37 protein-coding genes and 1 tRNA gene (2 of these 38 cut by a window edge) are annotated in these 57671 nt (G+C 49.8%); 17 read left to right on the top strand and 21 right to left on the bottom strand.

What is annotated here, in order from left to right:
- Nucleotides 1–1761: the 5' portion of a TonB-dependent receptor gene (locus tag Q0577_RS08915; protein ID WP_298735032.1), read on the bottom strand. The gene continues 1446 nt to the left of window position 1, outside the view; the window shows 1761 of its 3207 coding nt (coding positions 1–1761); it begins with the start codon at nt 1759–1761; its stop codon lies off the left edge, out of view.
- Nucleotides 1762–2223: 462 nt separating this feature from the next.
- Nucleotides 2224–6255, bottom strand: a complete 4032-nt coding sequence (locus tag Q0577_RS08910) for a hybrid sensor histidine kinase/response regulator transcription factor (RefSeq protein ID WP_298735029.1) — start codon at nt 6253–6255, stop codon at nt 2224–2226.
- Between the two features lie 155 nt (nt 6256–6410).
- Here Q0577_RS08910 and Q0577_RS08905 point away from each other — a divergent pair, with 155 nt between their 5' ends.
- From Q0577_RS08905 to Q0577_RS08895, 3 genes are all read left to right on the top strand, one after another.
- The gene (locus Q0577_RS08905) at nt 6411–7319 is read left to right on the top strand and encodes an NAD(P)/FAD-dependent oxidoreductase (protein WP_298735026.1); all 909 of its coding nucleotides are present in this window, start codon (nt 6411–6413) and stop codon (nt 7317–7319) included.
- A gap of 159 nt (nt 7320–7478) precedes the next feature.
- The gene (locus Q0577_RS08900) at nt 7479–7700 is read left to right on the top strand and encodes a hypothetical protein (protein WP_298735023.1); all 222 of its coding nucleotides are present in this window, start codon (nt 7479–7481) and stop codon (nt 7698–7700) included.
- A gap of 101 nt (nt 7701–7801) precedes the next feature.
- Entirely contained in the window at nt 7802–8674 is an 873-nt protein-coding gene (locus Q0577_RS08895; RefSeq protein WP_298735021.1) for a hypothetical protein, read from the top strand.
- A 376-nt stretch (nt 8675–9050) separates the two neighbouring features.
- On the opposite strand, the gene Q0577_RS08890 is transcribed toward Q0577_RS08895, so the two are convergent.
- The gene (locus Q0577_RS08890) at nt 9051–12122 is read right to left on the bottom strand and encodes a gliding motility-associated C-terminal domain-containing protein (RefSeq protein WP_298735019.1); all 3072 of its coding nucleotides are present in this window, start codon (nt 12120–12122) and stop codon (nt 9051–9053) included.
- Between the two features lie 548 nt (nt 12123–12670).
- On the opposite strand from Q0577_RS08890, the gene Q0577_RS08885 reads away from it, so the two are divergent.
- From Q0577_RS08885 to Q0577_RS08870, 4 genes are all read left to right on the top strand, one after another.
- Nucleotides 12671–13432 (top strand): alpha/beta hydrolase, encoded by a 762-nt coding sequence (locus Q0577_RS08885; protein WP_298735017.1) that lies wholly within the window; start codon nt 12671–12673, stop codon nt 13430–13432.
- Between the two features lie 151 nt (nt 13433–13583).
- Complete coding sequence (locus tag Q0577_RS08880; RefSeq protein ID WP_298735015.1) at nt 13584–16736, top strand: sigma 54-interacting transcriptional regulator; 3153 nt, start codon at nt 13584–13586, stop codon at nt 16734–16736.
- A gap of 181 nt (nt 16737–16917) precedes the next feature.
- The gene (locus tag Q0577_RS08875) at nt 16918–17673 is read left to right on the top strand and encodes an SDR family oxidoreductase (protein WP_298735013.1); all 756 of its coding nucleotides are present in this window, start codon (nt 16918–16920) and stop codon (nt 17671–17673) included.
- A gap of 249 nt (nt 17674–17922) precedes the next feature.
- Nucleotides 17923–18279, top strand: coding sequence for a YciI family protein (locus Q0577_RS08870; protein ID WP_298735011.1), 357 nt, complete (start codon nt 17923–17925; stop codon nt 18277–18279).
- A gap of 83 nt (nt 18280–18362) precedes the next feature.
- Here the strand turns inward: Q0577_RS08870 and Q0577_RS08865 are convergent, their stop codons facing one another.
- The 4 genes from Q0577_RS08865 to Q0577_RS08850 form a co-directional block, all read right to left on the bottom strand.
- On the bottom strand, nt 18363–19145 hold the full coding sequence (locus Q0577_RS08865) for a succinate dehydrogenase cytochrome b subunit (protein WP_298735009.1): 783 nt from the start codon (nt 19143–19145) through the stop codon (nt 18363–18365).
- A 74-nt stretch (nt 19146–19219) separates the two neighbouring features.
- Entirely contained in the window at nt 19220–20500 is a 1281-nt protein-coding gene (locus Q0577_RS08860; RefSeq protein ID WP_298735006.1) for an NAD(P)/FAD-dependent oxidoreductase, read from the bottom strand.
- A gap of 73 nt (nt 20501–20573) precedes the next feature.
- Nucleotides 20574–21581: a bestrophin family ion channel gene (locus tag Q0577_RS08855; RefSeq protein ID WP_298735003.1), complete on the bottom strand. Its 1008-nt coding sequence runs from the start codon at nt 21579–21581 to the stop codon at nt 20574–20576.
- Complete coding sequence (locus Q0577_RS08850) at nt 21568–21765, bottom strand: hypothetical protein (protein ID WP_298735000.1); 198 nt, start codon at nt 21763–21765, stop codon at nt 21568–21570. The genes Q0577_RS08855 and Q0577_RS08850 overlap by 14 nt, the downstream gene beginning before the upstream one ends.
- Before the next feature lie 235 nt (nt 21766–22000).
- On the opposite strand from Q0577_RS08850, the gene Q0577_RS08845 reads away from it, so the two are divergent.
- The gene (locus Q0577_RS08845; protein ID WP_298734997.1) at nt 22001–24367 is read left to right on the top strand and encodes an alpha-L-rhamnosidase C-terminal domain-containing protein; all 2367 of its coding nucleotides are present in this window, start codon (nt 22001–22003) and stop codon (nt 24365–24367) included.
- Between the two features lie 222 nt (nt 24368–24589).
- On the opposite strand, the gene Q0577_RS08840 is transcribed toward Q0577_RS08845, so the two are convergent.
- Nucleotides 24590–24663, bottom strand: a tRNA-Arg gene (locus tag Q0577_RS08840).
- Nucleotides 24664–24847: 184 nt separating this feature from the next.
- Between Q0577_RS08840 and Q0577_RS08835 the strand changes: the two genes are divergently transcribed.
- Nucleotides 24848–25321, top strand: a complete 474-nt coding sequence (locus tag Q0577_RS08835) for a 23S rRNA (pseudouridine(1915)-N(3))-methyltransferase RlmH (RefSeq protein ID WP_298734995.1) — start codon at nt 24848–24850, stop codon at nt 25319–25321.
- An 84-nt stretch (nt 25322–25405) separates the two neighbouring features.
- Complete coding sequence (locus Q0577_RS08830; protein WP_298734993.1) at nt 25406–25966, top strand: rhomboid family intramembrane serine protease; 561 nt, start codon at nt 25406–25408, stop codon at nt 25964–25966.
- A 4-nt stretch (nt 25967–25970) separates the two neighbouring features.
- Here Q0577_RS08830 and Q0577_RS08825 read toward each other — a convergent pair whose 3' ends face one another.
- The 3 genes from Q0577_RS08825 to Q0577_RS08815 all read right to left on the bottom strand — a co-directional run bounded on the left by Q0577_RS08825 (nt 25971) and on the right by Q0577_RS08815 (nt 28593).
- Nucleotides 25971–26843, bottom strand: coding sequence for a hypothetical protein (locus Q0577_RS08825; protein WP_298734991.1), 873 nt, complete (start codon nt 26841–26843; stop codon nt 25971–25973).
- 79 nt (nt 26844–26922) lie between these two features.
- On the bottom strand, nt 26923–28272 hold the full coding sequence (tilS, locus tag Q0577_RS08820; RefSeq protein ID WP_298734988.1) for a tRNA lysidine(34) synthetase TilS: 1350 nt from the start codon (nt 28270–28272) through the stop codon (nt 26923–26925).
- A 9-nt stretch (nt 28273–28281) separates the two neighbouring features.
- Complete coding sequence (locus tag Q0577_RS08815) at nt 28282–28593, bottom strand: tetratricopeptide repeat protein (protein ID WP_298734985.1); 312 nt, start codon at nt 28591–28593, stop codon at nt 28282–28284.
- Nucleotides 28594–28666: 73 nt separating this feature from the next.
- Here Q0577_RS08815 and Q0577_RS08810 point away from each other — a divergent pair, with 73 nt between their 5' ends.
- The 4 genes from Q0577_RS08810 (at nt 28667) to ispE (ending at nt 32061) form a co-directional block, all read left to right on the top strand.
- Nucleotides 28667–29407 (top strand): electron transfer flavoprotein subunit beta/FixA family protein, encoded by a 741-nt coding sequence (locus tag Q0577_RS08810; RefSeq protein WP_298734983.1) that lies wholly within the window; start codon nt 28667–28669, stop codon nt 29405–29407.
- 53 nt (nt 29408–29460) lie between these two features.
- The gene (locus Q0577_RS08805; RefSeq protein WP_298734979.1) at nt 29461–30429 is read left to right on the top strand and encodes an electron transfer flavoprotein subunit alpha/FixB family protein; all 969 of its coding nucleotides are present in this window, start codon (nt 29461–29463) and stop codon (nt 30427–30429) included.
- Nucleotides 30430–30575: 146 nt separating this feature from the next.
- Nucleotides 30576–31175 carry a bifunctional nuclease domain-containing protein gene (locus tag Q0577_RS08800; RefSeq protein ID WP_298734976.1) on the top strand — a complete coding sequence of 200 codons (600 nt, stop codon included), beginning with the start codon at nt 30576–30578 and terminating at the stop codon, nt 31173–31175.
- Between the two features lie 76 nt (nt 31176–31251).
- Nucleotides 31252–32061, top strand: coding sequence for a 4-(cytidine 5'-diphospho)-2-C-methyl-D-erythritol kinase (gene ispE / locus Q0577_RS08795; protein ID WP_298734973.1), 810 nt, complete (start codon nt 31252–31254; stop codon nt 32059–32061).
- A 5-nt stretch (nt 32062–32066) separates the two neighbouring features.
- On the opposite strand, the gene rplT is transcribed toward ispE, so the two are convergent.
- Nucleotides 32067–32411, bottom strand: a complete 345-nt coding sequence (rplT, locus tag Q0577_RS08790) for a 50S ribosomal protein L20 (RefSeq protein WP_298734971.1) — start codon at nt 32409–32411, stop codon at nt 32067–32069.
- A gap of 39 nt (nt 32412–32450) precedes the next feature.
- Entirely contained in the window at nt 32451–32648 is a 198-nt protein-coding gene (gene rpmI / locus Q0577_RS08785; RefSeq protein ID WP_298734969.1) for a 50S ribosomal protein L35, read from the bottom strand.
- A 460-nt stretch (nt 32649–33108) separates the two neighbouring features.
- On the opposite strand from rpmI, the gene Q0577_RS08780 reads away from it, so the two are divergent.
- Entirely contained in the window at nt 33109–43038 is a 9930-nt protein-coding gene (locus Q0577_RS08780) for a gliding motility-associated C-terminal domain-containing protein (RefSeq protein ID WP_298734967.1), read from the top strand.
- 231 nt (nt 43039–43269) lie between these two features.
- Complete coding sequence (locus tag Q0577_RS08775) at nt 43270–47664, top strand: gliding motility-associated C-terminal domain-containing protein (RefSeq protein ID WP_298734965.1); 4395 nt, start codon at nt 43270–43272, stop codon at nt 47662–47664.
- 436 nt (nt 47665–48100) lie between these two features.
- On the opposite strand, the gene serA is transcribed toward Q0577_RS08775, so the two are convergent.
- Nucleotides 48101–49336: a phosphoglycerate dehydrogenase gene (gene serA / locus Q0577_RS08770; protein WP_298734963.1), complete on the bottom strand. Its 1236-nt coding sequence runs from the start codon at nt 49334–49336 to the stop codon at nt 48101–48103.
- A 213-nt stretch (nt 49337–49549) separates the two neighbouring features.
- Between serA and Q0577_RS08765 the strand changes: the two genes are divergently transcribed.
- On the top strand, nt 49550–50764 hold the full coding sequence (locus tag Q0577_RS08765) for a serine hydrolase domain-containing protein (protein WP_298734962.1): 1215 nt from the start codon (nt 49550–49552) through the stop codon (nt 50762–50764).
- Nucleotides 50765–50895: 131 nt separating this feature from the next.
- Here Q0577_RS08765 and Q0577_RS08760 read toward each other — a convergent pair whose 3' ends face one another.
- The 7 genes from Q0577_RS08760 to Q0577_RS08730 all read right to left on the bottom strand — a co-directional run.
- Entirely contained in the window at nt 50896–51873 is a 978-nt protein-coding gene (locus Q0577_RS08760; RefSeq protein WP_298734960.1) for a cation diffusion facilitator family transporter, read from the bottom strand.
- A gap of 57 nt (nt 51874–51930) precedes the next feature.
- A complete protein-coding gene (locus Q0577_RS08755) occupies nt 51931–52155 on the bottom strand; it encodes a DUF2905 domain-containing protein (RefSeq protein WP_298734957.1) in 225 nt (74 codons plus the stop codon).
- 132 nt (nt 52156–52287) lie between these two features.
- Nucleotides 52288–53316, bottom strand: a complete 1029-nt coding sequence (locus tag Q0577_RS08750; protein ID WP_298734954.1) for a fatty acid desaturase — start codon at nt 53314–53316, stop codon at nt 52288–52290.
- A gap of 470 nt (nt 53317–53786) precedes the next feature.
- Nucleotides 53787–54284: a hypothetical protein gene (locus Q0577_RS08745; RefSeq protein ID WP_298734952.1), complete on the bottom strand. Its 498-nt coding sequence runs from the start codon at nt 54282–54284 to the stop codon at nt 53787–53789.
- A gap of 277 nt (nt 54285–54561) precedes the next feature.
- Nucleotides 54562–55239, bottom strand: a complete 678-nt coding sequence (gene infC, locus Q0577_RS08740) for a translation initiation factor IF-3 (RefSeq protein ID WP_298734949.1) — start codon at nt 55237–55239, stop codon at nt 54562–54564.
- Nucleotides 55240–55337: 98 nt separating this feature from the next.
- A complete protein-coding gene (thrS, locus tag Q0577_RS08735) occupies nt 55338–57278 on the bottom strand; it encodes a threonine--tRNA ligase (protein ID WP_298734946.1) in 1941 nt (646 codons plus the stop codon).
- 125 nt (nt 57279–57403) lie between these two features.
- Nucleotides 57404–57671: the final stretch of a TonB-dependent receptor gene (locus tag Q0577_RS08730; protein ID WP_298734943.1), read on the bottom strand. The gene runs 2057 nt beyond the window's last position; only the last 268 of its 2325 coding nucleotides appear in the window; its start codon lies beyond the right edge, outside the window — the gene reads right to left on this strand; it ends in the stop codon at nt 57404–57406.

Here is a 57671-nt window from a genome sequence, read left to right as displayed (position 1 = left end):
ACGTCCCAGGTAAGATTCCAGCGCGCCGGAGCCCTTAGCGCTGCCTGTGGTTTGTCCTGCCGCGTCTCCCAGGTTCAGCGACTGGATATCGTTACTTGCAAAGCCTGTGCGCTGGGCAGAAAAGCTCTGGTAGTTCCAGGCCTGCGCTTCGTGGCTCACCATTACGCCTATACTGTGTTTGCCTGTTTCTGTATTGTATTGCAACAGCTCATTCAGGTTCCAGTAAAAGTTCCGGGAGTTGTTGATGGCCAGGCTCGCTTTTTCATTGGTGATATACCCGAGAGTGTAAGTAGGTGTGAAGCGGCTGCCGTCTCCATATTCAAAATTGCCGTTAAAGCTGGTACGGAAGGTCAGGCCTTTGATGATGGCCACTTCCGCACTGGCGCCACCCAGGCCACCGGTCTTTTTAAAGCTGTTGGTTACCAGGTTGGCGATGGCTACGGGGTTCAGGGGCGCAAATTTGGCATTGCTGCCGTATTCATTGGTAGTAGCGCCGCCCCAGGTACCATCCGGGTTCTTTACCGGGATATTGGGGGCCAGGTTAATGGCATTCCTGATTACATCTTCACTGGTAGCCGCCAGCTTTTCTCTTGTCTGGTAGAAATTGAGCGATGTGCTTAGCTTCAGCCATTTAAACGCCTGGTTGTCCAGGTTCAGGCGGAAAGAGTAACGGTTGAAGTTGGAACCGATGGCCACCCCGTCCTGTTTGAAATATTCGCCGGACATATAGTAAGTGGTGTTGTTTGATCCGCCGCTCACTGTTACCTGGTGTTTATGCAACGGCGACTGTTTGAACAGCGAGTGTTGCCAGTTGGTACCATTACCCAATACGGCGGGGTTCTGGAATTCTGCTGTTGGCGTACGGTTCAGCAATGCCGCAATCTCGTTGTTCATTTCCGCAAACTGGCGCAGGTTCATGGTAGGCAGCTCGTCCGGTCTCTCCTGGAGCGAGTAGAGGTAGTTGTAGCTCAGTTTGATCTGACCGGCCTTCCCTCTTTTGGTGGTTACAAGAATTACGCCGTTGGTGGCGCGTGAACCATATACCGCGGTGGCGGATGGTCCCTGCAGGATCTCGAAAGACTCGATATCTGCGGGGTTGATGCCTGCCAGTGGATTGCTGGAGCTGGTGGCGCCATAAGCAACGGTAGATGGCTGCATCTGTACACCATCTATTACATAGAGCGGTTCATTGGTGCCGCTGAGGGTGTTTACCCCGCGGATGTTCACCGAGATACCACCGCCTGGCTGACCGGAGTTCTGCGTTACATAAACACCGGCAGCCCTTCCCTGCAAGGCCTGGTCGATAGTGGTGTTCACCGTGCGGTTGATGTCTGCGGAGCTGATGGACACCTGTGCGCTGCTCTGGTCTGTTTTCTTCATTTTACCATAGCCAACTACCACCACATCATTTAACTGGCGCATGTCTTCATTCAGCATGATGTTGATGGTGCCTGAAGTGCCGGCCTTCATCTCTCTTGGAGAGAATCCCATAGATGTGACCCTGATAATCTGATCCGGTTCAGCCTGGATCGTGAAATTGCCATTTTCATCGGAAGCAACAGCGTGTTTTGTACCTTTAACAATAATAGCCGCACCGGGTATAGGTCTGCCGGTACCCTGCATGGTAACGGTACCGGAGATTTTGCGTCCTCCGCTTCCTGCGGAAGGGTTTTGCGCCTGTGCAGGCATAGCGAATGCCCAAACAGCGATCAGTACCCACATGAGCAGGTATGATCTTCCTGCATAATTGGCTTTTTGCATAGCGTGGAAGATTGAGTTTTAATAAAAAATGAGCGATCTGATAGATTTCGGTTTACTGGTTCACTGCATTATTTCATAAGTGGAATGTCTCATTTAACGACCTGCTAAAAGTATTCTTAGTCATTGATAATCATGGTAGGGGTATGTTTATTCCTTTGGGATGGAATGTTGCAGCAGGGGTATGGAATGTTACTTTTTGGGGGATGGATGGTTGCGGGAAAGTCTGAGTTTGAAATTTGAGGTTTGTTGAAAGTGAAGAGGTGAGGTAAAACCAGGCCCTTAATTTTGAAGCTATTGGGACAATGCCTTACCTTCAAGAAGTGTTAACCTCTTTAAAATGGCAACAATTTACAGATTTGAAGAGTTAAAGATCTACCAGGTGTGGGAAATTCAAACATAGGATATAAAACCAACCATCGAACGTCCTAACTCCAACGAACCTTAAAGTTTACACTTTAAATATTAAACCTTCCTCATCGCACTCGCATACGCCGACGGCAACATCTTATACGCTATCTTAAAATATTTCGCAAAATACTTCGGATTATTAAACCCTACCTCATACGCCACTTCCGTTACATTCATCTCTGTTTGCGCCAGCAGTTGTGCCGCTTTCCGCAGCCGTACGGTTCTGATAAACTCTACCGGTGTCTGGCCGGTAATGGAAAAGATCCTCCGGTAAACAGAAACCCGGTTCATACAAAGTTCGCGGCTCAGCTCCTCTACAGAGAAATCCGCATTAGACAACTGTTTTTCCACGATCTCCAGGGCCCTTTGCAGGAACTTCTCATCGGCTGATACAGGACGGTCGCCGGCAACAGATGATGATCCTACCACCAGTTTCACGGGCGCCTGTCTGTTCAGGATATTCCTCACCCTGGACAGCATGATCTCAAAATTGAAGGGCTTTACCATATAGTCTACCGCTCCGGCCTCCAGTCCCTGCAGCTGCTCCTGCTCTCCTGACATGGCTGTTAAGAGGATCACCGGGATATGGCGGGTACGGCTATCGTTCTTGATCTTGCGGCAAAGCTCCATCCCATCCATCTGCGGCATGTTGATGTCGCTCACTACCAGGTCCGGATGGGCAGATAAAGCCTTTTGCCATCCCGACTTGCCATCCGGCGCTTCGATGATATCATAGAACGCTTTCAGGTTCTCTTTCAGGTAAAAGCGGAAATCGTCATTATCTTCCACCAGTAAGATGGTCTGCTCTTTCCTTTCCACCTTGTCTGATACAGCCGGTAATGCAGACAATACCACTTCCCGGGGGGGATCAAACGTTGCAGGCATCGCATCAGGCGGGGCGTCCGACCGTTCAAAGGGGAGTGTAACGGTAAAACAACTGCCCTTATTTTCCTCGCTTTCCACGGTCATAACGCCGTTGGCGAGCTTCACAAATTCCCTGGTAATGGCCAGTCCGATACCGCTGCCCTGGTTTACCAGCCCGGTATGTGTATCGCTCTGGAAAAAGCGTTCAAAGATCTTGTCCTGTCTTTCTTTTGGAATACCGATGCCTGTATCCTCCACTTTTATTTCCATCCGGGATTTGCCGTCGGCAGCTGTTACCTGCACGTTTACGGTAACGGCGCCTTCCCGGGGGGTAAATTTGAATGCATTTGACAGGAGGTTGAACAGGATGCGTTCCAGTTTATCGTGGTCAAAATAGGTGTATAAATGCTCGCAATTGGATTGGTAGGAAAGGGATACCTGTTTACGCTCCGCCAGGTCGCTGAAAGACTGCACCACCTCTTTTACAAAAACGGCTACGTCGCCCCTGGTGGGGTCTGGCTTCAGCTCTTTCATCTCCATCTTGCGGAAGTCCATCAGCTGGTTCACCAGGTTCAGCAGCCTTTTGGCATTGGTGCGTACCAGTTGCAGTTTCTGCTGATGATCTGTTTCCCGGGTATGTTTCAGCAGTTCTTCCAGCGGAGCCAGTATAAGGGATACCGGTGTTCTGAATTCATGACTCACATTGGTGAGCAGCCTGATCTTCATCATATCCAGCTCGTGCAGCCGCTGTGCTTCCATCCTTTCCTGCTGCAGGGCAAAACGCATATGCGCCCGCCGGATCACCATCTTCCGGGAGAAAAAGAGCAGCAGGAATACCAGTACGGTATAGATGATGTAGGCCAGCGGTGTTTTCCAGAACGGGGGCAATATCCTGATCTGCAGGGAAATGCCTTTCTCGTTCCATACGCCGTCCTCGTTGGCCGATTTTAACCGCAGGGTATAATTCCCCGGCGGCACATTGGTATAGATGACCCGCCTGGACTTCCCATCCGTTGTCTGCCATTCTTTATTAAAACCGTCCAGCATATAGGCGTAACGGTTCTTGTCTGCATTGACAAAGCTCAGCGCGGCAAAATCAATAGAGAAGTCATTCTCGTTATACCGCAGCCTGATCTCTTCTGTCTCGGGCAATGCAGCAGGCAGGATCACATGATTGTGCAGCTTTTCATTTACCCCGATGGTTTTATTGAATAATTGCAGGCTGGTAAAAACAAGCGGCGGCGCCTCCTTGTGTTGTTGTATATCCTCCAGCCGGAAGATATTGAAGCCGTCTGCCCCGCCAAATGCCAGTTCGCCGGTGCGCAGCTTCAGTGCGGCGTTGATGTTGAAAGCCCTGCCCTGCAGCCCGTCTTCCTCATCGAAGTTACGGCAGTGAATGGCGATACCTCCGGGCGATTGTTTAACCGTGATCTTGCTCAGCCCATTTGTTGTGCTTACCCAAAGGTGATGCGCATCATCTTCCAGGATGCACATAATGTTATTGTCTGGCAAACCATCTGCCATACGGAAAGTATGGAAGCGCTGCGTCTGCGGATCAAACACACTGAGCCCATCCCGGGTACCGGCCCAGATGTTGCCCCTGGCATCGCGCAGCAGGGAGCTTACATTATCATTGCCCAGCTGGTGGGTAGCCGCCAGGTAATGTACAAAGATGCCTTTGGCCTTATCCAGCACGTCAATACCATAGGCAGTACCTATCCACAGGTTGCCGTCAGCATCTTCCGTCATCGCGGAAATAAAGTTGCTGTGAACAGAGTTGGGCAGGTTCACATGATTATGGTAAAAGATGTTGTTGCCCGGATCAAAGCGGTCCAGTCCACCACCCAGGGTGCCTACCCAGAAATTGTTCCGCTGATCGCGGTATATTTTCCAGACGGTCTTGTTGGCCAGGCTGTTGGGATTATTGTCATCATGGCGGTAATGCGTGATCTTCCCATTGCTGAAGAAATCCATACCGCCAAAGTAATAGCCTATCCAGAGGTTCTCGTAATGATCTATATACAGGCTTAATACCACATTGCTGCTGATGCTGTTATTGTCTGCAGGATTATGCTGATAACGGGTAAACTTCCCGGTGCTGCGTTCAAAGTATATCAGTCCGCCGCCGTTGGTGCCGATCCACAGGTTGCCTTTTTTATCTTCTGCAAAGCAGTTAACATCATTGTAGGGCAGGCTTTTACTATCCGCATGTTTATGCCTGAATAAACCAAATTTCTTCGTATTCTCTGCAAAATAGCTGATGCCTCTTTTATACGTGCCGCACCAGATAATGCCGAGCGTGTCTTTGAACATGGCGTAGATGGCATTTTCCGCAACACTGCTGGCGTCTTCTTCCCGGTTCATCAGGAAGCGTGAGCTGAAGTCTGCTTTATTGATCACATTGATGCCGCCATGATCGGTACCGATCCATATCAGTCCCTGGTTGTCCTGTACAATGCTGTTCACAATGTCATTATTCAACACCTTGTCCTTGCTGAATAATCGTTTAACCATACCCGTGGCCGGATTGTAGTACACCACGCCGAAATCGGTACCCGGCATATAGATCCAGAGGTCTTCCTGCGCGTCTGCAAACAGGCGTAACAATAGTGGTGGCTTATGTATGAACCCGGTCGCCACATCTGCGGCGGCGGTTACCTTCCCGGTGCGCACATCCAGTATCTCCAGGAAACCATCCATGTACAATACGCCCAGCCGCTCCTGCCCTATCGTGCAGATGTCTGCCAGCTTTGCGTTCTTGTGGGACAATGCCACCTTTTGCGCCAGCTGGCCGCTGTCTAACCTGTATAAGCCCGAATCTGCATAAGCCACCCACCAGCGCTTAGGTGTTTCGCGGATGCAGGTTACGCCAAAAGTGGGCAGCCTGTTTTGCCGCAGCCATACCGCCGCATCAGCAAACTGCTCTTTTACGGGATCGTACAGGTTATCCCCGTTGCGGGTTTTAATATATATGCGCTTATTGGGCGCGGGGTAAATGCCGTCAATGTAGTCATCATTCAGCGAAAGAGAATCTCCCTGGCTGTGCCGGAAGATCTTGAAGCTATAGCCGTCATAGCGGTTTAACCCGCTCATGGTACCAAACCACATAAAGCCTCTCGCATCTTTGTAGATAGCGTTGATCTGGTTGTTGGAAAGCCCGTTATTGATGTTCAGTGAAGAAAACTCATAGGCAGGCTGTTGTGCATAGGTAATGTGCAGCAAAAGCAGTAACAGTGGAATTTGTAGGTAATATCGCTTCAACATGTATTGGTCCCTAAATCCAGCTAAATATAGCATTTTAGATAAAAGCTGCAATACCCGGTCTCGTCCAAATTTATTTGCAACATAGTTGCGATAATACTTATCTTTGTTAACCTATGACGAACAATTATGATTTTGATGTGATCATCACCGGCGGCAGTTATGCCGGCCTCTCAGCAGCCATGAGCCTTGGCCGTGCCCTGAGAAATGTACTGGTAATTGACAGCGGGAAGCCCTGTAACCGGCAAACGCCCCATTCCCATAATTTCCTTACCCGCGACGGACAAACGCCTGCCGGGCTGTCTGCCCTGGCAAAAGCGCAGGTGGCTGCTTATCCAACGGTCCGTTTCTATGAAGGCCTGGCCATCAGCGGCAGCAAAACCGACAGTGGGTTTGAGATCCGCACACAGGCGGGTGCGCGCTTTACCGCAAAGAAACTGGTATTTGCCTCCGGCGTCCGCGACATTATGCCGGATATTAAAGGCTTTGCCGAATGCTGGGGCATTACCGTCATACACTGCCCCTATTGCCACGGTTATGAAGTAAGACAGGAACGCACCGGCATCCTGGCCAATGGGGATGGCGCCTTTGAATATGCAAAACTGCTCAGCAACTGGACCAAAGACCTGACCATCTTCACCAACGGGCCTTCCATCCTGTCTGCAGAACAGGCGGAAAAGATCCGCAGTCACCAAATTAACATCGTTGAAACAGTGATTGACAGTTTTGAGCACGATAAGGGCCAGCTGCAGCAAATCCGCTTCAGAGACGGGTCTGCATTCCCGTTGAAAGCTATCTACGCAAGGCCGCAATTTGAGCAGCACTCAGATATACCTGTCAGCCTGGGTTGCGAGCTTACGGAACATGGACTGCTGAAAGTAGATGCGATGCAGCGCACCAATATACCGGGAATATATGCCTGCGGCGATAATGCCGGCGCTATGCGCTCCGTTGCCAACGCGGTTGCAACGGGATCCGCAGCAGGAGCGGTACTGAACAGGGAGATGATAGACGAAGCTTTCTGATGGGCTCCCCATTTTGTACATAAACAGGATCGGCCCTTAAAACGTTATAAATAGGATGGCATACCAGCAACCATGCGATGCCTGCAGTGTATGGCAACGCCGGCTGCAGCCTTGGAACGGATATTGAAGGCACATAAAGACGTTTTAAATCTTTCAACTATGCATACATTTCAGGTTCCATATTACCAGGGCACCCTCAAGGTGACAGAAGATCCGGAAAACCACTTTTCCGTAGAGTTCCCCCCGAGAAAACTGCAGATCCAGCTGAGGCAGGATAACGAAGGCGCCAATCACTGGTTTGAATCCGGTCTTGACAAGGAAACCGAAGAGTCCTACACGGTAGGTTTAGCCATAGAAAGGTACCTGAATAATAAAAAGTAAGCCAGCAATAGCAGTCTGACACCTGTCCCTACCCCCATTTTAATGATCTGGATCAAGATTTTTGACCGGGGGATCCTGTAATTTTACTGAAAAGTGATGTTATGGCGCTTCAAACAGGTGAACTTAAATTTACCGGCAGACTGGATACCGTGATCGGTTACCGCAGAAACGGGAAATACTTTCTCCGCAACATGCCGCACAAAGTAAGGCAGACGGCCGCGACGAAGCGTGCTGCCCGCCGCTTTGGCATGGCCAGCCGCAAAGGGAAGCTGCTGCGTAAGGCAGTCCGCCCCCAGCTGGATATGCGGTATGACGGCACATTGGTGAACCGTCTTAATAAGCTTTTTATCCAGTCCGGACCGGATCAGCTTCCAAACCTGCAGGGCTTCCACTTTAACCGCCATACCGGCATAGAAAAACTGTTCCTGGTCCCGCCGGTGCTCACCGCAAACGGCACCCTGCACATCCCCGCACAGGAACTGCTCCTGCAGGGCAATAATACCCATGTAGAACTACGCCTCATTGCCACCCGCATCAGCTTTGCTGAAAACCGGGTGATCAGTACCGAAGCTGCCAGCGCCATTATCGAACTGGATGAAGACAAGCCTTTTAACGGCATGGCCCTGCACGTACCGCTTGACGGTGAAGGCACCCTTATGGTCATATTGCAATACCGCTCTTTTAAAGCCTGTAACGGCGTCCTCACTCCCTCCGGCGACCGCCGCTACATGGCCGCTGATGTGATCAGCATGGAAGTACCTGCAGAAGAACTCAGGGAATCTGCCTTTACCACTAAAGCTTTTCGTAAACGTTTCGTGTTCCGTAAACGGGGTATTGCAGGGCAATATGCCGCAAATGAGACTTCTATCACGGGCAGTAACGCCTGTTCTGCTGTTACCGCAATCCGGGCTAAGAGATACTGCAACCCTGCAACACCTATCCCCTCATTACGAGGGCCAGGCAGCCCTGTGTAGCCTTCTGTAATACTAATAACATTTTATTCTTTTCCCTGCCGTTTTGAGCGCCCAGCTCCCGGGAAACCTATATCCACTTGCGCCAATAGCCCGCCTTTTCTACCTCCCAGCCACCACCTTTTATTTATCTGCCATTGCTTTTTTAACTGCTCAACCTTCCAACCAACCCCAAACCTCCAACTCCAAACCTCCAACTAACCTCAAACTGTTCTCCGCCTGAACGCCAGCTCAAGTCCACCTCAGCTCCACAAAGCATTGAGTTTCAATAGACATTTACAAGACGCTTACAAGACGTTTACCCGGCGGTTGTTTCATGTGGTAGCCGCATCAGTGCTTAGCGAGTGCCATGTAAGTGCAACAGCCGGGGAACACCCATCTACTTCACCAACGTAACCGTACCCCTCATCACCTGGGGCTGTCCGCTCCGGTTGGTAAACGCTGCCACCCACACAAATGTCCCCGTCTCTGCCAGTACACCTTTAAATTGCCCGTCCCAACCTGTTGCGGGATCATTGCTCTGGAAGATCAACGCGCCCCAGCGGTTATAAACCGTCAGGCGGTAATTGCTGACACGTTTATAATATTTGGGACGGAACAGGTCATTCACCCCGTCTCCATTCGGGGAGAACGCATTGGGAAATAACATCTCGCATTCATCACCTATTTCAATTTCCGCAGACAACGGGGCGCTCAGGCAGTTATTGCCGTCCCTTACATTGAGCGTATAAACGCCCGCAGCCAGGTCCTTAAACACGCTGTCGCGCTGCCAGCTGCTCTCTCCTGTACTGAACCAGTAAGGTGGTACGCCACCGCTGGCGCTCAGTGAGATCTTTCCCCGGGGATGCGCATCGCAATCCAGGTTATCCTTCGCTATCAGCGCTGCACTTAGCAGTGGCGGTTCCTGTATCACTGCCTCCGTACGCTCACTGCATTGCGCCGCATCTGTTACGGTGACGGTATACCGTCCGGCAGGCAGGCCGGTAAAACGGCCGGTAGTATTGCTAATGTCTTCACCCGCATCAGACATGATCGTGTACTGGTATCCGTTAGTGCCACCTGCCGCAGCAAACTGTAATTGTCCGTCGCTGATGCCGTTGCAGGTTACATCTGCATGTCCGCGCGTATCTTCCCGCAGTGTAAGCTGCGGAGGATCGTTCAGCACAGCTGATACAGATGGTGATATACAACCATAACTGTCTCTCGCCAGTATGTGATAAGTGCCCGCTGGCAGATTGGCCGCTATACTGTCCTGCCAGTTAAGCCCGTCGTCGCTGCTATACTGGTAAGGAGCGGTACCGTTGGCTGCAGCCGGGATGATGATACCATTGTTGCTGCCCGTACAGGAAGGCGGAGTAGCCGTTAACGTTAGTACAGGTTGCGGGCGGATGGTGATCTGTACAGCTGCCACTGTCACACAACTGCTAACGCTGCTCGATAACCTGATATAATACGTTCCTGATCGGCCGATAGCGGCCGGATTGGCTACCGGTATCGTAGCAGCGGCATCTGCCCAGAAGCTCAGTGTATATTGCGGTCCCTGGTCACGGTAACGGATAACCGCCGTACTGGCAAGATCTATTGTAGCGGGCGCACAAAGCGCCGTATCATTGGTTTGTAAGGTGAGCAGCGGCCATGGATGAATAGTTACCTGGACACTTGTGACGGTGTCGCATCCGGTATTGGTATTCAGCAGGCGGATATAATACCTGCCTGTCTGATCCACGGCCCGCGCATTGACCAGTGGGATGCTCAGCGCGGCGTCTGTCCAGTAACTCAGCTCGTATTCAGGTCCCTGGCTGCGGCTGGCAATAATAGCCGGACTGGTAATATCCACCCTGCCAGGCGCACAAACACTGGTATCGCTTGTGCCCAGTGTGATCACCGGCTGGGGGTGAACGGTTACCTGTACCGCCGCTACGCGCTCGCAACGGGTGTTGTTGTTGAATATCCTGATATAGTAAGTGCCTGATTGATCAATCGCGCGGGGATTAGCCACAGGAACAGTGGTAATGGGGTCAGTCCAGTAGCTCAGCTCATATTGCGGTCCCTGGCTGCGGTTGGTAATAATGGCAGCGCTGGTAATGTCAACGGTAGCAGGCGCACAAACAACGGCATCCGGTACTACTTCCAATACCGGCAGACTGGTACTGGTGGGAAAGAGCGGCATAAGATCCGTATTCATCACCATACCGGGTTCACCGTCTAATGCACCCCATTCTGTTCCGTTAGAGAGGCCGCGCATACCGCCTGCTACATCCGTTGCCGCTGCTGCCGTGCTGGTGATGATCACACCACCGCCTGCGCCGCCGCCACAACCATGCCGTGCCAGGAATGTTTCATTGCCCCCATCGCCTCCTCTTGCAGAAAAAGTGATACCAGCGGGCAAAGCGCCATTATACGCCAACACAATACTACCGCCTGCCCCACCGCCACCGGCGCCATCATCTGTGGATGGTCCTGCACTGATACCGTTGGTGGTGAAAGCGCCTGCGCCCGTGATTGTGTTGGCTGTGATCATAATAATACCGCCACCGGGACCTCCTCCCGTTGCGGCGGCGTTGTTCTGATGACCACCGCCACCGCCGCCGCCCATGATGATGCGCCCGGGTAAGGCCGTTTTTATGCCTTTGCCACCGCGTCCGCCCACATCCTGCGGACCAGAATATTGATATCCGCCTTTACCGCCATCGCCATAATTAGCAGCCCCGCCGCCACCTGCATTGTGTGCATTGCCACCGCCTCCCGCATTGGCAGGTGCGCCTCTCGAAAAGCTGCCGTTCTCATATCCGCCTGCAGTAGCAGCATAGGTGCCCTCCGGTGTGCCGGCTATCCCCTCTCCTTTTTCTCCGAAGCTGCCATAGGTAACACGCACATAGTCCTGTAAATTATAAGCGCCGCCGGCAGAATTGATCTTACCCGGCCGGAAGCCCCCTCCGCTGGCCGTGATCTCATGTCCGCCAATATCCAGCGTTTGCCATACATGAAAGGCCACAATACCACCCGCGTTGCCGTCCCATGGGGCAGCAGTTACATCAGCAGTTACAACAGCATTGGTATACACGGGTACCCGCACCACCTGGTAGGCAGATTTGCGGTTAGGAATACCACTCACCGCGCGGTAGCTGAATTGCAGGGGCGTAGTAAGTGTAAGCACACCGGCGGTAAAGCTGCTTACCTCAGCAAATTCAAATTGCCCGGAATAACCAAGGTCAAGATACCCGTTACCATCCGTGCCGTTACTGCCATAGGCGGGTGAATTCACCGCGTTGATCGTAGCATCCTGCATCTGGATGATCAGTATGCGGTCGCCCTGCAACAGCGGTCTGCCATTGCCGATAGGTGTACCGAGAGAGATCACAAGATCGCCTGCATTTACATTGTTCAGTGCGGGGTAATAGGTGTTCAACACCCCGGCGATGTTAGCGGAGGAGCCACAGGGGCCGTGCACCGGTTGGGGTAATTGTGCTTTAACAAGATGGCATAATAAAACTCCGGCCAGCCAAATGATACACTTAAGTTTTGCAGACATTATCTGGTACCCTTTCTCTTGTGAATAACATGATGAGATTGCTATTTCTCAGGTACAGGGAAAAGACATAAGTGGATCTCAGTAGGCTATGGTCGGGTGGATGGGGAACTGCTACGCGGGAGGCGGCCGGCGCTTCGGCAAGTAGGTGCGATGGGGAGAACGGCAAAGCTGGCGCATCAGTAAGTAACGTTGGAATTTTAGGTTATTATAAATATAGACAAAATTATCGAATGATGATTAGTTAAGATAAACGCTGGATGTATGTGATCGTACTTTCATGGATGCTCGGACCCGCCAACCGTAAAATAGCCGCTGCGGAGATTCATGTGCATTGATGAAATATAGCGTTTCAATCGCCAATTGCCGAAATAACGTTGGCGCTTTCTCACCGCTGTTCCGCTACTCTTCTCACAACCAGTTGGTTAAGCTATGGCCCGCTGCTTGCAAATCCTGTGAAAACAAATGTTATGATGTATCTTAAACAACAACTCTTCGCCGGAATACTGATGGCCACAGCAGCCATTCTTTCCGTAACGCAACAAACACAGGCGCAAACCATCAAAAACGTAGTACTGGTACACGGCGCCTTTGCAGATGGTTCCAGCTGGTCTGGCGTTGTTTCCAGGCTGCAGGCAAAAGGATACCGGGTGATAGCGGTACAGAACCCTTTAACTTCACTGGAAGATGATGTGGCCGCTACCAAACGCGCCCTTGCCCTGATGGATGGTCCTGTGTTGCTGGTAGGACATTCTTACGGTGGAATGGTAATAACCGAAGCAGGCAATGACCCCAAAGTGGAACGGCTGGTGTATGTATGCGCCCTCATCCCGGATGATAACCAGTCTGCCATGGATGTATTTCAACCCTATCCTGCCTCGCCGGGCAGTGCGGAGTTCAGGCCAGATTCATCCGGCTTCCTGAGCATGACAGCCAAAGGGATCAATGAACATTTTGCACAGGATCTGCCGCCCAAAGAAAGGAATATCATCTTTGCCACACAGGGCCCCTGGGCAATAAAAGCGACTACTGCAAAAATATCCACCGCTGCCTGGAAACAGAAACCCTCATGGATGATTATCGGTACGGAAGATCATATGGTCACTCCAGACCTTGCACGCGCAGAAGCGAAAATGATCAATGCCAGAACAACAGAGTTGAAGTCCAGCCATGTGCCCATGGTATCCATGCCTGAAAAGGTAACGGCTGTTATTATGGATGCTGCAAAGTGATGCCATATGTGGCGGAAAACTTTAACTTATGAAATACAGTAATAGCTTGTTCAGGCAGTAAAAAAAAATATTGCGCAGGATTGTCCGGTTTTCGGTTTCCGGTTGTTATACCTATATAAGCAAATCGTAAACCACCTGTCAATCCCATAGCATGAACAAGATAAACAACAAGGTAAATAATGCCACCCCTGATGAGCGGATCCATTCACTGGAGAAAGAACGCGGGATCCTACTTGCACTTGGAGACGATATCACGAAGATCAGGGAAAAGGACGATCTGTTAAGGTTCTTTTCATCCAGGATCAGGGAACGCTATCCGTTCTCGCACACCATTGTTACGCTGATTGAGCAGGAAGCGCAAACCTATGCCCCCTTCCTGCTCGATCATGCGTCTTCCGCTATCCGGTACCATGCCGCATACCCTGCAATGGTAGCAGGTCACTTTTCACTGAACGAACCCTTTATTCAAACCGTACTGGCCAACAATGCGCCCACCGCTTTTATACTGGAAGATGTAATGGATGAACCGGATAGTCCGCCCTATCTCAGGGTGAACTATGAAGGCGGTATCAGGGAGATCCTGATGACGCCGCTGAAGAACCAGGAGCAGACTTTTGGCTTTCTGCACATGTATGCCAAAGATACCACCAGTTTTACCAGCGAGTTCAAAGAGATCATCGGTAACCTGGCTTTACAGATCTCTAATGCAGTCATGAACATCATCAAAAACGAAGAGATAGCGCACGAAAAATGGCTCAATGAAGTATTGCTCTCCCTGAGCAATGAGATGGTAAAGGTACGCGACCGCCAGGATCTCCTCAGGATCATCAGCTCCAGCCTTCGTGAAGTGATTGGTTTCTCTCATGGGATGATGACCGTGATGGACGAATCTGCCGACCATTACAAAGCATGGCTGATCGATGCGGAAGCCCGGCTCATGGAGCTGACAGACTCCGGTGACGCACTCTATATTCCCACTACCACAGAAGACGGCATTTACGACATTGCTGCGCTCTACTACAAACCACTTGTCTTTGATATGCAGCTGTTTGATCCTGACAGCACACCGTTGTGGTTCAAGCTGCATTACGAAGCAGGCGCCCGTGAGATGATCGTAAAGATCCTTGGGTGCAACGGCTCTTCCAAATACAGCCTGATACTGTTTGCCGATAAGCCGGGCACTTTTAAAGAAGAAGCGGCAAATATCATTCAGCGTATATGCAGCCAGCTTTATACGGCAGTCAGCAACATCGCCGCTAATGAAGAGATACGTGAACGGGAAAACGAAAAGTCCTTCCTGCTTGATTTCAGCAGTGATATTGCCGCCGTAAGAAGTAAGGACGATCTCTCCTACGCCGTAAATAAATGCCTGAAGAAACTGAACATGCCCCTTGGCTATGTGATATTGAAACGCAATGAGGAACAGGGCATCCTGCAAACCTATATCCACGATGGCAGCACTACTGCAAATGATCATCAGTATGCAGCAGATGCCCCACTGCAGAAAAGAGTGCTTGACAGCGAGATACCCCTTCTGTTCAGCGTAACTGCGGAACTGAACAAGGGCGTTGATTGCCCCCACCTGCGCTCCTGGAAAAAGATGGGCATCAAAACCATGGTAGGTACGCCCCTGCGAACAGGTGATGAAACACTGGGAATTTTCTGGCTGGGGGTGGATGAAATGAATATACCGCTGCTGCAGGGCATGTGCGACCAGATCTCCGTTGCCATGCACAACATCATGTCCAATGATGAAATATTGCGCAGGGAAAAGGAACAATCCCTGCTGCTGGAATTCAGTCATGATGTATCCAGGGTGCATACAAAAGACGACCTGAAGCAGGCCATCTCCCGCCTGCTGAAAAAAATGTGGAATACAAAGCTTATCATGCTCCGTATTATAGAGGATGATGGTGTTACACTCAGCGCGTACATCTATGATGAAAACGTGTTTGACCATAACCGCGGGCTGTTCCATTCACTGGCGGCAAAGACTTACGACATCACCGAGAGAAGAAGTGCAAGGGTACTGAACAGCGATGGGCCGGTTATCTTCAACGTTGCAGAAGAAACGCAGGTAAACGATGGCTCCTTTGCACAGCTATGGAAAGGTATGAACCTGACCAATGCGGTTGGGGCGCCGCTGCGTGCAGGCAATGTAGACCTGGGCATTATCTGGTTGCTGACCAATGAGATCAACCTTACCATCCTCCGGGGGATCTGCGCACACATCTCCATCGCGGTCTCCAATATCCGCGCCAATGAAAAGATACTGGCCTATAAGCAGAAACTGGAAATGGAGAACGATTACCTGCGGGAACAGATCAAGACGATCTACAACTTCTCAGAGATCGTAGGCAGCGGCGCAACAATGCAACGGGCGTATCACCTCATGTCGCAGGTGGCAGACACCAACTCTACGGTGTTGTTACTTGGTGAAACTGGCACCGGTAAAGAGCTGATCGCAAGAGCTATCCACAATGCATCATCCCGTAAGAACAAGCTGATGGTGAAAGTAAATTGCGCAGCCCTCCCCGCCCACCTCATAGAAAGTGAGCTGTTTGGCCATGAAAGAGGCGCTTTCACCGGCGCGGTAGATAAACGTATCGGCAAGTTTGAACTGGCCAACCATAGCACCCTGTTCCTGGATGAAATAGGCGAAATGCCCCTGGAACTGCAGGTGAAATTACTACGTGTATTGCAGGAACGTGAGCTGGAAAGGATCGGCGGTAAAACCACCATTAAACTGGATGTGCGCATCATCGCTGCTACCAACCGTAACCTCGAGGCCGAAGTGCAGGCGGGCCGCTTCAGATCAGATCTTTACTACCGGCTGAACGTATTTCCCATCAACCTGCCGCCCTTAAGAGAACGTCCCGAAGATATTGAGCAGCTGGCCTATTCTTTTCTTGCCAAATTCAGCAAGAATATAGGCAAACGGGTTACCGGCATATCTTCCGGGGTACTGCGGGAATTAAGAAGCTACCACTGGCCCGGCAACGTAAGAGAACTGGAACACCTGGTAGAAAGAAGTATCCTCTTGTGTGAAGGGCAAACGCTGACAGAGATCCATTTACCGGGGCAGACGCTGCAGGCCAACAACGGATCATCACCGGAAGAGCTCCATGGAAACGGCACACTGGAACAGATGGAAAAAGCCCACATCATCGGTGTGCTGAAAAGATGCAGTGGTAAGATATCCGGTGCGGGCGGTGCTGCCGAAATACTGGAGATACCAGGTACTACCCTGCACTCAAAGATGAAGAAGCTGGGCATATCAAAAGCAGACTACTTTACCAGGTAACGATATTTCGCCAGCAGCGGAACAATTCTCTTAATACCGTGAAAACAAAACCAGTGCTATCTGCATAAATGATTGACTAAAAGTGAATTACCCGCTGGCATCCGGCTTGCCAGTTACTACATGAATTACAAACAACAATTTTTTAACTCCTGCCTTTCACAGGCAACTTAAAAAACAGATCATGAAAATAGTAGTAATTGGCGGTACCGGGCTGATAGGCTCGAAAACAGTGAGCAGGCTGCGTGCACTTGGTCACGAAGTAATTGCAGCATCACCTGCATCAGGTGTTAACACCATCACCGGCGAAGGACTGGCCGAAGTTATGACAGGGACAGATGTAGTGATAGACCTGGCCAATTCTCCCTCTTTTGAAGATAAAGCTGTGATGGAATTCTTTGAGACCTCCGGCCGCAATCTCCTGGAGGCTGAACGTGCAGCCGGTGTTAAACACCATATCGCTTTATCGGTAGTAGGAACTTCCAGGCTGCGCGACAGCGGCTATATGCGCGCTAAAGCGGCACAGGAATACCTGATCAGGACATCCGGTATCCCCTACACCATCGTACATTCCACACAATTCTTCGAGTTCCTGGGCGGTATTGTAAAAGCAGCAGGAGAGTCAGCCAGTATCCGCATCACATCTGCACTCATTCAGCCCATCGCATCAGATGATGTAGCAGACGCCATGACGAAAGTAGCTATAGGAGATCCCCGGAACCGCATCGTTGAGATCGGAGGACCAGAGCAATTCAGTATGGCCGGACTGGTGGAAAACTATCTGGAAAAAACAAATGATAACCGCACGGTGCTTACAGATGACGAAGCGCCCTATTTCGGCGCCATTCTGGAAAAAGATTCACTGATCCCCGGCCCGGATGCCCATCTTGGAAAAATAGACTTCGAAACCTGGTTCGCCACACAACCAGTGAAGGTGTAAACGCGCATCCTCCACACTTACTTTCAGGACCTGCCATGCGATGCATGTAAACGAAGATGACGGGTGTCAGCTCGTTGCGGCTATTGTATATGGTTTGCGCTTTCCACCCGTTCGCGCATGATTCAGCCTAACGCCGGCACTACCAGATGGTGACATCCGGTCAATAACGTAACGACACATCAACGCCTGGCAAGTCTGAAAGTACAACAACAAAAGCCCTCATTATTCATATTAAAAACAACAAACACAATGCAGGAATTCCTATTAGTGATCCACAGGGATCTGACCAGCGCCAACCCGGCTCCCAGTCCGGAACAAATGAAAGAAGCCCTCAAACCCTACCAGGACTGGATAGCCGGTATCGCTGCGCAGGACAGGTTAGTCGCCCCTCCCAGACGATGGGATGTAGACGGCCGTGTGATCAGGCATGAAAGGTCAAAAGATCATGTATTCAATGGTCCCTACGCCGAAGGAAAGGAATCTATCGGGGGATTATTCCTGATCAGGGCAAAGGACTATGATGAAGCAGTAGCGATCGCAAAAGGCTGCCCGATCATTAAGTACGGTGCGATAGTGGAAGTAAGAATGGCAATAACAGCAGCCTAGAGCGTTTAACAGTTTGAAAGTTTAAAGGTTTGAAGGGGTCCTGCCATGGTGGGGCACTTTCAAACCTTTAAACTTTCAAACGTCTAAACTATCAGGCTCCTGATGTAAAACACAATGGGCATTGATGCAAACGCAATGGGGATGATGATGGCAAAGAGCCAGACGCCAATAAATTTTATGGCCGGTAAATATCGTTTATGGGAAAGCCCCACCGTACGGAAGGCACTTTGAAAGCCATGATACATATGATAGGCAACGGCCACCATCGCTACCAGGTATAACAGCACATACCATAGCAGGCTGAAACTGTGCGTCACAATCCCGTAGAGATCCTTAACACGCACTATTTCGATATTGTTTTCCGTGCTCACCGCATATTCAAAATGGGGAGACACCGGCGTGTATCTGGCAACGGTCAGCACACCGCTGAGCAGGTCTTTCCGGTATTCAAGGAAGCCAACATCGGTGAACATATAACGCGCCCAGAAATTGCTCATATGTATCACCAGGAACAGGAAAATAATACTGCCCAGCAAACCCATATTCAGTGATGCCCACTTCACATCTGTCTTAGGGGCAACGGCATATTTTACCGGGCGGGATTGCCGGTTCTGTACCGTTAATATCAGCGCATAGAGCGCATGCACCAGGATAGAGATATACAGCCCGTAAGCAATGATGGTCACCGGCACGAAATGCGTCATGAAGTGCGCATAGATATTGAAGGTGTAACCCTGATCACCGGCAAACAGAGTGAGATTACCACCCAGGTGAACGATCAGGAACGAACAAAGGAACAGTCCCGTCATCGACATGATCAGCTTTTTGCCGATGGAGGAACGGAAGAATTGCTTAAAGTTTATCATATAGCATAGTTTGAAAAAGCAGGGTAAGCCAGCTTCGCATAGAAGCCGGCCTGATTGTATGATGACGCAAATAACTACGGACGGTTTTCCTGGTTCTCAGACCGGAAGATCATTCTCAATGCCTGGTCTCTGGTAGCATAAGCTATCGCCCAGTTATACAATGTTTTAATCTTGTTGTTATAATTGACCAGGGAGACCACATGTATAAAAAGCCAACCCAATAAACCTAAGAGACCGCCTAAATGCACTTTGTGCTTGAAAAGGTCGGCTACAGCATACTGCCTCCCGATAATCGCCATATCTCCCCGGTCAAAATATTTAAACGGCTTTGGTGCTTGTCCCTTAGCGATGCGCCGCAGGTTCTTTGCCAGGCTTTTGCCATGCTGCAGCGCAGGCTGCGCCAGCTGCGGGTGCCCCTTGGGATACACCTTGTCCGTAAACTGTATACTGATATCGCCTATCGCATAAATGTTATCATAGCCCTGTACGCGGTTAAATGCGTCGGTGATCATCCGGTTACCCTTACCGATACTTTCCGCTGCAATGCCCTCAAAAGTATTTGCAGTAACACCGGCTGCCCATATAAGGGTTTTAGCCGCTATTACAGACCCGTCAGACAGCAGTACCTGGTCGTTCTCAAAACCATTAACATGCATATTCAGGATGATCTTTACCCGCAGCTTGTGCAGCTCTTTATAGGCTGCCTCATGGGTTTTATTGCTCATGGGCGCCAGCAGGTAGGGCGCACCATCCACAACATAGATATCGCCGGTGGCATTTCTGAGTTCCGGGTAATCATGCACCAGGATATATTTCCTCATTTCTGCCAGCATACCGGCAACTTCTACGCCGGTGGGCCCTCCGCCGGCTATAACAATGGTCAGTAAGCGTTTTCGTTCCTCCGGGTCTGTTGCCCGCGCAGCCTTTTCCATGGTCTTGATCAGCTCATTGCGCATGTAGAGGGCATCATCAATCCCCTTCAGCGAGAAGCTGGTTTGCCGGATCTTTTCATTCCCGAAGAAATTGGTGTGAGAGCCGGCGGCAAACACCAGTATATCATAGTCCAGTGTGCCGCCATCGCTCAGGTAAAGCTGCCGGGCGGTTGTATCCACCTTTAACAACTCTGCCATACGGAAAGCAATGTCCTTCTTACGGAACAGCTTCCTGAAGGGATAGCTGATGCTGGAGGGTTCCAGGAAGCTGGTAGCCACCTGGTATAAAAGCGGTGTAAAGTAGTTATAGTTGTTCTTGTCAACTAAAGTAATGCTGTAATGTTTGTCGCGATACAGGTGCTTAACAAAGTTAAGTCCGGCAAAACCGCCTCCGATCACAACAACGTGTTGCCTGTTTTCCATCTTAAAAGCGTTTCATACTTTAATAACAACCGGAAAGCTGTTGCTGGACAAATTATTCCGTCCTTTTTTTCATTCAGACAAGAATATCATTTTGCGGCGCCAGTGGTGCGGGCAGCACCCTGTCTCCGATCATCTGCCGCATTTCAATTTCAATAGTCCGGCAGATCTGCGAGATAGGTACATCATTGGGACTACCCTCAAAGGGATTTTCCGTGCTTTCTCCTACCTGTTCCAGCGAGGTGTACAGCCAGGAGATCAGTACACTGAAAGGAATAACCAGCCATATCATATGGCCTTTCATCAGGCCGTTCATGGTGCTGTTCAGCTTGTCGAACTCATGCAGCAAACCGAATGGCAACAGGAAGCAGAATATCCTTACCAGGATGGTATTCATAATGGAATACTGCCTCGGGTAAGGCGTGTTTTTGAAAGACTCGCACAATCCCTGCTGGGTATATAAATTACTGATCGACCGTTGCATCTCCATGAATTGCTGCAGTAATATGGTCTGGTTGTCATAAAGCGCCTGGATGTGCAGCCCCTGGAGAGACAGTATCTGTGCGGCCTTGTTCCGTGCAGCGGCAATATAGGCCAGATCTTCTTCCTGCAGGTATTTTGCCAGTTCGGCATCCACCGTTGTTTGTCGCTCGGGAATGGCATAATATTGCTGGTATTCGCTGTTAGCCATGTTATCCGTCACCTCCCATATACGGTCTTCCCGCAGTTGAAAACGGAGAGCCGTGAGCCAGGCAAAATGACGGTTATACAATACCCTTGTTATATCAGGATCATGCAGGTAATCGCGGCTCAGAATAGCCCATGCCCTGCTGCCGTTGATAATGTTGGTCCAGATGCCCCCGGCGGTCCAGGTACGGTTATAAGTGAGCGAGTTCTTGAAACCAACGATAAAAGCGGTGGCGGTACCCAGCATGGCAACTACGGTCCATGGAATAGCCAGCCATTGTAATCCCGCCAGGTGATACAACAGTACGGGCACCACACCCAGTACAAGCAGTACGTATAGATTTCTCCTGGTCCAGTATATAAAGTTGCTTAATTTATAAGATTTACCTACGTGCATATAGTTGATGGTTTATTTCAATACCCGGCAGATCGTCCAGCCTTACAAAATCATCGATAAACTCTACTCCTTCGGTAACATTCCGTTCATGTACCGGCTCCAGGGCAGTTTGTACTGCAGTGGTGAATGACTGGATGTTCCTGTTTGCAAAAAGATCCTGAAAGATCCGTGAAAGTGAGAACATATGACTGATATTTTGGATGATGAAAGAGATGATTGCACAGCATATTTGCAACCGCCATGCCATCACAGTAATTTATTGATTTATAGCAGATTGAAGCAGTCTATAAGAATGGCACAGTTACGATATATCGTAAAAAACAAGCGCTTCCGCTAAATATAGTGGAGGGATAGTATAGGATACATGCTATACGATAAACGGTTATATTAGACGCTTGACTAAATTCCACGCCTTAAAAATGAACAGGTTATTTTCTGTAGTACTGGCGCTTGGCTGCTGGTTGTACACTCAAACCGGTTATGCTCAATCCGCCCTTTCCGCTGTACCGGGCCGTCCATGGAATGCCAGCTGGATTGTGCCGCCCAATGAGCCGGGCAATGCCTATGGGGTATATTATTTCCGGAAAAAGATCGACCTCGCTGCTAAGCCAGCACGCTTCATCATCCATGTCTCCGCTGACAACCGGTACAAACTGTATGTCAACGGTACGCTGGTTTCTTTAGGACCTGCACGGGGAGATACCTATTACTGGAATTATGAAACGGCAGACCTGGCGCCCTATCTTACCGCAGGCAGTAATATAGTGGCAGCGCTGGTGTTTAATGAGGGGGAACATCGTCCCGAAGCCCAGATATCGGTAAGAACCGCCTTTATCATTCAAGGCGATACGCCCGCAGAAGAGATCCTGAATACCGGCGACGCCTGGAAATGCATCCGTGATCAGGGCCGCCGGCCCGTTACCGGCTTCTTTGCCGCCAGCACCGGTGAGTTCGTGGATATGCACCAGTCTGTTAAAGGCTGGACAGCTGCTGATTTTGACGATAGCAGCTGGCCCATGGCTGCTAAGTTGTTCCAGGGAAATTTAAAAGGGCACGGTGATGGCCTGGCCTGGATGCTGGTACCTTCATCCCTGCCCCAGATGGAGCTGACCTATCAACGCATTCCCCTTTTGCGCAAAGCAAACGGGATCACAGTTCCTTCCACTTTTCCGGCCACTAAAACCACCTTTACCATCCCTGCTGACACAACAGTTTCTTTCCTGCTGGATCAAAGCTACCTGACCAACGCCTACATTGATCTCAGCTTCAGCAAGGGTAAAAATGCGGGCATTTCCCTGCGCTATGCAGAATCGCTTTTTGATGACCTGAAAAAGTTTGGCGACCGTAAAGGCAACCGCAACGACGTGGAGAACAAGGATTTTAACGGGCGCAAAGACAGCCTGGTATCTGATGGCAGCGCAGGCCAATCCTATACAACATTGTACTGGAGAACTTTCCGTTACATTCTTGTAACGGTGCACACACAGCAGGAGCCGCTGGTGATAGACGATATTTCGGGCGTATTTACCGGGTATCCTTTCACCTTCAATGCCGCCTTTAATACCGGCAATACCGAGATCAAACAGATACTGGATATAGGCTGGAGAACCGCCCGCCTCTGTGCCATGGAAACCTACTGGGATTGTCCCTACTATGAGCAATTGCAGTACATTGGCGATACACGCATACAGGCGATGATCAGCTATTATAACAGCGGTGATGAAAGGCTGGCGCGCAATGCACTGAACCTCATGGATCACTCACGTATAACCGAAGGCGTTACCCAAAGCCGCTGGCCCACCCGCAGTACGCAGATCATATCCACATTCTCCTTGTGGTACATTGGCATGCTGCACGATTACTGGATGTACAGGGCAGACAGCAATTTCATAAAAGACAAACTGGCCGGTGAGCGCGCGGTGATGGATTTCTTCAGCCGGTACCAGGGGGCAGACGGTTCTCTCATCAACCTCCCTTACTGGAATTTTATTGACTGGGTAGGCGGTAAAGGATGGAATTTTGCCATGCCGCCCAAAGGTACAGATGGCGCATCTGCCATCCTGGATCTGCAATTGCTGCTGGCATATCAATGGGCAGCTGAGCTGGAAGCCGGTTTGGGAATGCCCGCTTACGCAGCGCTATACCGTGGCAAGGCAGCGCAGTTAAAACAAACCGTCCGGTCAAAGTACTGGAATGCCGCCAGGAAACTTTATGCAGACACCAACGAAAAAGACGTTTATTCACAGCACGCCAACTCGCTGGCCGTATTAGCAGGCCTGGTTAACAGGGAAGACCTGCCGGCGCTATGTCAGCAGTTGTTAAACGATCGTTCCCTGACGCAGTGCACCATTTATTTTAAGTATTACCTGCACCTGGCATTGGTAAAGGGCGGTCTTGGAAATGACTACCTGAAGTGGCTGGATGTGTGGCGTGACAATATCAGGATGGGGCTGACCACCTGGGCAGAAGTATCAGATCTGCCTAACAGCCGTTCCGATTGCCATGCCTGGGGCGCCAGTCCCAATATTGAATTCTTCAGGATCGTACTGGGTATTGATACGGAGGCGCCGGGCTTCCGTAAAGTAAAAATCACCCCCCATCTCGGAGCGCTTACCAATGTAAGCGGAGAAATTCCGCATCCCAATGGAAAGGTGGCCGTGGCATATACACTCAGCAATAATAAATGGAAAATTAAGATTGTGCTGCCCGGGGAAACGACCGGTACCCTGGTGTGGAAGGAGAAGAAATATCCGTTAAAGGCAGGAGAGAATTTGCTGGAGATCTGACAGATGACAGATGTTGTATAAAAAGATGTTGTATAAAAGGTCAGGCGCTGCCTGGCCTTTTATATTCGGGGAAATCGAATTCCCGGCGGGCGTTCTAACTTCTTCCTCTGTACATGCATCGTTTACGTTAAACGCTTGCTGTCCGTCTTTAGTTATAATATGGCAGGAGATGATGTCCCATGTATAAAACAAAAAAGGCTCAGCAGTTGCTGAACCTTTTTGTGACTCCGTCAGGATTCAAACCTGAAACCTTTTGATCCGTAGTCAAATGCTCTATTCAGTTGAGCTACGGAGCCATTCCTCTTTTCATTTTCCCGGTGTGTTACCGTTCGTTTGAATTGGGATTGCAAAAGTATGCGTTTTTTTGAAACTTACAAATACTTTCACCAAAATTTCTGCAATTTTCTGATTTACACTTACTTTTACATCCGTAATTAAATATGTAAACGCAGCACTGGCAAGGATTCTAATTATCTCAGTATGAAAATACAGCTTTGGAGTATAGGAAAAGATAATGATCCCTACATCAGGGATGGTATCGCCGTTTTTCAGAAACGTTTACAACATTATGTGGACTTTGAGCTTCGCCTTATCCCTACGGTTAAGCAGGCCGCCAGCCTTTCCATTCCGGAGCTCAAAAAACAGGAAGCCCGGATTATTAATGATATGCTCCAGCCACAGGATTACCTGGTTGCGCTGGATGAGCATGGTAAGATGATGACCACCCTGCAGCTGGCAGATTTCCTGCAGCAGCGCACCAATGCAGGTACCCGGCAACTGGTGCTGCTGATAGGCGGCGCTTTTGGAATAGACCCGTCACTCCTGCAAAGGGCCCAGCTTAAATTGTCGCTTTCTTCCCTTACATTTCCGCACCAGCTGGTAAGACTGATTGTTACAGAGCAAATATACCGGGCCTATTCTGTGTTGCATAATGAGAAATATCATCATCAATAGTTACATTTACATTTTTAACAGCATAGTGTTTTTATGTTATCATTGAGTTTGATCATTATCATTATCACCTGCGTAATTTCCATTATGTCCTTTAACAGGCCCGGAGAAATTGATAAGCTGAGTATGTGGCCCTATATGGTGAAAGAACATAAGCAGTATTACCGCTTTATAACAGCAGGCCTGGTGCATGCTGACTATATGCACCTGGGTTTCAATATGCTGACCATGTGGTTTTTCGGCAAATACATTGAGCTGATATTCCAGGATCTATTTGGGGGTAAGTTGTACTTCCTGCTGTTTTATGTGCTGGCCCTCATCGTATCAGATATTCCTTCCTATTTCAGGCACCGCAATAATTATGGCTACCGTTCTATCGGCGCATCAGGCGCAGTATCAGCGGTGGTATTTGCCTTTATACTTTTCCAGCCCTGGGCCAAGATCGTAGTATTTGTGATCCCAATGCCGGCTATTATCTACGGTGTGCTTTTCCTGGGTTATTCGGTGTATATGTCACGCCGCGGCGGCGATGGTATTAACCATGACGCGCACTTCTGGGGCGCCGTTTTTGGCGTTGTTTTCCCATTGGCGATCCGGCCCGAACTGGCAGGATATTTTATTCAGCAGATCAGTTCCCTGGGCAGATAAGCCGCTATTCCGTAGGAATATACGCAAAGCGGGCCTGGCTCACAAATTCGGGAATGTAGCTGGTCCAGTAAGTGGCGGATAACAATCCATTCGCATTGAAGAAAAGGCTGCGGTAGTGATTGGGATTACCGTCATTCAAACGCTGCCAGTTTCCGCGGGACATCCGTGGCCCGTCTGTATATGCATCATAGGCGCTGGAAATGTTCAATCCTATCATATGGCTGAGGTTCAATGACAGGAATATGTTGGGACCTGTATATTCTTCGTATATCCTTCCACATTGGCTGAGGCCTGCCCCCCTGCAATAGGTAGTATAATTACCCTGCTCATAGATAGATAATGAACTATCCCCTTTGACAAGTGGTGTATACGTCAGTACCGCTGTATCGCCAAGGTATGAAAACTGGCTGCTGTAACGAATGCCCGGTGTATCGGCACTGTCGTAGTAATATGTTTCAAATAAATAAGGCAGGGTGTCATTACCGCTGTAGTAGAGCCGTTTAAGGGTCGTAGCGCGGTTGTTGCGGTCAAGTGTTTTTATTTCCGCCATCCGCCGGTTTGCGTCGTACTGAAAGGTGTCTTTACTGACCAGTACCAGGTTCGTTGTGTCGTCCTGCGTGGAGGAAGCATAGTTCAGCTGCAGCGATGGCTTATAAAATTCATTGTACCGGAATTCCGTCACCAGTTTGAAATAATAAGGCTGTTCCAGGACAGCATCGCCATAGGCAGTCACCTCAGTAATGGCAGACAACAGCCAGGCAGGTTTGGTGACAGGTCCGGGAACGTCGGGCCGCGGTTCCTTGATACAGGCGCTCAGGCATAATAACAACAAACCAGCGCTTAGCAGGCGTTTCTGAAGTGGTAACAGGGTGCTCATAACAAAGTGGAATTTTGAATACAGGTGAGCACCAAAATTAGGGTAATCGCGATATATTGCCAGTACTGGTTTCAGTACTTTATTCCTTGTCCGGTATCATTTCCAGGTATAGTATTTCTCTTGTGCCTTCGGTGATCTTAAAGCGGTCATCTATCCGCATACCAACGATCCATACGATCCGTTTTGCAGATTCCAGTACCCACAACTGTTCCTTTTGGGGCAGGGATAGCTTCTGGTCTATGAAGAACCGGCTTAGTTTTTTCTTTTTGTCCATTCCCAGGGGATAGAAATAGTCGCCCTGTTTCCAGCGCCGTAATACCAGCGGATAGCGGATATGCTTGCTATCCAGGCAGGCGATGTGCGCGGCAGACGGAATAGTGCCCAATGTATCCTTTTCCTGCAGGCGCAACTTTAAATGTGCGCCGGGGATATGTACATGCCGCTGTTCTTTTTCTATTGCAAGAAAATCTGCCTCCTGCGGTGCCTGCGGTGTGATCAGCAGCCATTGCCGGTTACGGATAATACGATGGCTTGGTGTGGCTACATATCGTCCCGATTCGCTTTGCAGCAGATCCAGCACCTGGCTTACCTGCGCAGGCGTAACACCAAAACTTTTGAAAAGCTCATAGGAGATGGTATGCAGCGGCCGGGTTTTCTGCAACTTGAGCACGGGCACCATAAAAGTAGTTCCCTTTTGTTCCAGCAGCCTTTTCCTGTGACGGACAACCGCTTCCTGGTAAAGCAGTTCGGCCTCCCTGACCCGGGCAATGGTGCCGGCCATATGCTGCACGGCGCCCGGATATGCTTCCTGTATAGGCGGCAATACCCGGTGCCGGAAGAAATTACGTGTGTATTTATCCGTTATATTGGAGCTGTCTTCCACAAATGCAAGCGTGTGTTTTTCCGCGTAAGCCAGTATCTCCTCCTTTTGTGCAAACAGCAGCGGCCGGACAATAAAACCCTGCCTGGGTAATATACCATGCAGTCCTGCCAGGCCGGTGCCTTTGCAGAAGTTCATCAGTACGGTTTCTACATTATCCTGCATGTGATGGGCCGTGGCAATAAACGTGTAACCGTGTATGTTCCTGGTATCCTCCAGCCATTCGTAGCGCAGTTCCCTGGCAGCCACCTGGATGGATACACGATGTGTGGCAACATATGCGGCGGTGTCGAACCGGATCTTGTGTACCGGTACATTATAGGCGGCCCCCAGTCTATCCACAAACTGCTCGTCCCGTTCCGACTCCCTGCCCCGGAGCTGGAAATTACAATGGGCAATGGCAAAAGACAAACCGGCGGCATGGAACAGGTGGGCCATTACTACGGAGTCTGCCCCGCCGCTTACGGCCAGCAATATCTTTTCTCCGCGCGAGAATAACTGTTCCCGCTCAATATATTCCCTGAAACCCGTTAATAGGTCTTGATACATAGTCAGTGCTTAATACATCAGATCTTCGTGTGCCGCCTGCAGTTCATTATAGGCATGCTTATCATTAGCGGCTTTTGCAACAGCCATTCCCTTTTCATAAATGCTACAGGCTGCGTCCTGCTCCCCTGCCCTTTCCAGCAGCTTGCCCAGGTGGTAATAGGAACCAACATATCCGGGCTCCCGTTCCAGTACTTCCTCGAACAGCCGGCGGGCGGCATCATCATCATTCAGCTTTATATATTCCAGCGCCAGTGCATGTTTCAGAAAGCTGTCATCCGGGCTGCTTTCCAGGAATGCCTTCAGTTTTGAGATCCTGTCCATCGGTGGTTTTATTAGTTAATAATCCGTTATATTTGCTGATACCGCTTTTTCCAAACCAAACAGTTTTAAGGTTATGAAGATATTAGTATGCATCAGTAAAACTCCGGACACCACTGCAAAAATAGCTTTCACAGACAACAACACGAAATTCAGTGAGGCGGGTGTACAATTCATCATCAACCCCTACGATGAATGGTACGCACTGGTACGTGCACTGGAGCTGAAGGAAAGCCTGGGCGCTACGGTGCACCTGGTAACAGTAGGCGGTGCGGATACAGAACCTGTGATCCGCAAGGCGCTGGCGCTCGGAGGAGATGAAGCATTCCGTATAAATGCGGATAGCCAGGATAGTTACTTCATCGCAGCCCAGATTGCAGCCCATGCAAAGCAGCAGCAATATGATCTCATCTTTACCGGGAAGGAGACCATTGACTATAATGGCTCTTCCATAGGTGGCATGGTAGCGGAATTGCTGGATCTTCCCTATGTATCCATTGCAGCAAAGTTTGATCTCAATGGCAGCACGGCTACCGTTAACAGGGAAATAGAAGGTGGTGAGGAAGTAGTACAGGTAGAGCTGCCGGTAGTGGTATCCTGCCAGAAAGGAATGGCAGAACAGCGGATTCCCAACATGCGCGGTATTATGGCTGCCAGAACCAAACCCCTGACCGTAGCAGAGCCCGTTGACATTACGCCGCTTACCGCCATTGCCAGCTTTGAACTGCCCCCGGCTAAAGCAGGCGTTAAACTGATAAGCCCCGACAATGTGGAAGAACTGGTAAAATTGTTGCATGAAGAAGCCAAGGTGCTTTGATCCCCACTTGTTCCTTTTAAAATCACGTTTCAGGAAATCTAAAAAATTCGCAAATGTCTGTTCTCATATTCGCTGATCAATCACAGGGTAAAATAAAGAAAGCTGCGTTTGAAGCCGTTTACTATGGCGCAAAAGTAGCCGAAGCATTAGGCACCAGCGCTGCAGCAATAGTGCTGGGCGAAGTAGACAACGCAGAGGCGGCTGCACTAGGCAATTACGGCGCAGGAAAAGTACTGCATGCTGCAGATGCAAAATTGAATAATGCTGACAGCGGCGTTGCCGCAAAGGTGATCATAGCTGCAGCTGCACAGGAGAATGCCCAGGTGATCATCTTCTCTCATAATTTTGATGGCAGGGCTATTGCGCCCAGGGTGGCTGCAAAACTGCAGGCCGGACTGGTAAGCGGCGCTATCAGCCTGCCGGATACCGCGAATGGTTTTGTGGTAAAGAAAACAGTGTTCTCCGGTAAAGCCTTTGCCAATGTTAATATTACTTCAGCCCAGAAAGTGATCTCGGTAATGCCCAACACCTTTGCGCCGGAGAAGATTGACGCAATGGCTACGGTTACTCCTTTCCAGGCCCCGGTAACAGATGCAGACTTCAAAGTAAAAGTAACCAAAGTGGAAACCGTAAGCGGGGAAATACCGCTCACGGAAGCCGAAACTATTGTAAGCGGCGGCCGCGGACTTAAAGGCCCTGAAAACTGGGGACTGGTGGAAGACCTGGCAAAAGCCCTGGGCGCCGCTACCGCCTGTTCTAGGCCCGTGGCAGACTCCGGCTGGCGGCCGCATCATGAGCATGTGGGGCAGACCGGCCTCACCGTACGCCCCAACCTGTATATCGCCATTGGCATTTCAGGGGCTATTCAGCACCTGGCCGGTGTAAATGGCAGCAAGGTAATAGTGGTGATCAATAAAGACCCGGAAGCGCCTTTCTTTAAAGCAGCCGACTACGGTATTGTTGGTGACGCATTTGAAGTTGTGCCCAAACTGACAGCGGCGGTTCAGCAACTGAAAAAATAAGAGATACAACAGGGCAGTTGACAGGACGGTCATTCTGACTGTCAATTGCCCCTGTAAACTGACAACTTGTTTTTTAGATAGGGAATATTTTTCTAACTTCACGGTCTTACAAAATTATCAGCGACAACGCGAGACAGATAACAGATATGAGAAAAATAGAACTGGAAATAGTTGCTTTATCGCACAGCATTACGCAAACACATTCGTACGCCGTGGTATTGGGGGAAGTAAACGGCCTGCGCCGCCTCCCTATCGTAATAGGAGGGTTCGAAGCCCAGGCAATCGCTGTGGCGCTGGAAAAGATGCAACCCAGCCGCCCTCTTACGCATGACCTGATGAAGAACTTCATGAATGCCTTTAATATCGAACTTTCTGAAGTAGTGATCAGCAATCTGCAGGAAGGCATCTTCTATTCAAAGCTCATCTGTAATAATAATGACGAAACCATAGAGATCGACTCCCGGACTTCAGACGCCCTGGCCCTGGCAGTACGATTCGGTTGCCCCATCTACACCTATGAGAATATCCTCAACAGCGCAGGTATCCTGCTGGACGATCCCACCGGTAAAAAGAGTAATAAACCTACCACTCCCACTATATCAGAGCATGAAAAAGGCGTAGAAGACGATCTGAAAGCCATGAGCCTGGAGGAGCTGAACACCCTGCTGCAGGAAGTACTGGAACAGGAAGACTATATACGCGCTATTGCCATTCGTGATGAGATCAACAGCCGGAAAAGCAAGTAATCAATGATCCGTCTTCCACTTTGGAATTAGGTAGTTGGTTTTTGGAATCTGGCATTAGGAATTTGGTATTTTTTCCATGATCATTTTTCCCAACTGTAAAATAAACCTGGGACTTCACATCCTCCGTCGGAGGACTGACGGGTTTCATGACCTGGAAACGGTGTTCTATCCGCTTCCGCTGACAGATGCCCTCGAAGTGCTGTCAGATACTGCGTTACAATTCGCCAGCAGTGGTATACCAGTACCCGGAAATGAACAGGACAATCTATGCCTGAAAGCCTGGCGGCTGTTAAAGGCAGATTTCCCGGATCTGCCACCGGTGAAGATCCATTTGCATAAGCATATCCCTATTGGTGCCGGACTGGGTGGCGGATCGGCAGATGCGGCTTTCATGCTGCAGTTGCTGAACGATAAATTCCGCCTGGGAATAAGTGATGAGCAGCTGACAGCTTATGCGGCCCGCCTGGGTAGCGACTGCGCCTTCTTTATCCGCAACCAGCCCTGTTATGCCACCGGCCGCGGAGAAGTGCTGGCGCCGCTGGAGCTGGACCTCCGTAATTATTCCTGGCTGCTGATATTCCCCGGCATTCATGTCAACACCGGTTGGGCATTCAGCCAGATCACCCCGCGGGTACCTGAACAGCAGCTGCAACAAAGCATTCTGCAACCGGTAGAAGCATGGAAGGACCTGATCTATAATGATTTTGAAGCGCCTGTATTCAGCGCACACCCTGTATTGGGAGCAATAAAAGCACAATTATACGAGGCGGGGGCATTGTATGCCACGATGAGCGGCAGCGGCTCTGCCATGGTAGGCCTCTTTCCTAAAAACAAAATAACCGGCGCCTTGTGGGACGCCGGCTACCGGGTATTTAAAATTAGCTGATTCGCTTATTTTACCTTTGCCACGAGATTTTTGAAAGTCTCAGGCTCATTCATAGCCAGATCTGCCAATACTTTACGGTTCAGATCAATGTTCTTTTCAGACAGCTTGTGAATGAATTCAGAATAGGTCAGGCCTTCAGCGCGAACTGCTGCGTTGATACGGGCAATCCACAGCTGGCGGTAATTCCTTTTCTTCAGTTTACGGCCTACATAGCTATAGGTAAGGCCTTTTTCCAATACGTTCTTGGCTACGGTATATACATTCTTTCTCTTACCGTAGAAGCCCTTGGCTTGTTTTAATATCTTCTTCCTCCGGGCCCTGGAAGCTACTGCATTTACTGAACGAGGCATATAATGCTTTTTTGATCAGATTAATAAATAAGATTATAATTAACGGAGACAGAGCATCCTCTTAACCAGGTTCAGGTTAGCATCACTAACCAGCGTACTGCCTCTCAGGCTGCGCTTTCTTTTGGTGGCTTTCTTGGTCAGCAGGTGACTTTTGAAAGCTTTATACCTTTTGATCTGTCCGCTCCCGGTCACCTTAAAGGTCTTTTTCGCGCGGGAATGAGTCTTTACTTTGGGCATCTTACGTCAAATTTGGTCTGCAAAGGTAGGGAAATATTTGAATCTACATGCATAGCACTTAAATAATTTATTCACCATCTCATTTCCACCTTTTCATGTGGATAACTTTTTCCTGCGAATTTATACTTTTTTGGACTCCGGTAAATAATTGACAATCAAATCTGCCTTCTGCCTTTTTGCTTGGTGACATCTTTTGTAGATGCCTTTTTGACATACACACATTTTTTATTTTGTATATTATTCATAATTTTAATTCCAAAATAGTATAATATTTTATCCATATCATATATTATTAAACCGTTGAACACCGAGCCTATGAAACTAGTTTACTTATCTCAAAATGCCAGCCCACGGAGGGTTGCAGCGCTTTTTCGAATTGCAGAAACCATTCAACCAAACCCGTTCCTCCGCGCCTGAAAAACGCCGGAATGATGTTTTTTTAATCAATTGATTCAGCAAGATGAAAAAGATAATAGCCCTCCTATATCTGTTTATTTTAAGCTGCCTGGCGATGCCGGCCTTTGCACAGCAAATGAACGCACCTGCCAGCGTATGTACCTCTATGGGGGAAACCAATACCCGTTTCGGCACATTCAGCATTTCTAACTATGCTGGTTCCAGAACCCAGTGGGATATATATAAAGGAACCTTAGCCACGCCGGCGGTTCTCGGAACAGATTATAGAGTATTATATGGTATTGTAGGCTCGGTTTCGGCAGGTGGCACCACCGGACCCGGTGGGGTTGCGACTTCATCGACCAATAACCGCTCTGTTACTATAGAATTCCTGACACCGGGCAACTATATAGTTAGGGCACGGACTTATAGTAATAATGGCTCCACCCTACAAAATGATATTAGAAGGAATGTAGACGTGGTAGACTGTCCAATTGAAGTCTGTAAAGGTACTAACACCTCCGGCAAAGACTTTATAGAAACATTTGGATTAGCGGCTCCCGGCGCGCAGTTACCATTAGACCCGGCCAGAGGAAGCATTGAGTATATTTACCAGAGTACTTACGGCCTAAACGATAACTACTACTCCATTAGTAGCCGGATGCGGCTTCGTAACGAATGGGACGAATCTCTCGATCATACCCGTGACGGTAGCGGTGGCCAGGACGGTGCCATGCTGGTGGCCAACTCGGCAATAGAAAAAAAGGAGTTTTACCGGAGAGAGGTGCGGGGCTTATGTCCTGGTGCCGTGTACAACTTCAGCGCCTGGTTCCGTAATGCCAACGGTAGAGGGGTGTTGGAAAGCACCTGTCAGGACAACTATATATATGCCGGTGTTACCTTTGAAATAAAAAATTTAGCTACTAACGCTATTCTGGCCACGTTCAGTACCAATGACGTGTCTATGCCCCTACAGGATATCAGTGCTGATCCCAACCACGGATGGCAGAAATATGGCGGTACCTTTAAAACTAATCCCAACGCCACAGCCCTTACCGATGTGGTTCTGGTTATCAGGAACAATAATCCCGGTGGTTGCGGTAACGATATTGCCATAGATGATATTGAATTCAGATATTGCGCACCTAATATCTTTGCTTTCTTCGACGGCCAGAAAGACCAGGAGGGCGGTGAATATACTATGTGTGCAGGCGCAGCTACTAACCTTACTTCTGAATATCAGCCGAAAGGGTATTTTTCAAACCCGGTATACAGATGGGAGTACAGTGATGACGGTACCACATGGGTTAAGATTGTGGGTGATGGTGACGGTCTTACCGGCTCCACTACAGACGTACTGCATTTTGCCGAGGATTCAAAATACCTTATCGGAGATCCTGTAAACATTACCTACAAATGGTTCAGGTTGACGATTAACGAAGGTACTGCCAGCAACCTTGGTTGTGAGCAGCCTTCAAAACCTATAAGAATAGAACTGCTGCCCAATCCAAAGATCACGGTGTCGGGCGCACAGATTTGTATCGGCGCAACAGCCAAGCTAACCGCGTGTTGTGGATTTGATGAATATAAATGGCGATGGCCCATGCCCGTTGCTGCAGATAGTACCTACGGCGATGAGATAGACGTCTCCCCTACCGTAACAACAGAATACGAAGTAATTGGCCGTAAGGATTATGGTGCAGACCGTACCTGTTTCCGTACAGCGGTTGCGCCCGTGATTGTGGATGACATGCCGATCGTTCAACTGAACCTGACAGGCCCCAACCCTATTTGTCTTGGCCAGTCCGTAACACTGGAAATAGATCCAGCCAACTTAGCGTATGATATTGAATGGAAGCCTACCGGAGATATCGGTAATACCACCACACATACGCCAACCACAGTTGGACCCAATAAATACAATGTAGACGTTACCAACGGAGCATGTGTTGCGAAAGATAGTATCATAATTAATGTACAGGACAGGCCCAACCTGACCTTGGGTACTATTCAGCCTTCCTGCCGCGACAACGGTCAGTTCAGTCTGCCTTACACCAACCCGACCGATAATCCGGCCAGGTACGATATCAGGACCGTAGGGCCTAACGCAATGCCTGGTTTTACAGCCATTAATAACATGGCACTGCCAGCTTCACCGATAGCAGTGAACTATCCTACCGGCACAGCACCTGGTACCTATACTTTCGAACTCACGGTAAGGAACCCCACCCTTTCCTGCGAAAGAGTGATCCCGTTCTCCGTAACAGTAATGGCAGGTTCTACACCGCCTACTGGTATTCTTAACAGCAGCCCTGCTATTTGCGTAAGCGGCTCAACTACGCTGACCGTACAGGGCGGGAGCCTGGGTACAGGCGCCCGGTGGGCATGGTATGCCGGTGGCTGCGGTAGCGGTCCGGCACTTGGTTATGGTCCTAGTATTACCATTAATAATATAACCAGCACCACCAATTTCTTCGTTCGCGCAGAAAACACTACCACAGGTCCTTGTCCTGCTACCACCTGTGCAACCACTACCGTAACGGTGTATGCGATGCCGAATAATGCGAACGCAGGTCCCGACCAGGAACATTGCGAGGTGCCGTCATTTACCATGGCAGCTAACGCTCCTACCCCAGCCGGTGCAGTAGGCACCTGGTCAGTTGTAAGCGTTACCGGTACCACCGCTGCCAATATTATTATAGCAAACGTTAATCAGCGTAATACAACCGTAACAGTACCCAACGGCGCCAGCGCCACATTACGCTGGACCATCACCAACGGTACCTGTACCAGCACGCCGGATGATGTGGTGCTGACAAACCACAGGCAGCCAACTACGGCAGCAGCAGGTCCCGACCAGAAAGCGTGTAATGTTACTTCATTCACCCTCGCTGCCAATACGCCCACTGTAGGCACCGGTGCATGGACTACCATTTACGGCGGCAAAACCGTTGCTAATCCAAACAGCCCGACCTCAACTATAGCAGTAACACCCGGCGACTCAATCATACTGCGCTGGACTGTTACCAATGGTAACTGTCCGCCCAGCACAAGTGATGTAACACTGGTAAGTTACCGTCAGCCTACTACCGCAGCTGCTGGTCCTGATCAGAAATTGTGTAATGTAACATCGTTCACACTGGCGGCTAATAATCCCACTACAGGCACCGGCAGATGGACTACCATCTACGGCGGCAAAACAGTAGCTAATGCAACCAACCCAACTTCTACTATTGCAGTAGTTCCTGGTGATTCTATTATACTGCGCTGGACTGTTACCAATGGTAACTGTACTCCAAGCACTGATGATGTAACACTGGTAAGCTATGCACAGCCAACTACAGCAAATGCAGGTCCCGACCAGAAATTGTGTAACGTAACATCCTTTACACTGGCTGCCAATACGCCCACTGTAGGCACCGGCAGATGGACTACCATCTATGGTGGTAAGACAGTGGCTAATGCAACCAGCCCAACTTCTACTATTGCAGTAGTTCCTGGTGATTCTATTATACTGCGCTGGACTGTTACCAATGGTAACTGTACTCCAAGCACTGATGATGTAACACTGGTAAGCTATGCACAGCCAACTACAGCAAATGCAGGTCCCGACCAGAAATTGTGTAACGTAACATCCTTTACACTGGCTGCCAATACGCCCACTGTAGGCACCGGCAGATGGACTACCATCTATGGTGGTAAGACAGTGGCTAATGCAACCAGCCCAACCACTACTATAGCAGTAGTTCCCGGTGACTCTATCGTATTGCGCTGGACCATTACCAACGGTTCCTGTACTGCCAGCATAAACGATGTAATACTCGTAAGCTATGCACAGCCTACAACCGCTGCTGCAGGTCCTGATCAGAAACTGTGTAACGTTACATCCTTCACACTAGCGGCTAACAATCCCACTGTAGGCACCGGCAGATGGACTACCATTTACGGCGGTAAGACCGTAGCTAATCCAAACAGCCCGACGTCTACCATAGCGGTAGCCCCCGGTGATTCAATCATACTCCGCTGGACCGTTACCAATGGTAACTGTACGCCTAGCACCGATGATGTGACCCTGGTAAGCTACCAGCAGCCTACAACCGCTGCTGCAGGTCCTAACCAGAAACTGTGTAGCGTAACCTCCTTCACACTGGCAGCTAACAATCCCACTGTAGGTACCGGAAGATGGACCACCATCTACGGCGGTAAAACAGTGGCTAATGCTACCAGTCCAAACACTACTATTGCAGTAGTGCCAGGCGACTCCATCATCCTGCGCTGGACTGTTACCAGCGGGAATTGTACAGCAAGCACCGATGATATAACACTGGTAAGTTATGCACAGCCCACAACCGCTGCTGCAGGACCCGACCAGAAACTGTGTAACGTAACCTCCTTCACACTGGCGGCTAACAATCCCACTGTAGGTACTGGCAGATGGACCACCATCTATGGCGGTAAAACAGTGGCTAACGCTACCAGTCCAACCTCTACCATAGCAGTTGCTCCTGGCGACTCTATTATATTGCGCTGGACCGTTAGCAACGGTACCTGTCCGCCAAGCACAGATGATGTGACCCTGGTGAGCTATGCACAGCCTACTACGGCTGCTGCAGGTTCTGACCAGAAACTTTGTAACGTAACATCCTTTACACTGGCGGCTAACAACCCCGCTGTAGGCACCGGCAGGTGGACTACAATCTATGGCGGAAAAACAGTGGCTAATGCAACCAGCCCAACTTCTACCATAGCAGTTGCTCCTGGTGATTCTATCATTCTGCGCTGGACTGTTACCAATGGTAACTGTACACCAAGTACTGATGATGTGACCCTGGTAAGCTACCAGCTGCCCACCACCGCAGCAGCTGGTCCCGACCAGAAGCTGTGTAACGTAACATCGTTCACACTGGCGGCTAACAATCCTACTGTAGGTACCGGCAGGTGGACTACCATCTACGGCGGTAAGACAGTAGCTAATGCAACCAGCCCAACTTCTACAATCACAGTAGTTCCCGGGGATTCTATTATACTCCGCTGGACTGTTACCAACGGTAACTGTGCAGCAAGCACCGATGATGTAACATTGGTAAGCTACGCACAGCCTACAACCGCTGCTGCAGGTCCCGACCAGAAAGTGTGCGGCGCCACTTCTTTCACACTGGCGGCTAACAATCCCACTGTAGGTACCGGCAGATGGACCACCGTCTACGGTGGTAAGACAGTGGCTAACGCAACCAGCCCAACCTCTACCATAGCAGTTGCTCCTGGTGACTCTATCATACTCCGCTGGACCGTTACCAACGGTAACTGTGCGCCAAGCACTGATGATGTGACCCTGGTAAGCTACCAACAGCCTACTACGGCAAATGCTGGCGCCGATCAAAAACTGTGTAATGTAACATCCTTCACACTGGCCGCCAATACACCAACGGTAGGTACAGGTATATGGACAACAGTATATGGAACAGCTACGGTAGCCGATCCATCGAGCCCAACCACTACGATCACAGTTACGCCTGGTGACTCCGTAGTGCTGCGCTGGACCATATCCAACGGTGCAAGCTGTCCGCCAAGCTCAGATCTGGTAACGCTGGTGAGCTATGAGCAACCTACTACCGCCGCTGCTGGTCCTGATCAGAGACTGTGTAACGTAACCTCCTTCACAGTGGCTGCCAATACACCAGCGGTAGGCACCGGCAGATGGACTACCATCTACGGCGGTAAAACAGTAGCTAACGCAACCAGCCCAACCACGACTATTACCGTAGCCCCCGGCGATTCCATTATACTGCGCTGGACCGTTACCAACGGTAACTGTACACCAAGCACAGATGACGTAACGCTGGTAAGCTACCGCGTAGCTGCACCTGCTGCTGCTGGTCCCGACCAGAAATTATGTAATGTAAATACATTCAACCTCGCTGCTAACGCGCCAAGTGTTCCGGGCGCCACTGGCAGATGGACCATTTTATATGGAACACCAACCATCAGCAGCCTCACTGATCCGAGCGCTACCGTAACTGTTGCCATAGGCGACTCCGTGGTATTGCGCTGGACGATCTCTAACGGTGTGTGCGCTACCACAACGGATGATGTAACATTGGTTAGCTACCAGCAGGCAGCAATCGCTACCGCCGGACCTGATCAAAGCCTGTGTAACATTTCTACCTTCACCATGGCGGCCAACGCACCAGGTGTAGCTACTGCTATCGGTACCTGGACGAGGGTATTTGGTAACGCTACCATCAGCAATATCCACGACCCTGCCGCTACTGTAACCGTAGCCGCCGGCGACTCCGTGATACTGCGCTGGACCATTACCAACGGCCCGTGCCCTGCAACCAGTGACGATGTGGTACTGATCAACAACAGGCCGCCAACAACAGCAGCAGCTGGTCCTGATCAGCAACAGTGTGGTAACGGTACCTTTACACTGGCTGCCAATGCACCCACTGTAGGCACCGGCAGGTGGTCAATTGTTAGCGGTACTGCCACTATCGCCAACGTAAACAGTCCCACCACGACTGTCACCGTACCTGCAGGTGGCACCGTAACACTGCGCTGGACTATCAGCAGCGGCGTGTGCCCCGCAAGCAGCGACGACGTAATTCTTTCTAACCTGAACCCTGTACTGGGTAATACTATCAGTGCAGATCAAACCATATGTCTGAACGAAGCAGCGGCGCCTTTAGGCGGCGGTACGCTCAGCGGCGGTAACGGTACTTATACCTACCAATGGCAGCAGAGCACCGTAAGCGCTACCACCGGGTTTACCAACATCCCCGGTGCTACCAACGCCACCTATGCGCCCGGCACGCTGACACAAGACAGCATCTGGTTCAGAAGGATCGTTAACTCCGGTCCTTGTATGAACAACATCAGCAACGCCGTGAAGATCATGGTGATCACCAAACCGCCGGTAGTAGTGTTCGTACCTGGCCCGCTTACTGTAAATTGTAAGCTGGGTATGGACTACACCACCCTGTTTGGTACACCGCAATTCAGCCATACACCTTATACAGGAGAACAGCTGACCGTTACCTTCACGGATGCTTCTACCATCAACGGTTGTGTACGCACCTTTACCCGTACATGGACCGCTACAGACCGATGCGGTATGACCACTACGGCTTCGCAGACCATCACCGTGGTGGATAACCTGCCGCCGGTGTTCCAATCTGCCGCACCAGCCAACATAACAGTAAACTGTGACGCCATCCCGGCTCCGGTGAACCTGACCGCTTATGACAGCTGCTTCGGCGTGATCACCGTAACACCAACAGAAACAAGACAGAATATTACAGGCGCCTGCGCGAACAACTATCGACTGGTGCGCACCTGGACAGCTACCGATGGCTGTAACAACAGCGCAACGCTTACCCAGGTAATAACAGTACAGGATACCACCCGTCCGGTGTTCACCGTTACACCGCCCAGGGATACTACTGTGAACTGTAACTCAATTCCGGCTGCAGCTACACTGACTGCTACCGATAACTGTACACCAGGTGTGATCACAGTAACGGCAACAGACGTACGTCAGAATATACCGGGCGCCCAGTGTGCAGACTACTACCAGATTATCCGTACCTGGATAGCCCGCGATGAATGTGGCAATACCGCTACCGTAAAGCAAACCATTACGGTACAGGACACTACCCGTCCGGTATTCTCCATACCGCAACCGGCTGATGTGACAGTGGATTGTGATAAGGTACCTGCATGGCCGGTGGTGACAGCTACAGATAACTGTAGTCCCAACGTACAGGTGGAAACCAGCGAGCAGCGGACCTCCCTCCTGCCTGCCTGCGCCAACAACTACCGTCTGATCCGTACCTGGACGGCCAAAGATAATTGTGGAAACACTGCTACCATGCGCCAGATCATTACTGTACAGGATACTACCCGTCCGGTGTTCACTATAGCTCCGCCAAGGGATACCACTGTAAGCTGTGACGCAATTCCGCCTCCGGCAAACAATGTGGCTGCTACAGATAACTGCGCCGGCAATGTGAAGATCAGCCGCTCACAGATACGCGAAACTATACCGGGCGCTTGCGCCAGCAATTATCGCCTGATCCGTACCTGGACAGCTACTGACGAATGCGGTAACACTACAACCGTTCGCCAGGTGGTGACCGTAACCGATACTACCCGTCCGGTGATCGCTCCGGCTCCGGCAGACCTGGTGCTGAACTGCGGTGATTCCATCCCGGTAGCGCCTGTGTTAACGGCTACAGACAATTGCGATCCTGCCTTCCCGAAAAGGGTAACTGTAGTGGAAGATCCTTATGTAAAAGATCTCTGTGCCGGTTATACTATCATCAGAAGGTGGCGCATAGCAGACGCCTGCGGCAACCAGGCAACAGAAAGGATACAGCGTATTACCGTGAATCCTTGTCCGAAACCAGTGCTGGATCCGACCCTGCCGATGAACTGCTCTGATAATCCGAGCTTCACCCTGCAGCTGACCAGCCAGGTTAACAATCCTACCTATATCTTGGTAGGCGTAACACCTGCCAACGCAGTACAGGTGCCATTAGCACAGAAGAACGCAACATTTAACCTGAATAACGCCACACAGGCAAGCTTCATCGTACAGGACGGTGTAACCGGCTGTATCTCCGATACGGTGGTATACAACCTGCAGTACAGCAACAAGCCAATGGTGAACCTGGGTAACGATACCGCTTTGTGCGGTGGCAACAGCCTCATACTGGATGCCGGTGCAGCTAACTTTGGCTACACCATCCGCTGGTCTACCGGCGAAACCACCCAACGTATCCAGGTAACCAGCGGAGGCACCTACTGGGTAAGTGTAACAAACGGTGTGTGCGTAACAACTGATACTATACATGTTGAGCTGATACCAATGCCGCTGGTGAACCTGCCCGATGCATCCATATGCCGCGGACAGAGCGTAAAACTGGATGCGTTTGTAGATGGCGCTTCCTACCTCTGGAGCACAGGCGCTACTACGCCTTCCATACTGGTAAGCACCCAGGAAGAATTCTGGGTAAGGGTAACAAAACGCGGCTGTATCACTATCGATACCGTGAACGTAACAGTAAATCCGCCGCCGGATATCAGCCTGAATCGCGACACTACGATCTGTCCTGATCAGTCTATCATGCTGACCGTGAACGTAAACAATGGCGGCAGCATCCGCTGGGCAACCGGGGCCACCACTTCTTCCATCGTGGTGAACCAACCCGGCCTGTACTGGGTAACCGTAACAAGGGATAACTGTATGGTGAGGGATACCGTAAATGTGCGCCTGCAGCCTGGCATCAACGTAGAGCTGGGCCCCAACAGGGAGATCTGCCCTGGCAGCAGCATCACGATAGACGGTACCACGCAGGATGCTATTTCTTACCTGTGGGATGATGGTGATTCCAACCCTGTGAAAGCCTTCAACGCCACCGGTAAATACAGGCTCGCGGTAATGGACAGGTTCTGTCAGCGCGTATTCATGGATAGCCTCAACGTAAGGGTAACCTCCACACCGTTCATTAACCTGGGCAACGACACCATGATGTGTATCGGTGAAACGCTGAGATTACGTGCAGATGGATCCAACATCACCAGGGTATTGTGGTCCGATGGTTCTACCGGTCCGTTCCTCGATGTTACCAAAGCAGGTACCTACTCCGTAACCGTGTTCAACGATTGCGGCAGCTATACAGACCAGATCACCGTGGATTATACCCAGTGCGATCCGAAACCGACATTCCCGAATGCGTTCTCGCCCAACAACGATGGCCGCAACGACTTCTTCAGACCGGTTGTACGCGGACCAATGTACGAGTACGAGCTGCGCATCTTCAACCGTTGGGGTGAGCTGATCTACCTGGGCCGTGATAGCAAGAAAGGATGGGACGGCAGATACCAGGGCCAACCTGTGGGTGTAGGCACTTATGTATGGTGGCTCACTTACAAGAAAATGCCAAATGGTAACCCGAATATCATCAAGGGTGAAGTGACCGTGATCAGATAATCTGAACATATCTTCAAAAAGAGGGATTCCATCTCATGTGAATCCCTCTTTTTTGAGCATACACATAGTTAATTTTAATTATTTAATATTATACTAACATGATGGTTTATTGCCTGAGCACTTAGGTCGTTTTGATGAGGGGGACACTATGCCAACAAAGAATTCTATCATAGAGGAACCAGCTACTCTCTGACCGAAATAATTATTTGTTTTTCGTAATACTTCAGACAAGTGACAAGATTATCAGCCTTCCTATGCCTGATCATGGCTTTTGTGAGTACTGGAACCGTATTGGCGCAGTCGTATATCAATGCGCCCAAAATAGTTTGTACAACGGTAAAGGATAACGAGCGTTACGCAACTGTGAACGCCGGTGTAACCGGTGAAACAGTCACCGACATCCAGTACACCATTACCCCGGGTATTGAAGGAGTAGACTATAGAGTCCTATACGGCAGTATCAATTCGGTACTTGCCGGAAATCCTTCCATAGTCATCGAATTTCTCAGAGACGGCAATTACTCGGTGTCTGCCACGATGAATACCCCATCCGGTCCGCAAACAGCAGGGCCGGCTTTCGTCCGAGCCTCCGCATGCCCCATGTCTGATTGTAAAGGCGTTAATACATCCAAAACATTAGCTGGCTTCGAGGAAGATTTCGGCGTTACTGCAGTTCCGCTGGAATTATCTCCTACAAGAGGCACTACTGAATTTACAGCAAATACAAGCGGTCCACTTAACCCTAACGAATATTGCATCCAGAGCACCACCAGCGGGTTAAACCCCGACTGGGTAGTCACCGGCGATCACACCAGGAACACTGATGGCGCTATGATGATCATTAATGCAGACGCCGCGCCCAACATTTTTTACCGCAGGGAAGTAACGGGTTTATGTAAAGGCGCGATCTACAAATTTGGCGCGTGGTTAAAGAACATCGATAGTCAGGCTTACTTTGATAATAATGGTTGCGGCGGCAATTACAGCAACCCGGGTGTTACTTTTGAGATCCTGGATTCCGTAGGTGCTTCCGTATTGGCCAGTTTTAACTCCAACGATCTTTCTGTGCCCTTCCAGGCTACCCTTAGCAATAACGGCTGGCAACAAATGGAGTTCAGTTTCAAGACCAGTCCCGGCGTAAACCGTGTGATCGTACAGATTAAGAACAATGCTTCGGGCGGCTGCGGAAACAATATCGCGATAGACGATATTTACTTTGCCTATTGTACGCCTTTCATTTATTCATTCTTTGATGGTCAGACAGACCAGGAAGGCGGCGCCTATACCATGTGCGCCGGTTCTCCTACCAACCTGACTTCCGCTTATACGCCTTCCGGTTATTTTACCAAACCGCATTATTTCTGGCAATACAGTCTTGACGGTGCAAAATGGACCACTATTTCCGGTGATGGTGATGGTGTAACCGGCACGGCTACTTCTGTATTGAGTTTCGTGGAAGGCGCTCTGCTGCTGGAAGGCGATCCGGTAGTGCCTACAGTCATTTATTTCCGGCTGCAGATCTATGAGGATGGTAATACAGAAGGTTGCGCAGCGCCGTCCAAACCTATAAGAGTGACCTTATTGCCCAATCCTAAGGTAGAGGTACCGGATAACGAGATCTGTATAGGCGATACGGCCATACTAAAGGCGGAGGGCGGCTTTGATGAATACGTCTGGGATCTTCCGCTGGATACCATTGCAGAAGAGGTGCATGTATGGCCAACAGAGACTACGATCTATGCTGTTACGGGTTATAAGGAATATGGCGCCGAACGTACCTGTTCCCGTACCGGAGCAGCCATAGTAGTGGTTGATGAAAAGCCTGAACTGGACAGCGTTTCCGGTCCTTCCAATATATGCCTGGGCGAGGAAGTAACACTCTCTATACCTTCGGCGCTTGGTTTATATGATGTACAATGGACACCCACCGGCGACATTTCTACCGAGATTACACATACACCGGCAACACCGGGCACAAGTACCTATGCCGCAACCGTCACCAACGGTATGTGCGTGGTAACCGCCACGAAAGATGTGCTTGTGAATGATATACCCGTTGCCAACGCCGGTGCCGATACCATCCGGCAGTGTAACAATGGAGATTTCATCATGGCAGCCGTACTGGCAGCCGGCGAAACCGGTAAATGGAGCATTGCAGGTCCTGCGAACGGCGCCGTTATCGGAACAGACGACGATCCTATGACTCCTATAAATGGCCTTGGCGATGGGCAATCTGTTACATTGGTATGGTCGGTTCAAAAAACCGCGAATACCGCCTGCACAAGCACAGATACTGTAGTACTGATAAATGTAGCAGCGCCCATTTCCAGCCTGGCCGGTCCCGATCAGCGCCAATGCGGCACGCTCGACGTGTTCACGATGGCAGCCAACACCGTACCTGCGGGGGCAAACGGCCGCTGGACACTGGAACAGGGAACCGCCACGATTGCAGATGACACCCAGCCCAACACCACGGTAACGGTAACCGGTATCCAGGATGTCATACTCACCTGGACTATCTCCAACGCTGTCTGCACAGGCACTCCCGACACGGTGATCCTCAGCAAGAAAAATGCACCGGGTATCGTACTGAACGCCATCCCGCCGTCCTGTAACGGCAATGCGGTGATCTCCCTGCCCTATGCATCCGTAAGCGATAACCCGACATTGTTCAATGTAAGAGCAGCAGCCACCAACGTGATGCCGGGCTTCACCGCCACGGTAGACAGCGCCCTGGTTGCTTCTCCGTTAAGGTTCTCCTACCCTGCCGCTACGCCTGCAGGCACCTATGATTTTATCTTAAACATCAGTAACGGCGGCCCCGGCTGTGCTGCAGATGTGCCCTTCTCCGTAGTGGTTGAAGACGCTTCTGTAGCCCCCACTGCTATCACTGCCGACAGGCCGGAACTTTGTGCCGGCAGCGATGTCACGCTCAGCGTACAGGGTGGCAGCCTTGGCACCGGCGCCAACTGGGTATGGTATGCAGGCAGCTGCGGTGGTACCAGCATTGGATCCGGCGCAACAATTACTACCACCCTTTCCAAAACCACTACTTACTATGTGCGCGCTGAAAGTGCTGGGGCCTGCAGTACCACTTCCTGTGCGTCTCTTCAGGTGGCCATTGTAGACAAACCACCGGTAGTAACCTTCACACCTCCTGCACTTACGGCAGCATGCAGCCTGGGCAAGGACTATACTACACTGTTCGGAACACCGCAGTTCAGCCATCTGCCCTATACCAACATGCCGCTGACCGTAACCTTTGCAGACCACGCACTCGTGAATGGCTGCGATCAGACGCTCACACGTACCTGGACCGCTACCGACCAGTGCGGGTTCAGCACAACGGCTTCACAAACGATCAATATCTCTGATAAATCAGCGCCAATATTCATAACGCCCAAACCGGCGGATGTTACTGTGAATTGCGACGCTATACCGGCCGCCATCACATTGGACGCAATAGATTCCTGCTATGGGACGATGTCTGTCACACCGGTAGAGACCCGGCAGGCGATCGCCGGCGAATGCGCCAGCAACTATCAGCTGCTGCGTACCTGGACCGCTACTGATCCCTGCGGCAACACCGCCACGCTTGTTCAGACCATTACAGTAAAAGAGCTGACGCCTCCGGTATTCACTACCGCTGCGCCGGCTGATATAACGGTGGACTGTGGCAATGTACCACCGGCTGTTACGCTTACCGCTACCGAATATTGTACCGGCACCATTATCACGGCCACTTCCAGCGATCAGCGCCAGGACATTGGCGGCAACAACTGTAACTACCGCATAATCCGCACCTGGATAGCCACAGATGATTGTGGTAACAGTAGTACTGTTACGCAGAACATCACCGTACAGGATACCACCAGACCTGTGTTTGTTGTTGCGCCCCCTGCGGATGTACAGGTGAATTGCGATGCCATCCCCGCGCCGCCCAGCAATGTTGCTGCCACCGATAATTGCGGTTCAGTTAGGATCAGCCGTACGCAGATACAGGAGCCGGTAGATATCCCGGGTGTTTGCGGCGCCTTCCGCATTATCCGCATCTGGACCGCTACAGACGATTGTGGCAACGCCAACGAAGCTCGCCAGGTGATCACTGTATATTGCGACGGCCTTCCGCAGGTTGCACTGGGTAACGATACTATCCTGTGTAATGGCGAAACGCTTCGCCTGCGCGCCGATGGGAATGATATCACCAGCACCACCCGCTGGTCTGATGGTTCTACCGGTCCGGCATTGAGCGTGTCCCAACCAGGCACCTATGGCGTAACAGTAACCAACAAATGCGGCAGCAGTTCAGACGAAGTAAAGGTTACCTACATCCCATGCGATCCGAAACCAACTTTTGCCAATGCCTTCTCTCCCAACGGAGACGGTAACCATGACCGTTTCAGGCCTGTGGTATACCGTGGACTAATGCTGGGCTACCAGCTGCGCATTTACACCCGCTGGGGTCAGCTGATCTATGCAGATGAAGATCCGAAGAAGGGATGGGATGGCTCTTTACATGGCGGCCCGCAGGCCAATATAGGTACTTACATCTGGTGGGTAAGTTACAGGAAGGAAGCAGACGGACCGCCGATCATCCTCAGCGGTATTGTGAATGTACTAAGATAAACTCCACTAAGGTTTACCAGATAAACAAAGGGGCCCTTGCCAGATGGTGGGAGGCCCCTTTCCATTTGTATCAGGAAAGTATCATGAAGGCTCGTTCATTTGTATGATCGCCCTTGATGTAAGGTAGATGACTGGTATCTATATAGATACCGGACATCTACCTCTCAACTACGGGACATATACCGGACATCTACCGGACATCCCTGATCTGGGATAGTCCTGTAGCGGGTTTGTCTAGTCCTAAAATAGCTATACAGGTGAATAAAATAGTCCTGATACTGGTTATACATCCGAGTCCATAAGTCCTAAAAAAGCGCTACAGGTCATAGCCGATGCTTTATTGCCAGGTAGACCTGTAGCGGGGTTCACCCGCAAAGAAACGGGTGCATCATGAATACATGATACACCCGCTTTCTATGCGCCGCCGTAATACTGATCAGTACAGCAGGCGTGTTTTAATGGTATGCTTCACTTCCTTCAGTGCTGCGAAAGCTTCCTGCGACAACTGGCTGTCTACATCCAGCACCACATAGCCGATCTGCTCATTTGTTTTCAGGTATTGCCCCAGGATGTTGATCTTCTTTTCAGACAAAGCTGTGTTGATCTCAGAAAGCACCCCTGGCACGTTCTTATGAATATGCAGCAGCCTGTGCGTGTTTTCGATAGCCGGGACGCTCAGTGCCGGAACCGTGTGTGAGCCAAAGCTGGCGCCCTTTTCAAGGTAGTTCAGCATTTTGCTGCTCACGTCCAGTCCAATGTTGTGCTGGGCCTCTTCGGTGCTTCCGCCGATGTGCGGCGTCAGTATCACATTGGGCAGGTTTTGCAAAGGAGTTTTGAAAGCTGCGCCGTTCTTTTCCGGCTCCACCGGGAACACATCTATAGCCGCGCCGGACAGCTGTCCTTTCTCCAGGGCTTCCTTCAGGGCTTCCAGGTCTACCACTTCGCCACGTGCATAGTTCAGGAAGATAGCGCCCTTCTTTACATCCTTCAGTGTCTGCTGGTTGATCATGTTGTGGGTAGCACGCGTAGATGGTACGTGCAGGGAGATGATATCTGCCTGGGAAAACAGCTCTGCCAGTGTTTTCTGTTGCACTGCGTTGCCCAGGGGCAGCTTGGTCTCTATGTCATAATACATCACGTTCATCCCCATGGCTTCAGCCAGCACGCTTACCTGGCTGCCGATGTTGCCATAGCCTACAATGCCCAGCGTTTTACCTCTCAGCTCATAACTTCCCTTGGCCTCTTTCATCCAGATGCCTTCATGGGCGGCTTTATTCTTATCCGGGATCCGGCGTATCAGCATAACAGACAGCCCGATGACCAGTTCAGCAACCGACCTGGTGTTGGAATAAGGTGCGTTAAATACAGCTATCCCGTGCTCCTTGGCGGATTTCAGGTCAACCTGGTTGGTGCCTATACAAAAACAACCAATGGCCTGCAGCTTCCTGGCAGCTGCCAGCACCCTGGCGGTGATCTGTGTTTTAGACCGTATACCCAACAGATGCACATCCTTGATCTCACTGATCAGCTCTTCCTCACTCAGGGCGCCCGTTAGCTTCCGGGTATTGGCATACCCGGCATCTACAAATTCAGCTACGGCTGCGTCACTGATATTCTCCAGTAAGAGGATATTGATCTTTTCTTTCGGATAACTTGTCAACTTCTGCTCCATATATTAGAATATTAGTATGCGTATATAGCGCGCTCACAATTGGCTCAATAATTGTGGGTATCAGGGAAACAAGGCACAAACCTAACAGAAGTAGACCAATAATCAAACAGGTACACCGGCAAATTTGATTTTGTCAAAAAATATGTAGATCATTGCCGCGTTTTTGAAATATATTTAGCAGAATAGCAAAAAATATCAGTTGTCAGATTTTCCATGAAGCGTTTAAGAGCATTTTTCTGCATTTTAACCATATCCGGCATTTCGATATATGCCATATCCGGTTGCCAGAGCAACAGCGCGCGCGATAGATCTTCCTTTCATACAAAGACAGAGGATACTTTATACACAATAGCAGAGAGTGAAAAGAAGAAAGCGGAGATATTGAATTCCCCCCGCACTCACCAGCAGCAACAGGAGTTGTCTGCGTTTTTTACCCACAGGCTTTTAAGGACCGGCTTCAACGGCGCCATACTGGTAGCTAAGAAAGGCGTAGTGATCTTTGAACAGTATCATGGCGTGGAAGATTTCCGCAATAAGATGCTGATCGGCGAAAACTCCTCTTTCCAGCTGGCCTCTGTGTCAAAGACCTTTACCGCCATGGGGATCCTCTACCTGATGGAACGCGGGCAGCTGAACCTGGAGGACACGATACAAACCTATTTCCCGGACTTTCCTTATATGGGAATTACGATCCGTATGCTGCTCAATCACCGGAGCGGACTGCCCAATTACCTATATTTCTGCGACAGTCTCTGGAAGGGTGATAAAGGAAGTTTTCTGACCAATGACGAACTGATAAGAATGATGGTGCAACACAAGCCCCCCGTTCAGCATCAGCCCGATAAGCATTTCCAGTACTGTAACACCAACTATATGCTGCTGGCTTCCATTATAGAAAAGATCAGCAACAAGAAATACGCTGATTTTATGCGGCAAACCTTCTTTGAACCGCTGGGCATGACCAATTCTTTTGTATACGATCCCGCCAGTACTCCCCGCCCCCATCAGACCATCAGTCACAAGTATAACGGACAGGCCGAGCCAGACACCTATTTTGACGGTGTGGTGGGCGATAAAGGCATTTACAGCACCGCCCAGGATATGCTGAAATGGGACCAGGCCCTTTATTCAGGCAACCTGTTCAAGGAATCAACCCTGGAAGAGGCCTATAAACCCTACAGCAATGAAAAACCGGGCATCCGCAATTACGGGCTGGGCTGGCGCCTGATGGTTTACCCCGAAGGCGGAAAGATAGTTTACCATAACGGCTGGTGGCATGGCAACAATACCGTGTTCTACCGCTTTGTACAGGATACCACCACCCTTATTATCCTTGGCAACAGATATGACCGAGGCATTTACCAGGCCATTAAACCCATCAGGGGAATTCTCGGCAGTGCCGAAGGTGACGATGATTACGAGGAATAATTTTTGAAATTCCAAATACCAGATTCCAAATTCCAAATGATTGTCCCGGAGATCTCCGCGACTTTGAAATCTGGAATCTGGTATTTGAAATTTGGTATTTGGAATTTGGAATTTAAACTTTTGAATGCTAATCACCCGTGCTTTCTGTTGGGCAGTACATTCTCACGTGTCCAGGTGATCTTTCCCGTAAATGCTTCACTTCTTACCGGGCATTCCATCAGCTGGCAGTAATGGCAGCAGATGGGCAGGCAGGGGTCTGTATGAATAAAGAACTCCACTTCACCGGCAGGTATTTCACTGTTCACCAATGTTTCCATTGCCTTCAGCTCTTCATGTGCCTGGCTCAGCTGCAGGTAGTAAGGCAGGGTAAGATGGCAGTCAATGTGATAGTTGTTGCCGTATTGCTGTACACGCATATTGTGCACGTCTATCCAGGCAGCTCTCCTGTTCGCGTTGAGGATGCCCGTCACCCGGTCTATCATCTTTATATCCGTCTCGTCCATCAGGCCGGAGATGGAGCGGCGCAGCAGCTGGTACCCCTTCCGCAGGATCATTAGTCCCATTATGACAGAAACGGCAGGATCTACCCAGGTCCAGCCGGTAAAACTGATGACCGCCAATGCTGCTATCAGTCCAACGCTGCTGTACACATCCGTCATAATATGCTGACCGTTGCCCGAAAGGGTAATGGATGACAGTTTCCGCCCGGTACGCACCAGGTACTGGCCCAGCAGCAGGTTTGCCAATGCGGCGGCGCTGATCAGCCAGATACCGTGTGAAAGGCCGTGCAGAACGGCAGCGCCAAGGAAATACTGTACTGCCTTAAAGAGAATGAGGCAACCGGCAATAAAGATCATCGCGCCTTCAAAACCAATAGAAAAGAACTCTATTTTGCCATGGCCGTAGGGATGGTTTTCGTCTCTCGGCTTGCCCGCCAGGTAAATGCTGTAGGAAGCAAAAGCGCCGGCAACTACATTGATAATAGACTCCAGTGCGTCAGACAGAATGGCTACAGAATGCGTGAGAAAATAGGCCGTAAATTTTGCGGCAGTCAGTATAACGCTGACGAGCAGGGAAAGCAGGATGATGCGAAATTCTCTTCTAAGCAATGGTTTTGGTGTTGTTCCTGCAAAAAAAGGAAAAAAGAAGGGAACCGTGAAGGCCTATTATTTGAAGAATTTTCCTATGAGATACAGCACAAGGCTTAAGACTATGCTGATCAGCAACATGGTGGTAACGGGCGCAAAAAAACTGAAATTATCGCGCTGTATGCGGATGTCGCCCGGCAGGCGGCCCAGCCATTTCAGCTTGTCGCCCGCGTAGCGTAGTACCAGGCCCGCAATAACCGACAGTATGCCGAGGATGATAAGTATTTTTCCTGCATCTTTCATCAGGGGTAAAATAACAAATTCCTAATTCCAAATTCCAAATTTAAAGTCCAAATTCCAAACAGGATGGTTGTTTCAATAAGCCCTCTTATCTGGAATTTGGATATTGGTATTTGGAATTTTCTACAATCGTAGTTATCCAACGGCCTCCTTTGTGGCGGAGCTTTCTTTGATCAGCTCAACGTCTGGTTTGGATTCATCTGTCAGCTGTACTTTACCCCTGTTGCTTCTTACGATCCTGGAGAAGAGTGAGATCTCTTTGTCAAACAGGAAGCGGAAGAATAGTTTGGTCCAGGAAGTATGGTAGTACAGTGTATTGTAAAAAGAAGAAGCCTCATTCCTGATCTGCGGCAGTTTGTTCCAGGGAATGGAAGGAAAATCATGGTGCTCGTTGTGGTAACCCACGTTGAAAGCTACATTGTTCAGCACACCGTAGTAGCTGTAGGTTTCCTGTTCGCCATGGGTAAGATAATGCTCCTGGATCCAGCGGGCGCCCAGGGGGTGTAATCCCACAGAGAAGAAGAAGCTGGCTACCAGGAAGCCAATGGCTTTAGGTCCCCACAGTAAAGTGATAGCAGTTACAAAAGCGATCTGCACCAGCCAGTTCAGGGCTATCCAGCCGTCAAAAGGTTTGATCTCTTTCAGCCTGGATATGCGGAACACCTGGAATAGCGGGTAGAACAGCAACCAGATCACTTTGCCGATGAAATAATTATTGATCAGCTTTGCCTCCCAGCGGTTAGGCAGGTCGGCATCCAGCTCATGAACTCCCTGGAAAGAGTGATGCTTAATATGGTAGCGCTCGAAGGAAACCGAACTGGGCATCACCTGGGGTACGTTGGCCAGGATGCCGGCCAGGCGGTTTGCCGCTGGTTTCTTGAAAAGCAGTTTATGGGCACATTCGTGGATCATCACGAACAAGGCATGATCCGCAAAAGCCCCCAGGAGGTATGCAGCCCCCAGTACAATCCACCATGACTGATCCCTTACCAGCCATGCCATCACAATCTGGAATGATACGAGACCGAGGATCGCCCAAAATGTCTTTGGATTTTTACCGATCAGGTTACGGATACCAGGATGTTGTTTTAAAATCTCTTTCGTTCTGATACGATGCGGCTCCGGCTGAGCCGAGTGTACAAAATCAGTTGTAGTAGTTCGCATATAAAGCAAGATAGGAATAATAAAATCAAAAATACAATTTAGGAATAGTTAATATTTGTTAAAACCAGAGGAAAGACAAGTTGAATATAAACAGTTGTAACAGTTTATTATATAACGCTTCTGTGTGATTGTTATTGTGGCCTAATCACATGCTTGTAAGTGTGTACCAGCCGCTGCAATTGTACTGAACCTGGGTGTATTTAACGGCGCTGATGTTGTGCTTTCTGACCGGCACCCGGAACTCCGGAGGAAGAACATATGTTCAACATAACAAGTGATCATTAACGTTTTCATGGTATAGGAAAAAGCTGGGTTACTTGAACAAAGTATCTTACTGAAAATGTTTTTACTACCGTCAAAACTAGAAATATTATTGAATTAAACAAAGCGCTCCCAAAATAAAAAAACCGCCGGGAAGCCTGTTCCCGGACGGTGCAATTATCAGGATAGTTATCAGCCTTTATCTATTATCAGTTTCGTCCTACGTACACAGACCAATGGTCTTCAAAAGGTACGTAAACAAAGTCTTTACCGGTTTTAGCTTCTTTCCATTTGTCGCATATGTCGTGATAGAAATAGAACTTTGAGTAGTTACCATACTTTGCGTTCACCTTGTAAATGTACAGGCTATAGTTGTTGGCTGATGCGCAGGTACCTTTCTCCAGGTTAATGGAGCTGATGGCCAGTTCCCTCATCTTCCCGGCTATAAGCGGATTGCATACGCTGTTGTTCCTGATGGAAGGCGCTGTTTTGCAATCTACCACAATATAACTGCTGTATTCATCAGGGTTGAGCTGAGGTATGACCAGCGAATCAATGAGTTGGTTCAGTTGCTTTAATTGCTCCTCTTTCTGGTAAAAGGTGTTCCTGAGATACTCCTCCTCCGTCACTCCTTTACAGGAAAACAGTAAGGATGCCATAGTGCAAACGAACAAAAGCGAATGTACATGCTTAAGATAAACTCGCATACTGAATGGTTTAATAAGTTAGTAATCCCGGATACAGGGCTATTTTGATGGGACACTTTATTACTGTGTAAAAAGATTTTGGTTCTTATCCTCCCGGTCTGTTCTCATAACATGCTGGTGGTACCATACCAAGCTTTCTGTGCGACATAACAAATGTACAAAATATCTAATAATATATATTATTAATTTATTCAAAAGGAAAATATGTATAAAGATAAAAGCCGTCCTGAATGATCAGGACGGCTTAGTATATTAATTATATATTATAACCGGGAGATTATGCGTTACCTTCGGGCCTGGAGGCGGGCTGAGCCTGGGGCGGCTGTTGCTCCCTGGGTTCCCTGGGTTCCTTGTTACCGCCTTCCTTGCTGCCTCCCTCCTTCTTCTTGGCTGCTTTGGGAGCGAAGATGGCAATCATGCGTTTACCTTCCATGGTGGGCATCCCTTCCAGGGCGCCAACTTCGGCCAGGCGTTCGGCGAACTTCAGCAGTATCAGCTCTCCGCGCTCCTTGAACATAATGGCGCGGCCTTTGAACTGCACGTATGTTTTCACCTTATTGCCGTCTCTCAGAAATTTTTCGGCATGTTTAGCTTTGAAGTCGAAGTCATGATCGTCGGTATTGGGCGTAAAGCGGATCTCTTTTACCTCGCTTTTATGCGCCTTGGCTTTCATTTCCTTCTCCTTCTTCTTCTTCTCGTAAAGGAATTTATTATAGTCGATGATGCGACATACTGGCGGAGTGGCATTGGGGGATATTTCTACCAGATCCAGTCCCTGCTGTTCAGCCATATGCAGGGCTTCTTCTGTTCTGTAAACGCCTACTTCAACATTTTCTCCTACTAGCCTTACTTCCGGTACACGTATCATTCTATTGGTACGATGCTCTTGCTGTTGTTCCCTACGAAAGTTCGGGTTTCTCCCGCGGTTAAAATTTGGTCTGGGTGATTGTTGCATTAAAAAAGTAAAAATTAATTAATAATTGTCCAGGTATTACAAATTTAAGGTTATTCACTATCAATAAATATACCTGAAAAGAAATTATTCAAATGTTTCTATTCAAAAGGTTTCCGGTTTGCTACTTCATCATTCAATAAGCCGATGAACTGATCCAGGTGCATGGTCCCCAGATCCCCTTTTGACTGCCTTCTTACGGCTACTACTTCCTCGGTGGCTTCTTTCTCGCCCAGTACCAGCATATAGGGTACTTTGGCAAGTTCCGCCTCCCGTATCTTCTTGCCTATCTTCTCGTTACGGTCATCGATCTCCGCGCGAATTTCCGCATTTTTTAACAATTCGGCTATTTTTTCTGCATATACCAGGCTTTTGTCGCTGATCGGCAGCACTTTTACCTGGGTAGGTGTGAGCCAGAGGGGAAATTTACCCGCGCAGTGCTCAATCAGTACGGCAATAAACCTCTCCAGGGAGCCGAAGGGCGCACGGTGTATCATTACCGGGCGGTGCTTCTGGTTGTCAGCGCCGATGTATTCCAGCTCAAAGCGCTCGGGCAGGTTGTAGTCTACCTGGATGGTGCCGAGCTGCCATTTACGGCCCAGCGCATCTTTTACCATGAAGTCGAGTTTGGGGCCATAGAAAGCCGCCTCCCCGTATTCAATCACGGTATTCAGGCCTTTTTCCCGGGCAGACTCGATTATAGCCTGCTCTGCCAGGTTCCAGTTCTCTTCAGACCCGATGTATTTGCTCCGGTCTTCCTTGTCGCGCAGCGAGATCTGGGCGGTATATTCTGTAAAGCTCAGGCTTCTGAACACGTACAGCACCAGGTCTATTACCTTGATGAATTCTTCTTTTACCTGGTCAGGACGGCAGAACAGGTGTGCGTCATCCTGCGTAAAGCCGCGTACACGGGTAAGGCCGTGCAGTTCACCATGCTGCTCATAGCGGTATACGGTACCGAATTCGGCAAAGCGTACCGGCAGGTCTTTATAAGACTTGGGCGATGAACGGTAGATTTCGCAGTGATGGGGGCAGTTCATGGGTTTGAGCATGAACTCCTCTCCTTCTTCCGGCGTATGGATGGGTTGAAAACTGTCCTTTCCGTATTTCTCGTAGTGCCCGGAGGTGATATACAGGTTTTTGTTGCCGATATGCGGGGTTACCACGGGCAGGTAGCCGCTCTCTATCTGGGCTTTCTGCAGGAACTGTTGCAGGCGCTCCCGCAGCTGCGCGCCTTTGGGCAACCATAAAGGCAGTCCTAAACCTACTCTTTCGGAGAAGGTGAACAGCTCCAGTTCCTTACCCAGTTTGCGGTGATCGCGCTTCTTGGCTTCTTCCACCAGGGCCAGGTACTCATCCAGCTCTTTCTGGGTGGGGAAAGTAATGCCATAGATGCGGGTCAGCATCTTATTTTTCTCGTTACCGCGCCAGTAAGCGCCGGCAATGCTGGTTAGTTTTACAGCCTTGATAAAACCGGTGCTGGGAATATGCGGGCCGCGGCAGAGGTCTGTAAAGCCGCCCTGGGTATAGAATGTGATGGTGCCATCCTGGAGATCGTTGATCAGCTCCAGTTTGTATTGATCGTCTTTGCCGGTGAAGTACTGCAGGGCTTCTGCCTTGCTTACTTCCTTCCGCTGATAAGTATTATTCTGTTTGGCCAGTTCAGCCATTTTAGCTTCCAGCTTCTTCAGGTCTTCTTCGGAGATGGCCTGTCCGCCGAGGTCTACATCGTAATAGAAGCCATTCTCAATGGCAGGGCCAATACCAAACTTTACGCCGGGGTACAGGGCTTCCAGGGCCTCTGCCATCAGGTGGGCGGAAGAGTGCCACATGGTTGCTTTACCATCTGTATCGGTCCAGGTAAGCAGCTGCAGCGTAGCGTCTGTCGTTATGGGACGGGTGGCGTCTATTACCTGCCCGTTTACTTTTGCTGCTAAAACTTTACGTGCCAGTCCTTCACTGATGGACTTGGCAATGTCTAATGCGGTGATCCCTGGTTCGTACTGACGGACTGCGCCATCCGGAAATGTAATGTTGATCATATTGGTTCAAATAGCTATTGGCTGTTAGCTTTTAGCTGTTAGCTTAAATAAAATGCTTGCGAAGATAAACATTTTTCCTTGCATCATCATCGCAGCAATAATGGCTATCCACCAACGATCAGCGGTTAAAATTTAAAGTTCCAGGTAACGGCTGGCAGGATCGGGAACAGGGATACCCGCCTGGCCCTCAGGGTAAGGTTATCATTGAGTATCTGTCCGTAAGTGTCAAAGTACAGGAAGTACGTATTCATACGGCTGTAAACGTTATACACCGAAAAGGCCCAACTGCTTTTGAACCTGCGCTCCGGGTGGCGGTTGGGTGTATATACGGCAGAAAGGTCCAGCCGGTGATAGGGCGGCAAACGATAGCTGTTGATATTGGCATACTCCTGT

The sequence above is a fragment of the uncultured Chitinophaga sp. genome, from assembly GCF_937898475.1.
Taxonomy (GTDB): Bacteria; Bacteroidota; Bacteroidia; order Chitinophagales; family Chitinophagaceae; genus Chitinophaga.
The sequence above is the reverse complement of the archived record's forward strand: the minus strand, read 5'-3'. Positions and strand labels throughout refer to the sequence as shown.

Excerpts from the sequence above, each read along its gene's own strand:
- Q0577_RS08905 (WP_298735026.1), top strand. The coding sequence starts at position 6,411 with ATGACGAACAATTATGATTTTGATGTGATCATCACCGGCGGCAGTTAT.
- Q0577_RS08900 (WP_298735023.1), top strand. The coding sequence starts at position 7,479 with ATGCATACATTTCAGGTTCCATATTACCAGGGCACCCTCAAGGTGACA.
- Q0577_RS08895 (WP_298735021.1), top strand. The coding sequence starts at position 7,802 with ATGGCGCTTCAAACAGGTGAACTTAAATTTACCGGCAGACTGGATACC.
- Q0577_RS08885 (WP_298735017.1), top strand. The coding sequence starts at position 12,671 with ATGATGTATCTTAAACAACAACTCTTCGCCGGAATACTGATGGCCACA.
- Q0577_RS08880 (WP_298735015.1), top strand. The coding sequence starts at position 13,584 with ATGAACAAGATAAACAACAAGGTAAATAATGCCACCCCTGATGAGCGG.
- Q0577_RS08875 (WP_298735013.1), top strand. The coding sequence starts at position 16,918 with ATGAAAATAGTAGTAATTGGCGGTACCGGGCTGATAGGCTCGAAAACA.
- Q0577_RS08870 (WP_298735011.1), top strand. The coding sequence starts at position 17,923 with ATGCAGGAATTCCTATTAGTGATCCACAGGGATCTGACCAGCGCCAAC.
- Q0577_RS08865 (WP_298735009.1), bottom strand. The coding sequence starts at position 19,145 with ATGATAAACTTTAAGCAATTCTTCCGTTCCTCCATCGGCAAAAAGCTG.
- Q0577_RS08860 (WP_298735006.1), bottom strand. The coding sequence starts at position 20,500 with ATGGAAAACAGGCAACACGTTGTTGTGATCGGAGGCGGTTTTGCCGGA.
- Q0577_RS08855 (WP_298735003.1), bottom strand. The coding sequence starts at position 21,581 with ATGCACGTAGGTAAATCTTATAAATTAAGCAACTTTATATACTGGACC.
- Q0577_RS08850 (WP_298735000.1), bottom strand. The coding sequence starts at position 21,765 with ATGTTCTCACTTTCACGGATCTTTCAGGATCTTTTTGCAAACAGGAAC.
- Q0577_RS08845 (WP_298734997.1), top strand. The coding sequence starts at position 22,001 with ATGAACAGGTTATTTTCTGTAGTACTGGCGCTTGGCTGCTGGTTGTAC.
- Q0577_RS08835 (WP_298734995.1), top strand. The coding sequence starts at position 24,848 with ATGAAAATACAGCTTTGGAGTATAGGAAAAGATAATGATCCCTACATC.
- Q0577_RS08830 (WP_298734993.1), top strand. The coding sequence starts at position 25,406 with ATGTCCTTTAACAGGCCCGGAGAAATTGATAAGCTGAGTATGTGGCCC.
- Q0577_RS08825 (WP_298734991.1), bottom strand. The coding sequence starts at position 26,843 with ATGAGCACCCTGTTACCACTTCAGAAACGCCTGCTAAGCGCTGGTTTG.
- tilS (WP_298734988.1), bottom strand. The coding sequence starts at position 28,272 with ATGTATCAAGACCTATTAACGGGTTTCAGGGAATATATTGAGCGGGAA.
- Q0577_RS08815 (WP_298734985.1), bottom strand. The coding sequence starts at position 28,593 with ATGGACAGGATCTCAAAACTGAAGGCATTCCTGGAAAGCAGCCCGGAT.
- Q0577_RS08810 (WP_298734983.1), top strand. The coding sequence starts at position 28,667 with ATGAAGATATTAGTATGCATCAGTAAAACTCCGGACACCACTGCAAAA.
- Q0577_RS08805 (WP_298734979.1), top strand. The coding sequence starts at position 29,461 with ATGTCTGTTCTCATATTCGCTGATCAATCACAGGGTAAAATAAAGAAA.
- Q0577_RS08800 (WP_298734976.1), top strand. The coding sequence starts at position 30,576 with ATGAGAAAAATAGAACTGGAAATAGTTGCTTTATCGCACAGCATTACG.
- ispE (WP_298734973.1), top strand. The coding sequence starts at position 31,252 with ATGATCATTTTTCCCAACTGTAAAATAAACCTGGGACTTCACATCCTC.
- rplT (WP_298734971.1), bottom strand. The coding sequence starts at position 32,411 with ATGCCTCGTTCAGTAAATGCAGTAGCTTCCAGGGCCCGGAGGAAGAAG.
- rpmI (WP_298734969.1), bottom strand. The coding sequence starts at position 32,648 with ATGCCCAAAGTAAAGACTCATTCCCGCGCGAAAAAGACCTTTAAGGTG.
- Q0577_RS08780 (WP_298734967.1), top strand. The coding sequence starts at position 33,109 with ATGAAAAAGATAATAGCCCTCCTATATCTGTTTATTTTAAGCTGCCTG.
- serA (WP_298734963.1), bottom strand. The coding sequence starts at position 49,336 with ATGGAGCAGAAGTTGACAAGTTATCCGAAAGAAAAGATCAATATCCTC.
- Q0577_RS08765 (WP_298734962.1), top strand. The coding sequence starts at position 49,550 with ATGAAGCGTTTAAGAGCATTTTTCTGCATTTTAACCATATCCGGCATT.
- Q0577_RS08755 (WP_298734957.1), bottom strand. The coding sequence starts at position 52,155 with ATGAAAGATGCAGGAAAAATACTTATCATCCTCGGCATACTGTCGGTT.
- Q0577_RS08750 (WP_298734954.1), bottom strand. The coding sequence starts at position 53,316 with ATGCGAACTACTACAACTGATTTTGTACACTCGGCTCAGCCGGAGCCG.
- Q0577_RS08745 (WP_298734952.1), bottom strand. The coding sequence starts at position 54,284 with ATGCGAGTTTATCTTAAGCATGTACATTCGCTTTTGTTCGTTTGCACT.
- infC (WP_298734949.1), bottom strand. The coding sequence starts at position 55,239 with ATGCAACAATCACCCAGACCAAATTTTAACCGCGGGAGAAACCCGAAC.
- thrS (WP_298734946.1), bottom strand. The coding sequence starts at position 57,278 with ATGATCAACATTACATTTCCGGATGGCGCAGTCCGTCAGTACGAACCA.